General features: G+C 62.1%; 50 protein-coding genes and 2 pseudogenes (1 of these 52 cut by a window edge). 25 read left to right on the plus strand and 27 right to left on the minus strand.

What is annotated here, in order from left to right; all coding sequences use genetic code 11:
- Together BLT16_RS09790 and BLT16_RS09795 are read left to right on the plus strand one after the other, a co-directional pair.
- On the plus strand, window positions 1-148 hold a 148-nt coding region (locus BLT16_RS09790), incomplete at its 5' end, for a transposase (protein ID WP_176817204.1).
- Window positions 149-356: 208 nt separating this feature from the next.
- Window positions 357-1,034 carry a GIY-YIG nuclease family protein gene (locus BLT16_RS09795; RefSeq protein WP_176817205.1) on the plus strand — a complete coding sequence of 226 codons (678 nt, stop codon included), beginning with the start codon at window positions 357-359 and terminating at the stop codon, window positions 1,032-1,034.
- Between the two features lie 97 nt (window positions 1,035-1,131).
- Here the strand turns inward: BLT16_RS09795 and BLT16_RS09800 are convergent.
- A pseudogene (locus BLT16_RS09800) lies at window positions 1,132-1,962 on the minus strand (integrase core domain-containing protein); the annotation flags it as partial.
- 297 nt (window positions 1,963-2,259) lie between these two features.
- On the opposite strand from BLT16_RS09800, the gene BLT16_RS20605 reads away from it, so the two are divergent.
- The 7 genes from BLT16_RS20605 (at window position 2,260) to BLT16_RS09835 (ending at window position 7,448) form a co-directional block, all read left to right on the plus strand.
- Complete coding sequence (locus BLT16_RS20605; protein WP_143025060.1) at window positions 2,260-2,706, plus strand: hypothetical protein; 447 nt, start codon at window positions 2,260-2,262, stop codon at window positions 2,704-2,706.
- 155 nt (window positions 2,707-2,861) lie between these two features.
- Entirely contained in the window at window positions 2,862-3,626 is a 765-nt protein-coding gene (locus tag BLT16_RS09810) for a hypothetical protein (protein ID WP_089658357.1), read from the plus strand.
- A gap of 75 nt (window positions 3,627-3,701) precedes the next feature.
- The gene (locus BLT16_RS09815) at window positions 3,702-4,220 is read left to right on the plus strand and encodes a GNAT family N-acetyltransferase (RefSeq protein ID WP_245701591.1); all 519 of its coding nucleotides are present in this window, start codon (window positions 3,702-3,704) and stop codon (window positions 4,218-4,220) included.
- Between the two features lie 146 nt (window positions 4,221-4,366).
- On the plus strand, window positions 4,367-5,467 hold the full coding sequence (locus BLT16_RS09820) for an SLC13 family permease (protein ID WP_089658358.1): 1,101 nt from the start codon (window positions 4,367-4,369) through the stop codon (window positions 5,465-5,467).
- Between the two features lie 60 nt (window positions 5,468-5,527).
- Window positions 5,528-6,028 (plus strand): hypothetical protein, encoded by a 501-nt coding sequence (locus BLT16_RS09825; protein ID WP_089658359.1) that lies wholly within the window; start codon window positions 5,528-5,530, stop codon window positions 6,026-6,028.
- 20 nt (window positions 6,029-6,048) lie between these two features.
- Window positions 6,049-6,495, plus strand: coding sequence for a GNAT family N-acetyltransferase (locus BLT16_RS09830; protein ID WP_089658360.1), 447 nt, complete (start codon window positions 6,049-6,051; stop codon window positions 6,493-6,495).
- A 59-nt stretch (window positions 6,496-6,554) separates the two neighbouring features.
- Window positions 6,555-7,448, plus strand: coding sequence for a dihydrodipicolinate synthase family protein (locus BLT16_RS09835; RefSeq protein WP_089658361.1), 894 nt, complete (start codon window positions 6,555-6,557; stop codon window positions 7,446-7,448).
- Between the two features lie 9 nt (window positions 7,449-7,457).
- Here BLT16_RS09835 and BLT16_RS09840 read toward each other — a convergent pair whose 3' ends face one another.
- From BLT16_RS09840 to BLT16_RS09870, 7 genes are all read right to left on the minus strand, one after another.
- On the minus strand, window positions 7,458-8,279 hold the full coding sequence (locus BLT16_RS09840) for an alpha/beta fold hydrolase (RefSeq protein ID WP_176817206.1): 822 nt from the start codon (window positions 8,277-8,279) through the stop codon (window positions 7,458-7,460).
- Window positions 8,280-8,417: 138 nt separating this feature from the next.
- Window positions 8,418-8,876 carry a MarR family winged helix-turn-helix transcriptional regulator gene (locus tag BLT16_RS09845; RefSeq protein WP_218124432.1) on the minus strand — a complete coding sequence of 153 codons (459 nt, stop codon included), beginning with the start codon at window positions 8,874-8,876 and terminating at the stop codon, window positions 8,418-8,420.
- 73 nt (window positions 8,877-8,949) lie between these two features.
- Window positions 8,950-9,150 carry a DUF2905 domain-containing protein gene (locus tag BLT16_RS09850; RefSeq protein WP_076748635.1) on the minus strand — a complete coding sequence of 67 codons (201 nt, stop codon included), beginning with the start codon at window positions 9,148-9,150 and terminating at the stop codon, window positions 8,950-8,952.
- 153 nt (window positions 9,151-9,303) lie between these two features.
- The gene (locus BLT16_RS09855; RefSeq protein WP_089658364.1) at window positions 9,304-10,956 is read right to left on the minus strand and encodes a fatty acid--CoA ligase; all 1,653 of its coding nucleotides are present in this window, start codon (window positions 10,954-10,956) and stop codon (window positions 9,304-9,306) included.
- Between the two features lie 129 nt (window positions 10,957-11,085).
- Window positions 11,086-12,582, minus strand: a complete 1,497-nt coding sequence (locus tag BLT16_RS09860) for a BCCT family transporter (protein ID WP_089658575.1) — start codon at window positions 12,580-12,582, stop codon at window positions 11,086-11,088.
- Window positions 12,583-12,624: 42 nt separating this feature from the next.
- Complete coding sequence (locus BLT16_RS09865; protein WP_089658365.1) at window positions 12,625-13,818, minus strand: M24 family metallopeptidase; 1,194 nt, start codon at window positions 13,816-13,818, stop codon at window positions 12,625-12,627.
- Window positions 13,815-15,014, minus strand: coding sequence for a M20 metallopeptidase family protein (locus BLT16_RS09870; RefSeq protein WP_089658366.1), 1,200 nt, complete (start codon window positions 15,012-15,014; stop codon window positions 13,815-13,817). The genes BLT16_RS09865 and BLT16_RS09870 overlap by 4 nt, the downstream gene beginning before the upstream one ends.
- A gap of 209 nt (window positions 15,015-15,223) precedes the next feature.
- On the opposite strand from BLT16_RS09870, the gene BLT16_RS09875 reads away from it, so the two are divergent.
- Complete coding sequence (locus BLT16_RS09875) at window positions 15,224-16,099, plus strand: LysR family transcriptional regulator (RefSeq protein WP_089658367.1); 876 nt, start codon at window positions 15,224-15,226, stop codon at window positions 16,097-16,099.
- Between the two features lie 109 nt (window positions 16,100-16,208).
- On the opposite strand, the gene BLT16_RS09880 is transcribed toward BLT16_RS09875, so the two are convergent.
- The 7 genes and pseudogenes from BLT16_RS09880 to ydiJ all read right to left on the minus strand — a co-directional run bounded on the left by BLT16_RS09880 (window position 16,209) and on the right by ydiJ (window position 22,908).
- A complete protein-coding gene (locus tag BLT16_RS09880; RefSeq protein WP_089658368.1) occupies window positions 16,209-16,841 on the minus strand; it encodes a c-type cytochrome in 633 nt (210 codons plus the stop codon).
- Window positions 16,842-16,846: 5 nt separating this feature from the next.
- Entirely contained in the window at window positions 16,847-18,109 is a 1,263-nt protein-coding gene (locus tag BLT16_RS09885) for a PQQ-dependent sugar dehydrogenase (protein WP_089658369.1), read from the minus strand.
- Window positions 18,110-18,197: 88 nt separating this feature from the next.
- Window positions 18,198-18,398, minus strand: a complete 201-nt coding sequence (locus BLT16_RS09890) for a DUF2905 domain-containing protein (RefSeq protein ID WP_076748635.1) — start codon at window positions 18,396-18,398, stop codon at window positions 18,198-18,200.
- An 89-nt stretch (window positions 18,399-18,487) separates the two neighbouring features.
- Window positions 18,488-18,610, minus strand: a pseudogene (locus BLT16_RS09895) (Txe/YoeB family addiction module toxin); the annotation flags it as partial.
- A gap of 5 nt (window positions 18,611-18,615) precedes the next feature.
- Window positions 18,616-18,771 carry a type II toxin-antitoxin system Phd/YefM family antitoxin gene (locus BLT16_RS09900; RefSeq protein ID WP_479691041.1) on the minus strand — a complete coding sequence of 52 codons (156 nt, stop codon included), beginning with the start codon at window positions 18,769-18,771 and terminating at the stop codon, window positions 18,616-18,618.
- A gap of 258 nt (window positions 18,772-19,029) precedes the next feature.
- Window positions 19,030-19,602: a phosphoribosyl-AMP cyclohydrolase gene (locus tag BLT16_RS09905; protein WP_089658370.1), complete on the minus strand. Its 573-nt coding sequence runs from the start codon at window positions 19,600-19,602 to the stop codon at window positions 19,030-19,032.
- 150 nt (window positions 19,603-19,752) lie between these two features.
- Entirely contained in the window at window positions 19,753-22,908 is a 3,156-nt protein-coding gene (ydiJ, locus tag BLT16_RS09910; protein ID WP_089658371.1) for a D-2-hydroxyglutarate dehydrogenase YdiJ, read from the minus strand.
- 200 nt (window positions 22,909-23,108) lie between these two features.
- On the opposite strand from ydiJ, the gene serS reads away from it, so the two are divergent.
- Window positions 23,109-24,386: a serine--tRNA ligase gene (gene serS / locus BLT16_RS09915; protein ID WP_089658372.1), complete on the plus strand. Its 1,278-nt coding sequence runs from the start codon at window positions 23,109-23,111 to the stop codon at window positions 24,384-24,386.
- A 96-nt stretch (window positions 24,387-24,482) separates the two neighbouring features.
- On the opposite strand, the gene BLT16_RS09920 is transcribed toward serS, so the two are convergent.
- Window positions 24,483-25,271 (minus strand): SIMPL domain-containing protein, encoded by a 789-nt coding sequence (locus tag BLT16_RS09920; RefSeq protein WP_245701593.1) that lies wholly within the window; start codon window positions 25,269-25,271, stop codon window positions 24,483-24,485.
- A gap of 177 nt (window positions 25,272-25,448) precedes the next feature.
- Here BLT16_RS09920 and BLT16_RS09925 point away from each other — a divergent pair, with 177 nt between their 5' ends.
- Window positions 25,449-26,588, plus strand: a complete 1,140-nt coding sequence (locus tag BLT16_RS09925) for an AI-2E family transporter (RefSeq protein ID WP_089658374.1) — start codon at window positions 25,449-25,451, stop codon at window positions 26,586-26,588.
- 11 nt (window positions 26,589-26,599) lie between these two features.
- Here BLT16_RS09925 and trxA read toward each other — a convergent pair whose 3' ends face one another.
- Window positions 26,600-26,923 carry a thioredoxin gene (gene trxA / locus BLT16_RS09930; RefSeq protein WP_076748625.1) on the minus strand — a complete coding sequence of 108 codons (324 nt, stop codon included), beginning with the start codon at window positions 26,921-26,923 and terminating at the stop codon, window positions 26,600-26,602.
- 278 nt (window positions 26,924-27,201) lie between these two features.
- Here trxA and cysB point away from each other — a divergent pair, with 278 nt between their 5' ends.
- Complete coding sequence (gene cysB / locus BLT16_RS09935) at window positions 27,202-28,173, plus strand: HTH-type transcriptional regulator CysB (RefSeq protein ID WP_089658375.1); 972 nt, start codon at window positions 27,202-27,204, stop codon at window positions 28,171-28,173.
- A 225-nt stretch (window positions 28,174-28,398) separates the two neighbouring features.
- Here cysB and BLT16_RS09940 read toward each other — a convergent pair whose 3' ends face one another.
- Together BLT16_RS09940 and pabB are read right to left on the minus strand one after the other, a co-directional pair.
- The gene (locus BLT16_RS09940) at window positions 28,399-29,013 is read right to left on the minus strand and encodes a phosphoadenosine phosphosulfate reductase domain-containing protein (protein ID WP_089658376.1); all 615 of its coding nucleotides are present in this window, start codon (window positions 29,011-29,013) and stop codon (window positions 28,399-28,401) included.
- A 145-nt stretch (window positions 29,014-29,158) separates the two neighbouring features.
- The gene (gene pabB, locus BLT16_RS09945) at window positions 29,159-30,520 is read right to left on the minus strand and encodes an aminodeoxychorismate synthase component I (RefSeq protein ID WP_089658377.1); all 1,362 of its coding nucleotides are present in this window, start codon (window positions 30,518-30,520) and stop codon (window positions 29,159-29,161) included.
- A gap of 257 nt (window positions 30,521-30,777) precedes the next feature.
- On the opposite strand from pabB, the gene BLT16_RS09950 reads away from it, so the two are divergent.
- From BLT16_RS09950 to prpF, 5 genes are all read left to right on the plus strand, one after another.
- Entirely contained in the window at window positions 30,778-31,491 is a 714-nt protein-coding gene (locus BLT16_RS09950) for a GntR family transcriptional regulator (RefSeq protein ID WP_089658378.1), read from the plus strand.
- A 37-nt stretch (window positions 31,492-31,528) separates the two neighbouring features.
- Window positions 31,529-32,416: a methylisocitrate lyase gene (gene prpB / locus BLT16_RS09955; protein ID WP_089658379.1), complete on the plus strand. Its 888-nt coding sequence runs from the start codon at window positions 31,529-31,531 to the stop codon at window positions 32,414-32,416.
- A 90-nt stretch (window positions 32,417-32,506) separates the two neighbouring features.
- On the plus strand, window positions 32,507-33,634 hold the full coding sequence (gene prpC, locus BLT16_RS09960) for a bifunctional 2-methylcitrate synthase/citrate synthase (RefSeq protein WP_089658380.1): 1,128 nt from the start codon (window positions 32,507-32,509) through the stop codon (window positions 33,632-33,634).
- A 24-nt stretch (window positions 33,635-33,658) separates the two neighbouring features.
- The gene (acnD, locus tag BLT16_RS09965; RefSeq protein WP_089658381.1) at window positions 33,659-36,292 is read left to right on the plus strand and encodes a Fe/S-dependent 2-methylisocitrate dehydratase AcnD; all 2,634 of its coding nucleotides are present in this window, start codon (window positions 33,659-33,661) and stop codon (window positions 36,290-36,292) included.
- On the plus strand, window positions 36,289-37,470 hold the full coding sequence (gene prpF / locus BLT16_RS09970) for a 2-methylaconitate cis-trans isomerase PrpF (protein WP_089658382.1): 1,182 nt from the start codon (window positions 36,289-36,291) through the stop codon (window positions 37,468-37,470). Before acnD ends, prpF begins: the two co-directional genes overlap by 4 nt.
- Here the strand turns inward: prpF and BLT16_RS09975 are convergent.
- Window positions 37,467-37,874, minus strand: a complete 408-nt coding sequence (locus tag BLT16_RS09975; protein ID WP_089658383.1) for a YciI family protein — start codon at window positions 37,872-37,874, stop codon at window positions 37,467-37,469. The genes prpF and BLT16_RS09975 overlap by 4 nt on opposite strands.
- Window positions 37,875-37,951: 77 nt before the next feature.
- Window positions 37,952-38,401, minus strand: a complete 450-nt coding sequence (gene soxR / locus BLT16_RS09980; RefSeq protein ID WP_089658384.1) for a redox-sensitive transcriptional activator SoxR — start codon at window positions 38,399-38,401, stop codon at window positions 37,952-37,954.
- A gap of 71 nt (window positions 38,402-38,472) precedes the next feature.
- Here soxR and BLT16_RS09985 point away from each other — a divergent pair, with 71 nt between their 5' ends.
- Window positions 38,473-40,359, plus strand: a complete 1,887-nt coding sequence (locus BLT16_RS09985) for an ABC transporter ATP-binding protein (RefSeq protein ID WP_089658385.1) — start codon at window positions 38,473-38,475, stop codon at window positions 40,357-40,359.
- 216 nt (window positions 40,360-40,575) lie between these two features.
- On the plus strand, window positions 40,576-42,564 hold the full coding sequence (locus BLT16_RS09990) for a methyl-accepting chemotaxis protein (protein ID WP_176817207.1): 1,989 nt from the start codon (window positions 40,576-40,578) through the stop codon (window positions 42,562-42,564).
- A 30-nt stretch (window positions 42,565-42,594) separates the two neighbouring features.
- On the opposite strand, the gene BLT16_RS09995 is transcribed toward BLT16_RS09990, so the two are convergent.
- Both BLT16_RS09995 and BLT16_RS10000 read right to left on the minus strand, forming a co-directional pair.
- Window positions 42,595-42,981: a RidA family protein gene (locus BLT16_RS09995; RefSeq protein WP_089658387.1), complete on the minus strand. Its 387-nt coding sequence runs from the start codon at window positions 42,979-42,981 to the stop codon at window positions 42,595-42,597.
- A 64-nt stretch (window positions 42,982-43,045) separates the two neighbouring features.
- Window positions 43,046-44,020, minus strand: a complete 975-nt coding sequence (locus tag BLT16_RS10000) for a LysR family transcriptional regulator (RefSeq protein ID WP_089658388.1) — start codon at window positions 44,018-44,020, stop codon at window positions 43,046-43,048.
- A gap of 317 nt (window positions 44,021-44,337) precedes the next feature.
- Between BLT16_RS10000 and BLT16_RS10005 the strand changes: the two genes are divergently transcribed.
- From BLT16_RS10005 to BLT16_RS10015, 3 genes are all read left to right on the plus strand, one after another.
- Window positions 44,338-45,534 carry an efflux RND transporter periplasmic adaptor subunit gene (locus BLT16_RS10005; protein ID WP_422717929.1) on the plus strand — a complete coding sequence of 399 codons (1,197 nt, stop codon included), beginning with the start codon at window positions 44,338-44,340 and terminating at the stop codon, window positions 45,532-45,534.
- 85 nt (window positions 45,535-45,619) lie between these two features.
- A complete protein-coding gene (locus BLT16_RS10010) occupies window positions 45,620-48,793 on the plus strand; it encodes an efflux RND transporter permease subunit (protein ID WP_089658390.1) in 3,174 nt (1,057 codons plus the stop codon).
- 22 nt (window positions 48,794-48,815) lie between these two features.
- Entirely contained in the window at window positions 48,816-50,219 is a 1,404-nt protein-coding gene (locus BLT16_RS10015; RefSeq protein WP_218124433.1) for an efflux transporter outer membrane subunit, read from the plus strand.
- A 14-nt stretch (window positions 50,220-50,233) separates the two neighbouring features.
- Here BLT16_RS10015 and BLT16_RS10020 read toward each other — a convergent pair whose 3' ends face one another.
- Window positions 50,234-52,087, minus strand: a complete 1,854-nt coding sequence (locus BLT16_RS10020) for a polysaccharide deacetylase family protein (RefSeq protein ID WP_176817208.1) — start codon at window positions 52,085-52,087, stop codon at window positions 50,234-50,236.
- A 233-nt stretch (window positions 52,088-52,320) separates the two neighbouring features.
- Between BLT16_RS10020 and BLT16_RS10025 the strand changes: the two genes are divergently transcribed.
- Window positions 52,321-53,361, plus strand: a complete 1,041-nt coding sequence (locus tag BLT16_RS10025; RefSeq protein WP_089658392.1) for a zinc-dependent alcohol dehydrogenase family protein — start codon at window positions 52,321-52,323, stop codon at window positions 53,359-53,361.
- A gap of 31 nt (window positions 53,362-53,392) precedes the next feature.
- On the opposite strand, the gene BLT16_RS10030 is transcribed toward BLT16_RS10025, so the two are convergent.
- Entirely contained in the window at window positions 53,393-54,697 is a 1,305-nt protein-coding gene (locus tag BLT16_RS10030) for an MFS transporter (protein ID WP_089658393.1), read from the minus strand.
- A gap of 83 nt (window positions 54,698-54,780) precedes the next feature.
- Window positions 54,781-55,530, minus strand: coding sequence for an NAD(P)H-dependent oxidoreductase (locus tag BLT16_RS10035; protein ID WP_089658394.1), 750 nt, complete (start codon window positions 55,528-55,530; stop codon window positions 54,781-54,783).
- A gap of 97 nt (window positions 55,531-55,627) precedes the next feature.
- Here BLT16_RS10035 and BLT16_RS10040 point away from each other — a divergent pair, with 97 nt between their 5' ends.
- Entirely contained in the window at window positions 55,628-56,503 is an 876-nt protein-coding gene (locus BLT16_RS10040; RefSeq protein WP_089658395.1) for a LysR family transcriptional regulator, read from the plus strand.
- Here BLT16_RS10040 and BLT16_RS10045 read toward each other — a convergent pair.
- Window positions 56,500-56,644, minus strand: the end of a protein-coding gene (locus BLT16_RS10045) for a cell wall hydrolase (protein WP_245701594.1). The gene runs 485 nt beyond the window's last position; only the last 145 of its 630 coding nucleotides appear in the window; its start codon lies beyond the right edge, outside the window — the gene reads right to left on this strand; the stop codon is at window positions 56,500-56,502. The genes BLT16_RS10040 and BLT16_RS10045 overlap by 4 nt on opposite strands.

Here is a 56,644-nt window from a genome sequence, read left to right on the forward strand (position 1 = left end):
GGAGCCGGTATTCGGCAACATCGGCACCACGAAACGTTTGAACCGATTCGGGCTTCGTGGCAAGAAGAAGGTACAGGGTCAGTGGCAGTTATACTGCTTAATACACAACATTGAGAAGCTCGCCAATTATGGTCGGTTAGGCACGTGATAAAGGGGCTACAAGGCCTAAATGTGGCCGCCAAATGCTTGTGATGAGTGACTTTGACATCATCCAGGTACCGAGATGGTCAGCTAGGCCCCTTGACCCAAAAAATTTGTCTATTTGGTGGGCGGTACACAAAATCAGAAAACAGGCGGTGGGGAGGACTCAGAATCGAGTTTTTCTACAGCCTCGTTAAGCTGATAAGGAACAAATGTTGAGCATCGGATTTGTATATATACTATTGAATCCTGCCTTCCCTAATTTGATTAAAATAGGTGAGACAGGACGGGATAGTGTTACTCGAGCCTTAGAGTTATCTAGGCAGACTGGGGTTCCTGCAGATTACATAGTTCTCTATGATGAGCTTGTGTCGGATTGCAAGAAGGTTGAGTCAATTCTCCATAAACAGTTTGCAGCTTATCGGTCAAAGAGAAATAAAGAGTTTTTTAGCCTGCCACCCAAAGAGGTAATCAAATCTCTCCAGTTTGTATCCAGTAAATTTCAAGTGCCGTTATCTACCCCTAGCTTGACTAGCAACTTATTGCCTCATTTTAAACGGTATTTTAGTGACTATCTTGATAGCAGCATAAAGTCCATCAAGCTGGTACTTTTGCCTTCGGTATGTTTTTTAGAAGTTGGCAAGCAAAATGTTCCTGACCAACAGATTACTATTGAACGGGAAGATATTCCGTTATTTGGACTCAGAGAGCCTGAAGCACCGACAATCGAAGATCTTAGAGAAAATGAAGCGTTGCTAAAGTCCTGCGATGAGTACACTTGGATAATGATCAGTGATTTATTTCCACGGGATAAAGCATATGAAATTGCAGCGGAGTGGGAAAAGCCGGGTGGAAAGCTAGAAAGAATAAGAGCGGATGCTGATGCTGAGTGATAAGCTTAACAAAAAACTGCAGCCGACCTCATTATTCGGCGGCTGAGTGTACAGTGATGGTATTCGCCTGACACATGCCCCCGTGGGCTCCCTATAGTTAAGCAGTATTTTCTGCCGTCTTCCTGGGCTCCTTCGTCGTCGTTTTGGGGAGTCCTTTCTTGAAGACGGCATAGGGCGTCGCCCCCTTCATGTTGCGGCCTTGATGGGGCCGTTTCGTGTTGTAGGTGACCAGATAGTCGTCCAGGTCCTGCTGCATCTCTTCCAAGGCCTCGTACCACTTGGTGCGTCCCTGGATGCGGAAATGCTCGTCCAGCAAGGTGCGGTGCAGCCGTTCGACGAAGCCGTTGCTCTGTGGCCGCCGAACCTTGGTGGTGCGGTGCTCGATCTCTTCGAGCTGAAGGAACAGCTCATACGGATGCTGATCCTTCCGGCCGCAGAACTCGCGGCCGTTGTCGCTGAGTACTGTGCTGACTGTGGCGTTGTGAGCCTCGAAGAAGGGCAGCACGTCATTATTGAGCACATGCACGGCCGTGATGGGCAGTTTGCTGGTGTAGAGGCGGCCCCAGGCGTAGCGGCTGAAGCAGTCGATGACGGACTGCAGATAGACCTTGCCAACCCCCTTGAGGGTACCGACGAAGAAGGTATCGACAGCGACCAGTTCGCCGGTGTGGTGGACTTCGATATGCCGTTCGCGAAACTCAGGGCTGAACCGCTCCAGGTGGCGAACTTGATCTTCGGTCAGCTCGATCTTCTGCTCGCGCGTGGCCCTCTCGAGCCGCAGAAGGCGCTCATGACGGGTCAGCAAATCATGGCGTCCTCATACGCCTCTGACGCCCGTAGAACTGACCTGAATGCCACGTAGGGCCAGCTCTTGTGCGACGCGAACCGGACCGTGGGTGGGGAAGGCCAAGCTGTGCTCGAGAATGGAAGCAATGGGGCCGCAAGGGCTATCGTGAGCTGAGGAAACGGGGCGTGTCAGTAAGGCTGGCGAGGAACACCGCGAAATCATCACACGGCCCCTGGCGACTGAGCCGTTCGCCAGCGTTGGCGAAGGCGCTACCGGCCTGAGTCTTTCGAAGCTATGGGCTGCCGGAGTTGGCAGCTCAGTGAATGATAGAATCAAGTCACTGAACCGCCGTGGTACGTGATCCGTATGTCCGGTGGTGTGGGAGAAGAGGCATCGTGAGATGCCTCCCTATCCCGATTATGCGTATAGGAAGGGTTTGTGAAAGACGATAGACTTCGGTGTCCAGTAGAAAAAGGCTATGTTGAAGCGTTAGGTCTAGCCGCATACACATTTGCTAGACTAGAGTGGCAAGTTGTCTGGTGCATGGAAAAAATAAAACCAGAATCTATTCAAAAAGTTGTTGGTGAAGAAATGACCGCTGGAACTATCGCCAAAAAATTTATTGATGCAACTAGAAATATGCCTAAAAGCAAAGAACGAGAAACATTAAAGGAGCTTGCTCAGAAATTCATGGAGCTCGTTCAGGTCCGAAATAAAATCATGCATGGTAAACCTTGTACCAGCCCTGCAGGAGAGCAAAGATTAAGTAGTAATGAAATTGTTGAAATTTCTACTTTGGAGTCTGCGGCTGATGATTTTGTCGAGTGTAGTGGGAAATTAAATGACCTTTTCTATGGCTTTCTTAAAACTTTTAAATCAGCGTAAATACGCATAAAAAGTCGTTGCAGCACCGCGCACTTCGTGCGCTGGACGGGTTTTAAGTCGCGTTTTTACGGCTCGCTACGCTCACTGTACCGAAAAATCACAACTTAAAACCCGCCGCTGAACTCGGCGTTAGTTGCCAGACAAGGTCATGAATAGTGGCAGAAAAAATATACTTCGATCACATCAACGAAAAGACTGATAGCTACTTTCTTGAGTATTCTCCGCCTGTTGGTTCACTCCCCTTTGCCTCCCTCACCGTGACATATGTTTCTGACGTTGCAGCTGAGAAGGTGGCCGCAGACTTGGAGGATCTAGCCGGGAAGTGGATCGCTCGATATCCAGTACCTGTCATGGCTAGTGCATTTGATAGGCGCGGCGATCTTATTGATCTTGAAAAAGTTCGTTCTTGTAGTCATCTCACCGCTATCATGGATGAAGAAAAGCTGCGCTATCGCTGGGAGCTTCTTGAAGATGAAGAATTTCCAGAGGAGCTGCAGGACCCAAGGTATTTGCTAGAAATATACTCAGACCTGAACTACAGAACTCAGAAAGAAGTCAGTACTCAAGCACGAGAAAACCTAAAGCCAATACGAGCAGCGAAAAGATTACTGATTGTTTGGTCAGTCGTCGTGCCTGCCGCGATTGCGCTACTTGAGTTCTTTAGCCCTATGTGGCTATCGGTAATTGCTCTGGTTTATAGTTTTTGGAAAGCCTACCAGCAGTGGTTAAAGTTGACGGGGCGAAAAGAAAAATCAGATAGGGAGATCGAAAGGGAAAAAGACTCTCGTTTGAAAGAGCATCACCACTATCACTGTCAGTTGAATCCCGATGGTTTTTTGAGGCTCAAAGTCGAGAATTTCCAAAAAATTGAAGAAGATCAAATACAGAAGAAATATGACTCAATCTCCAACAGCAACTAACCAGGACAGGTTGTCGGACATGGACTTTCCCCAGTGCAGAGCTGAGCGTTATAATTTTTCGTTCGAGGCTATAGAATGATCGCAAGCAATGTAACAACTTTCTTCCTGGAGATGAAATCTGTACATGAGCTCAACTCGAAACTGCTTCCCGACACTCTATCCGTTGTGGAATGCGAGGAGCCACAGTATCAGTTGAATAGGTTTTTATATCAGCTTGTTGGTGCCGATTGGGAGTGGGGAGATCGCGATAGTTGGATTGATGGTCAATGGCAAGAGCTAGTAGAAAGCGACTGTCATCGTACTTGGGTGGCCTATTACCGTGGGAGTATCGCTGGGTATTATGAGCTGTACCGGCCAGATGGAGTCAATACCGAAATCCTGTACTTCGGCTTGGCACCCGGTGCTATTGGCAAGGGCTTTGGTGGGCCGCTGTTAAGCCATGCCATCAAGTCTGCATGGGATTGGTCTGGTACCCAGAGAGTGTGGGTTCACACTTGTACGTTGGACCATCCGAATGCATTGGCTAACTATTTGGCGCGTGGTTTCGAGATTTATCGAGAAGAAGTAACGCCTACCGGCCAAGAAAGCGATTAAGGCTAGGTATTCTATGGCGGCCATATGCAGGAGGGGCGGGTGTTCTCTCTTCGGTCATCTTACGTTCATGGCGTGGTAGCGTGGCTTGGGGAGCGTTGATGGTATCCTTCGCAGATTCGCTTCACGGCTAGAAGGCCCCCATTTCAATGTTCCGTCATGCCCTGTCTCGGGTGGTGCAAGATGTTCTCTTCATGGTGCTTCTGGCGGCGCTGGTGCCGCTGTGGTGGCTTTCCCCCGATGCGGGCTGGGCGCTGTATGAGCGGGTCGACTGGAAGACCGTAGGCGCCCTGGCGGGGTTGATGGTGCTGAGCCGGGGCCTGGAGGTGAGCGGTTACCTCAGCCTGGCGGGCAGTTGGCTGTTGAAGCGGGTGCGGGGTGAGCGCTTGCTGGCGGTCTATCTGATCCTGTTCTCTGCGGGCCTGTCTGCCGTTATCACCAATGATGTGGCGCTGTTCATCGTCGTGCCGCTTACCGTCAGCCTGCGCCGGGTCGCGGATCTTCCCTTGGGGCGCTTGATCATCTTCGAGGCGCTGGCGGTCAATGCCGGCTCTTCGCTTAGCCCCATCGGCAATCCACAGAATCTCTTTATGTGGCAGGCGTCTGGCGCGGGCTTCCTTGAGTTCACGGCGATGATGGCGCCCTTGGCTCTGGCGCTTACCGCACTGCTGATCGCCGCGGTACCGCTGGCCTTTCCCCGCCAGCGCATCTCGGTGTCCGGTGTGGCCACCGCGGTGCCCCGGGACCGCCGGCTGTTCTGGGTCTCGCTGCTGCTGTATGTGCCTTTCCTGGTCATGGCCGACTGGGGCTATGCGGCCGTGGGGGCGGCCATGCTGATTGTGCTCTACCTGTTTTACCGGCGGCACCTGCTGTTGGGCGTGGACTGGCTGCTACTGCTGGTGTTCGCGCTGATGTTCATCAACATGAGTCTCCTGTCGGGGCTGCCTGCAGTGCAGGGCATCACCCATTACCTGCTGCAGCTGCCGGGGGAGGTGTTTACCGCCGCGGTGCTTACCTCGCAGGTCATGTCCAACGTGCCCGCCGCTATCTTCCTGGCCTCGTTTACCGATGACTGGCAGGCCCTGGCGTGGGGAGTGACGGTGGGTGGGTTCGGTCTGGCGATCGGTTCGCTGGCCAATCTGATTGCCCTGCGCCTCGCCTATCAGCCCGGCCTGTGGCGCGAGTTCCATGTCTGGTCAGTACCGGTGCTGTTCGGTGGATGGCTGGTTGCGCTACTGTTGATACGCTAGCGGACAAGGGCCTGTTCGTCCCAAGGCACACCAAATATAACCATCAAGGATGAGTTACTGATGAAACAACGCCTCGCTGGTCTATTACTGCTGCTTATGCTGCCCAGTGCCGCCTTTGCTGGGTCACTGTGGGGGCCGTTCTCCGCTGGCATGACGACGGAGGAGGTGACGAAGGTCCTTGATGATGCCTACCCCATAGAGGAGGGAGACCGCTTGGCGACCAATGCGGTGGAAGCCCTACGCCGGGATGGTGTCGAATTGGCAGGTGAATCCTTTACCCAGCGTTTTTTCTTCCTCAACGATCAGCTGAGCCAAGTCACCCTGAGGTTGGACGATACCCGTGATTTCGATGCCATGCTGACGACGCTAGAGGCGCTGACCGAGAAAATGCGCGATCAGTATGGTGAAGAAGCCGACTCGGAGCTAAGGGACTCGGGGCCCATACGGCAAGCCACAGCCAGCTGGATCGACGGTAACCAGCGGGTGAGTATCTTGCTGATGTCGATGGGGGAGGACGATTCGCTGCTCAATGTGAACTACCAGCCCTATACGGGAGACTGACAGCGCCTGTGAGAGCTCCCATGACGTTACGCCTAGCCAGCGTCGATGACGTTGAGACCCTGTTCGATATCCGCTGCTCGGTCACCGAGAATCATCAGTCCCGCGATGAGCTGGCGGGGTTGGGGATCACCGTCGAGAGCGTTGGGGAGATGGTCGCCAGCGGCGACTATGTGACCACCATCGCCGAGATCGGCGGCCAGCCCGTGGGGTTCTCGATGGCGCAGATCTCCGAGGGGTATGTCTTCGCCTGTTTTGTGCGGCCTGGGTGCCATGGCCAGGGCGTTGGCGGTGCGCTGATGGCCGCGGCGGAGGAGGGCTTGCAGCGAGCCGGGGTCAAGGAGGCGTGGCTATCTACCGGGGAGGAGGAGCACTTTCGTGCGCCTGGCTTCTATCGGCACCTGGGCTGGGTCGATAGCGGCCACTTGGAGGATGGGCAGATCCGATTTACCAAGCGGCTGTCATGGTAGGCTTACCTTACCCCTTGGCCCCTTGAGCGTTTTCCTACCACTACCTGGGAGCACCGACCATGTTCACTGGCTTGAGCGCCTTTCCCCTGACCCCTCTGAATGCCAGCGGTATCGACGAGGCGGCTTTCGTTCGGCTGGTCGAGCGCCTGGTGGCGGCTGGGGTCGATTCGATTGGGGCGCTGGGCTCCACCGGCAATTACGCCTATCTGTCGGTGGCGGAGCGTGCGCGTGTCGCCCAGCTGGCGGTGCAGTACGCCGGCGATACCCCGGTGATGGTGGGTATCGGTGCCGTGCGCACACGCGATGTCCTCACGCTGGCGGAAGATGCCCAGCAGGCCGGGGCCAGCGCGGTGATGCTGGCGCCGGTGTCGTATCAGCGGCTGTCGCCCGAGGAGGTGTACGGGCTGTTCGAGGACGTGACCCGGGCGCTATCGGTGCCGCTGTGCGTCTACGACAATCCCGGCACCACGAATTTCACCTTCAGCGATGAGCTGCATGGGGAGATCGCGCATCTGCCCAACGTGGCGTCGATCAAGATCCCTGGCGTGCCGAATGACCCCGCCGAGGCCAAGGCCCGCGTGGCGCGGCTGCGGGCGCTGATTCCCGTCCATGTGACGATTGGCGTCAGTGGCGATGCCTTTGCCGCGCTGGGGCTGAATGCCGGCTGCGAGGTGTGGTACTCGGCGATTGGCGGGACCTTCCCCAAAACCATGCTGGCGATCACCCGCGCCGCCCAGGCCGGCGATGCCGAGGAGGCGACCCGGCTGGTCGAGCGGTTGCGGCCTTTGTGGCAGCTGTTTAGCGAAACCGGCGGCAGCCTGCGCGTGACCGCGGCCGCGGCCGAGCTGCAGGGGCTGGTCGAGTCGCCGTGCCTGCCGCGGCCGCTCAAGGCGGTGGATGGCGAGGCGCGGCAGCGCCTGGCGGCACTGATCGATGAGCTGGCGCTGGCGTAGTCCCAGCCGTTACGCCTGGCCCAGAAAATCCACGGCCTCACGGATCACCGTGGTGTCCCCGAGCAGGCGGGTGTGGCCACCGTCCTCCCGCCATAGGGACGCTGTGTTGCCGGCCGTGGCGTTGGCCCTGGCGTCAGCAAACGGCACCACGGAATCGTTCCTGGCGTGGATCAACAGGGCGTTCAGCTTCAGTTCCTGAAGGCTGAGGTCCACCCGGTAATGCGCCAGCGGCTCATCCAGTGCCGCGGAGATACGCGCTTCCATCCTCGCTAGCGCCCGCCGCGACAGCCCCTGACGACGCCCCTGGGCCAGCGCATAGGCGCGGGCTCCACTCGGCGCGCCGATCAAGACCGCCTTGCTCGTCTGCAGGCCGAAATCTCGCGCGGCGAGCACCGTCATCGCTCCGCCGACCGAATGGGCGACCACGCCATGTAGCGGGCCGACCGACTCGGCAACCGTGGCGATGGCTCGCGCCATGAGCGGAAGCGGGGCCTGCTCGCCGGTGGCGGCGCCGTGTGCCGGCAGGTCGAAGGCCACCACCGAGTAGCCGGCATCCAGCAGCGGTTGCACGAAGCCGCCCAGCGCATCGTGATCCTGCTCCCAGCCGTGCACCAGCAGCACAGGCGAGCCGCTTCCCAAGCGCCACACCGGCACCCGTACCTCATCGATGTCGACCATGGCCGGCGTCCTTGCCGCGAAGGCGTGGGCCCAGCGGTGGTGGCGCCTGGAGCGGCGGGGGCGCATGAAGGTGCGAGCGCCCAGCGCCCCGAAGTAGCCCGGAAACAGGCAAGAGAGGCCGCGCACGGTCAGTAAGCGAAGACGGCGTTGCATGGACATGGATCACCTCACGCTGTTGTGCCGCGAAGCCCTCGGGCAGCAGGCAAGTGGCATGGGCCACCAGCGTGTTTGCTGTGTACGCATATTCATCGCCTCTACATGTGTAACTACACTATTTTGGGTAAAAAAATATCACCCGCTGCGCACCAGCTTATCCAGCGTGTTCTGGGTCAATTGCCACTCGTCTCCGAGGCGCTGATGCATCGTCTTCTGGGCCTGTTCCCAATAGGGGAAGGCCTCAGCCAACCGCTGGCGGCCCGCCTGGGTCAGTCGGGTGGCCTTGGCGCGACGCCCCCCTTCGGGGCCACGCTCGATCAGGCCCTCCTTCTCCAGAAGCTGGAGGTTGCGCACCAGGGTGGTACGCTCCATGGCCAACCACTCCGCCAGGAGAGAAATGGAGTCGGGCGCCCCCTTGCCGATCGCCACTAGCAGGGTGAACTGGGTAATGCGCAGTCCACAGGGCCGCAGCGCGTCGTCGAAGACGCGGGTGACCGTGCGTGCCACCATCCTGGCGCGCCGGCAGATACACTCACCGGCCACCAGATCCAGTGCTGCGTTTGAAATCTCGTCGTCCATAATGTGTATATACACTATGTAGGGCGAACCTGCCTACTCGATGCCGGCAGCGCAATTGAGAGGGGCTGCTGGGTGTGTGGCCGCTCACTTATCGCCCCGACAGCCACATGATCAGCGAGAGCACCACGCTGACCAGGATCATGGTGGTAATGGGGAAGAAGAACGAGAAACCCTCGCGGCGCACGGCGATGTCGCCGGGCAGCTGGCCGAAGGGCAGCTTGGAGAGCCACGGCCAGAGGATGCCGATGGCGACGATGATCAGGCCGATAAGGATCAGGGTGCGCGACATGCGGCCTCCTGTGCGTTGCTGTGGCGCTGATGCTTTGACTGCATGCGGCCGGCGGGGAGTTCCCGCCGGCCGCTGCGGTTGTGGCGCCCCACCGGCTAGTTGGTGGGGCATAGCCCTGGCCGCTCCTGGTGTGCATATGCCTTGGGCGCTGGTTCATAATTCATGCCGAATACGCTTCTTATCTAGTTTTCCTACGCTGGTTTTGGGAATCTCGTCGACGAAGCGTACGAGTGACGGAATCGCCCATTGGGTGATGCGGCCCTCGTCTACGAAGCGCTGCAGGAACGCCCGTATCTCTTCGGGCATGGGAGGATCATTTACATCACTGGCTCTAGCAAACACTGCGGGGCGCTCGCCCCACTTCTCATCGGGAATGCCGATTACGGCCACTTCAGCAACGCCAGGATGTTGGCCAACCAGGTTCTCGAGCTCAAGTGAAGAGACCCACTCTCCGCCGGTCTTGATCACGTCTTTGAGGCGGTCTCGGATCTGCAGGAAACCGTGCTCGTCGAGTACTGCCATATCGCCGGTGTGAAGCCAGCCGTTGCGCCATAGTTCCTTGCTGCGAGCCTCTTCTTTGTAATAGTCCTGGGTAAGCCACGGGCCACGCACCCGTACTTCCCCGACGCTCTCACCATCGTGAGGTAGCGCAATGCCACTTTCATCGACCACCTCCAATTTTACCAGCGGGACGGCCATGCCTGCCTTGGTACGCCAGGGCAGCTGGCTTTCGAAATCGACCCCGTTTATCTCCTGGGGCAAAATGCTGGCGGTAAGCAATGGGCAGGTCTCTGACATGCCGTAAGCGCTGCGTGTATCGATACCCAGTTCCCAAGCCTTTGTTGCCAGCGATTGAGGTAGGGGACTACCGCCCACTAGTACCTTCCAACCGGCGAGATCGACACTTCCCGAGGTGATGGCCTCAGTGCCCACAACCATATTAAGTAGAGTGGGGACACAGTGAGAGAAATCTACCTTCTCGTCGACGAGCAAGTTGACCAGGACATCCGGTTCATAGCGACCGGGATAAACCTGAGTGGCACCCAACAGTGTGGCGGTATATGGCACTCCCCATGCATGAACATGGAACATTGGCGTAATTGGCATATACACCTTGTCTCGATTGAGCAATTCGAACCCTGGTGACTGGAATGTACTCGCCTCGCAAAGGGTATGGAGTACCAGTTGGCGATGAGAGAAGTACACGCCTTTGGGATTGCCGGTCGTGCCGGTGGTGTAGAACAGCGTAGCCACAGCGTTTTCGTCGAAGATAGGAAAGTCGTAGTGGGCAGGGTGCTCGGCCAGCAGCTCCTCATACTCACCAACAAGAGGGAGTACGGGCTCTCGCTTGCTGGGAGTGTCCTGACATAGTAGGTATCCACGAATGCGCGGTAGCCGCTTGGCCAAGGGTTCGAGCAGTGGCAAGAAATCCTCATGAATCAGCACGAAGTCGTCCTCAGCGTGCGCCATGGTGTAGTGGATCTGCTCTGGCGACAGACGTACGTTCACCGTGTGCAGAACGGCGCCTATCATGGGGACGGCGAAGAATGCTTCGAGATAGCGGTGGCTGTCCCAGTCAAGCATTGCGACCACATTGCCGGCCTTGACACCCTGAGCGGAGAGTAGGTGAGCGAGCTGGTGCACGCGTTCCCGAAACCGACGATAGTCATGGCGGTAGAGATTGCGGTAGACGATCTGGTTGGTACCTGCCATTCGCACGCCGGAGTCGAGCAGTTCACCGATTAACAGCGGTGAATAGGATGCAGAGGGTGCTGCCTGTGGAATTATCATTGTCTCTGTATTCATTGTATTCCTCGCGGTTATGCTTTCACTAGGAAGGTTTTACGTTTTCAATGACCAGCGTATTAGACGGTGGTCGATGACGGTGTTAGGCATAAATTTATGCCTTTATATTTCTCTGAACTTTCTGTTGTCTTAGCTCGCATTAGAGTCTTTGTGTAGTTTTCGCATAAATGAAAAGGCCATGAAAAAAATGATGATAGTCAAAGGGAGTGCGGCAATAATGGAGGCCGACTGCAAGCCTGTTAGCCCACCACGAGTTAATAAGACCCAGCAGCTCACTGAGATCAGTACTCCCCATACGGTGCGTTTATAGACCGAGGGGGATTGAGATCCATTATCAGACATTTGAGAGACTATGTAGGTCGCTGAATCCAGAGATGTCACAAGGAAAAAGAATATAAGTAGCATGGTTATGCTAGAAAGTATCAGGGAGTTTGGCATAGTCTCGAACATTTGGAAAATGGCGGATGTGATGTTGGACTGAACCAATTCGGAAAGCTCACCATTATTGTTTGAATCGATATATAGAGCAGAGCTACCCAGCACACCAATCCAAAGACATGCGATGAGTGGGGGGACTAATAGTACGCCAAAGACGAACTCTCGGATCGTTCTGCCCTTTGATATTCTTGCAATGAAGGTGCCTACGAACGGTGACCAAGCTATGATCCATGCCCAATAAAATATCGTCCATGAACTTGCCCAGGCGTTACTCGTACTAGGTGACGTACGAAGGCTCATGCCAATAAAGTTCTGCACATAGTCTCCGATTCCTAGAATAATAGAATTAAGGATGAATGTTGTCGGTCCAGTTATGAGAATATAAGTCATAACTGCCAAGCAAGTTGCCATGCACGTTAGGGATAAGTATTTTATGCCCTTGTCAAGCCCAGTGTAAGTGGAGAGCATATAGGCTATAAAAATAGCTGCTAATATAATAAGGTGCCGCGAAGAATTATCGGATGTATCAATGATATCAGTAATACCACTATTGATCTGTAATACCCCGAGGCCTAATGATGTGGCGACGCCTATAACTGTAACTACTATGGCTATAATATCTAGCATGGTAAAGCGATTGATTTTTATTGTCGATCTAGTCTCTAGGTCTGTAAATACTGAGGAGATAAGGCCTTTTCGCCCTCGGTTGTACTGAAAATAAGCTATAATTAACCCTACAAGCGCTGATGCAGACCATTGATGTACTCCCCAGTTGAAAAAGCTGTATTGGATTGCTAGGCGAGCGGCTTGTGTGGTTTTGCCTTCGGCATCATCAAATGGCGGATTGACATAATGAAAGATCGGCTCCGCCATTCCATAAAATACTAAGCCAACGCCGAATCCTGCGGCTAGTAGCATACTCAACCATGTGCAAGTGCCGTAGGCTGGGCCTGAGTCCTCGCTGCCGAGCTTGATTTTACCGTATCTAGATAATGCCAGATAAAAGAGGAAGCATACAAAAATAAATACTGAGATTAAATATAACCACCCAAAATGGTTGCTTACTATCATTAGTGTATCGCCGCTCAGTCCGCTAAGTTTTGCAGGAAGTGCGGCACCTAGTGCTGTTATTAAGATAACAATGGTGCAAGACGATATAAATGTGATGTTTGTTTTTGGGTATTCCATCATATGCTTCCTATAATTGTTTGTGTCATGTTCGACTAGCTTTCATCTAATATATAATTCTTGACTCATGTCGCATAATGTCTCAGCACCTCGATCAGTAACTCGAAATGTCTCACTCACCTCGGCACCCCAGTGATTTTTCCAGATGCCGGCGATGAGATGAAAAGTCATATTTGGTACGAGGGGCGTAGTGTCTTCGGGGCGAATGGAAGCAGTACGCTCCAGCCAAGAGGGTGGGAAGGCGCATCCGACCGAATAGCCGAGGCGTGACGTCTTTCCCAAATTGTGTTTTATGTTGACTTTCTCCCACACAGCATGAACCTCCGAGAGCGTCATGCCCGGCGATATGGACCTAAGCGTTGCCTGAACACCTTCGCTTGCATGCTTTGTTGCATCCGCAAGGTCTTCTGGCGGAGTTCTTCCAATATATACAGTGCGAGCTAACGGACTGTGATAGCGGTATCTAGCCCCTGATAGCTCAAGCGTAAGATTCTGGTTAGGCATTAATGGATCATCACTCCAGGTCAAATGCGGAGTGGCGCTTCGCCTGCCTGTGGGCATGACAGGAGGGTTTGCTGGATAATCACCACCATACTCTGAAGTGCCTTTTATTTGAGCATGATAGACATTGGCAATGACATCACTCTCTCGGACGCCAGCCGTCATCGCGTCGAGTCCTGCGCGCATAGCAGATTCTGTAATCCTGGCTGCCTGCTTCATGTAATCTATTTCGCGATCTGTCTTTACTATCCGCACAAAATTTATCAACCTACGCACTTCCGCAATTGGTTTTTTTAGTCTCTTTATTAAGAAAGAGGTGTCAAAGTGGGTTGTCATACCTGCATCAACATCGATTCCAACCTTTAATCTGGAAAGGTTGTGCTCGTTGAGAATATTCATGACCAGCTCAAAAGGGTGGGAGTGCTCGTTGTCTACCATATAGTCTTGCCACCCAATAATGCTTTTCTCAGACAGGTGTGTCCTAACTTTAGCTGCAAGTAGGTCTTGGCTTCTTATAACAAGTATTGGTTCGGCGCGATAAATAGATATAATCATCGTTTGAGGCGTGTAGTAAGATACTGCATCGTAGCCTGTGGTGTAGAAAATATTAGCGGGGTCTGAGTCCAGTAGTACTTCGATACCTACCGAGTGCATCTCCTTCTTTATGGCATCTAGGCGCGTTGCGTGTTCTTGCTTGGTGAAAGGTAGTGATATGGGAGAAGTCACATCGTTCATGATTCTGGTGCCTCGCTTAGTTCTTTTAAAATTTCTTCAGCTGTTGAGATGGTGAGCCTAAAGCCAGACAGCATATCTTCATCTGCTATCCCAAACTTTGGGCTATGAAGCGGATGAATATTTCCCAGGTCAGGGTTGTAACATCCATAAAAGAAATATAGGCTTCGGCATTTTTGCGAGTAAAATCCGAAATCATCACTGCCCATCAGCGGCTTCAGCAGGTGTAGCTTATCCTTTCCAAGCTGCTCCTCTGCTGTCTTTATGAAAGTTGATACGAGGTGTTCGTCATTTTGGATAGAAGGTTCCCCTTCATGTAAAATAAAGTGTGATTCGGCGCCATGAATTTTCGCTACTCCCTCGGCTAGCTGGACAACTTTTCTTTGTATCTCTGCCCTTGTCTCTGGCGACCGAGTACGAATCGTGCCACGTAGTTCAGTATGGTCACATATTATGTTTTCAGCGATGCCTCCGGAAATCATTCCAATGCTTATGACCGCGCTTTCATCAGAGGCGGTCTGACGTGATATGATCCCTTGTAACAGTTGGATGAATGCGGATGCTATGAATATCGTGTCAGTTCCCTGATAGGGAAACGCGCCATGGGCGCTCTTTCCCTGAAATGTAAGGCTAAAGCTATCTGCTGCAGCGGTAACATAATCATGAACAACCCCAACTGTTCCGGATGGTATAAATGGAAAAGCATGAACGCCAATCATTGCGTCCATGTCATCCACCCATCCTTCACTCACAACATCGCGTCCGCCTAGTGGTTCAGACTCTTCGGAAGGTTGAAAAATTATTCGTATGTTTCCATTCAAATTTTTCTTGTTGTTAAAATAAACAGCGGCGCCTGCAGCAATGGCAGAGTGAGTGTCATGGCCGCAAGCATGCATTACGCCTTCTACACGGGATGCATAAGGAAGGTCGCTGCGCTCTTCATCTATAGGTAACGCATCCATGTCACCACGGATCCCTATGGTGATTAATCGGTTTGTATTCTTGGCTTTGGCAAGCACATCAACGATTAAGGCGCCGGAGGGTGTTTCCGTTATATTATCGATGCCTGCATTGTAAAGAAAATCTCTTATTCTACGTCTAGTAGCATGCTCTTCCCCGGAAAGCTCGGGATGGGCATGGAGAGCATGACGTAACTCCACGATCTCGTCTTTTAGTTCATGCAAGCTATTGATAGACATTGCTGCCCTCTTTGCAAAAGATATCTGTAAAGATTTTCTGTTGTTTGTGGGTATTGAAGTCCACGTGGAGGAACGTTGCAATGGAAGATAATGACAACCCTGTTTGCAATTTTGAAAACGACAGCGTAAGTTGTGGAGGAGAAGTGGATAAGCTATGAGGCTTGTGTCCTCTTGCTCTCCTGGCGTGTTTGTTTTGGGATGAAAAACAAATGAATGTTGACGCACTCGATTGGAATGACTTTCGGACTGTTTTAGCAATTGCTGAAACGGGAAGCCTGGCGGGGGCACAAAAGAAACTTTCTGTAAGTCACGCAACTGTTTTCCGGAGGCTTAATGACATTGAGAAACAGATGGGTGTCAGGCTCTTCGATAGACATAATGGTATTTATACTCCCACCGCAGCAGGTGTAGAAGTTGCTGCTACAGCCGGTCGTATCGAAAATGATGTCATCGACGTTGCTAGGCGGGTTGCAGGTGAAGATTATAGCCTCACGGGGTATATCAAGATGGCGACTACCGACTCTTTATTTAGCGGAGTCCTCGCGCCAGCAACTGCTAGCTTCATGCAGGAGTATCCTGGCATCCAAGTCGAAGTGGTCGTTTCGAATTTCTTACTTGACATCTCGAGGCATGAAGCTGATGTGGCCATCTTTCCTAAGATGAACCCTCCCGAGTCATTAATTGGACGAAAGGTAGGGACCATCCGGCAAGCAGTTTATGTTAGGAGTGATCTTTACTCTCCCGATGCATCTCTAAGTGATATGCCATGGGTGGCTACCGATAAAGCATCACGTTATCAGTTATTGGATAAATGGATGGAAGGAAACGGTTTGAGTGATAAATGTGATTTCTTCGTGAATTCAATCAATGGGATGTTGGCAGCAATTCGTGGCGGTGTTGGGGTGGGGGTGCTTCCATGCTACCTGGCTGATATGGATTCAAGTTTGGTAAAGTGGGGAGATGTAATTGATGAGATGGATTCTGACTTATGGATTCTTACTCACCGCGATTATAGGAACGTCAGTAGAGTGAGGGCTTTCTTAGAATACTTCTCTAATTGCTTGAAGCCGATTTTTCGGTATTAGGCATAGGCTCAGGAGTAGTGAGTAATGTGTTTCTATATAAAAGACAGCGGACGGCCTTGTGCCGTCCGCTGTCTTTTAGGTTTGCACAATAACCTGATGTCGGTTCCACTCACTCTTCGGCGTGCAGGTAGGTGAAGAAGTGGGCCATGGCGTCGATGTCATCGTCGTCGATACCGCGCATCACGTCGATCATGGTGGTATCGGGGCCGCCGCGGGTGCGGTCGCGATAGGCGATCATGGCGGCGATGAGATAGTCCTCACGCTGCCCGGCCAGGCGCGGCATCTGCTCGCGGCCGCGGTAGTCGGACTGGTGGCAGCTGGCGCAGCGCTGCTGCGCGGCGAGTTGCTGGCCGCGGGCCTTGAGCTCGGGGTCGGGGCCGCCCTCCGGGGCGGCCACCGGTTGCTCGTGATAGTAGGCCGCGAGGGCCTGTATCTCGGCGTCCGGCAGGCCGCGGGCCTGGGGCGTCATTACCTCGTTCTGTCGCAGCCGCTCGCGGAAGTAGATCATCTGGTTGACGATGGTCAGCTCGGGCTGGCCGGCAAGTGATGGGGTGCCGGCCTGCTGGGAGTTGCCGTCGTTGCCGTGGCAGGCGCCGCATACCTGTACCTGCTCTTCGAAGGGCAGGCCCACCGCCGGTGCGTCCTCGGCGGTAGCGGGCAGTGCGATGCTCAAGCCCAGGGCGGCAGCGCCGCCCCAGTTCACAAGAGCGCGCCGCCAGGGCGCGCGGGTGGTTAGCCGCATCGGCCTCACTCCTCCACGTAGTCAGGCGTTTCGTAGCTGATGCGGTAGATGGCGCCGTTGTACTCGTCGGCCACCAGCAGCGCGCCGTCAGGCATCTGCAGCACGTCTACCGGGCGGCCGGCGAAGTCGTTCTCGCGCGGGTCGAGCAGGCCGACTATGAACGGTGAGATGGCGGCGCGTTCGCCGTCGTCGGAGATATGCGCGACCTGAATGTCGTAGCCGACGCTCAGGGTGCGGTTCCAGGAGCCGCGGCGGGCGATGAACATGGCGTTCTGATACTCCTCGGGGAACATCTCGCCGGTGTAGAAGCGCATACCAAGCGGTGCACTGTGGGCGCCGAGCATTGCGGCGGGCATTACGATGTCGTTGCAGCTGCCTTGGTCGCCGCGCTCGGGGTCGGCGATGCCGTGGCCGTGACAGAACGGGAAGCCATAGTGGTCACCGCTCTCCACCAGGCGGTTGAGGGTGTCTTGTGGGCCGTGTTCGCCGAGCCAGTCCTGAGCGTTGTTGGTGAACCACAGCTCGTCGGTCTCGGGATGGAAGTCGAAGCCGACGCTGTTGCGCACACCGCGGGCCTCCACGCGCATGTCGGAGCCGTCGGGCTCGAAGCTGTGGATGGTGGCGTGGGTATCTTCGTCGACGTCGCAGCCGTTACAGGGCGCGCCCACCGGCACGTAGAGGCGGCCGTCGGGGCCGAAGGCGAGGAATTTCCAGCCGTGGTGTTCGTCGTCGGGTAGGCCGAAGGCGTCGGTCAGCTCCTCGGGTTCGGGTACGTCGCCGTTGGCGAGGTGCGATTCGATATCGTCGTAGCGGAAGATGCGGTTGATCGCGGCCACATAGAGGCTACCGTCCTTGAAGGCCACGCCGTTGGGCTGGGTGAGGCCTTCGGCGATGATCACATGCTCGCGGTCTTCGCCGTCGTCGTTGTCGAGCACCGCGTAGACGCGGCCGATGCCGCGGGTGCCGATGAACAGGGTGCCGTCGTCGCCGCGCGCCATCATCCGCGCTCCGGGCATGCCGTGGGCCCAGATCTCGGCGCTGAAGCCGTCGGGCAGGCGGATATGGTCGATGGGGATGTCTTCCACGGCGGTCACTGTCAGCGGCGTGGCATGAGGTGCGAGCGGCGAGTCGGCCATGTCGGAGGAGCGGCCCTGGGCCCAGGCGGGCTCATGGTCGTCGGCGATGGCCGAGGTGGCAAGGCCTAGGGCCAGGCCAGCGCCGAGGGTGAGCGCAATGGCGGAGGCTAGTGGGTGCTTGAGCATTGGCATGATTGGCGTGTCCTTTTTACTTCTGGTTATTGTCGAGTGGCCAACCTGCAGTGTAGCCAGATGCTGTCAGAAGCATCATAGGCAATGACTATCGTCCAGATAGCCACATGATCAGCGAGAGCACCACGCTGACCAGGATCATGGTGGTGATGGGGAAGAAGAACGAGAAGCCCTCGCGGCGCACGGCAATATCGCCGGGCAGCTGGCCGAAGGGCAGCTTTGAGAGCCACGGCCAGAGGATGCCGATGGCGACGATGATCAGGCCGATAAGGATCAGGGTGCGCGACATGCGGCCTCCTGTGCGTTGCTGTGGCGCTGACGTTTTGACCGCAAGCGGCCGGCAGGGAGTTCCCGCCGGCCGCTGCGGTTGGTGATGCACTATTCGTAGTGGCTCCAGAGCCTGAGAACTTTTACCACTCGCTCGTCTTCGAGCACTTGGTAGACCAGACGATGCTGAATATTGATGCGGCGAGAGTAGGCCCCAGCAAGATCGCCGATGAGCTATGTCACCAGTTCAACTCCTCGTCACAGTCGTCCACAGGGGTATCCATCCCCTCTCGAATAGACTCCCGCATACCGGGCACGGAAAGGAGGTAGCGTGTTTCCTGAATCGCCGACCAATCCTCTTCGGATACCAAGACCGCTCTGTTCCGCTTGCCCATGATGACGCACCTCCTGCGTGTTTAACTTTCCACCAAGTGTACGCCATAAGGTAAGCACGTTAAGACGAACGTTTCCGTGAATTGGCTAGCCTGGCGACAGACGTACGTTCACCCTGTGCAGGACGGTGCCTATCATGGGCATGGCGAAGAGTGCTTCCAGATAGCGGTGGCTGTCCCAGTCAAGTAGTGGCGTTGCTATTGAGCACAACGAGGAGACCGTACCGGCGGTGGCCGGTACGGTTGGGGGAGAGCTAGCGCTTACTCGTCTTCACTGATGGGCAGTGATGAGTGGTGCAGCACGATCCGCAGTTCGCCTTCGTCGTCCAGGTGGTAGCCCCAGGACTTGTCCACGGTGGTGGTGTTGCCGTCGGCGTCGAGAATCGAGACGTTGCCCATGGTCATGGCGACATCGCCGCTGATCAGGATGGCGGCATTGTCGATGCTGACTTCCTGCCAGCCATTCAGGGCGAAACCGCTGTCGTCGCTGTATTCGTCGCTATGGCCAACGAAGTACGCCAGCGCGCCTTCCGGGGTGGTGCGGAAGGTCTGCGGAGCGGCGGCCATGGTGGGCTTGAAGAGCACCTCGCCCATGTCGTAGCCGTAGGCGCTGTCGATCACCTCCCGGGCCAGTTCGCGGGCGGCGTCGATGCCTTCTGCCTCGTAGGCGTTGGAGATCGCGACCAGCGCGTCGCCCCAGGCCCGCTGTGCCTCCAGCACCTGCTCTTCGCTGATGTCTCCGCCCAGGTGCGTGACCGGCGCAGCACTTGCCAGGCCGGCGGTGCCCAGGCTGAGGCCGAGGGCGGTCGCGGTAACCAGTGACTTGATATTCATCGTTCAACTCCTTTTGGTAGACGGGTCAGGGTAGTGGAAAAGCCTGACCTGCGTTACGCCAACCGCACCTGCTGGCGCGGCTGACGAGCGGCATGTGGCCCCGAGACAGCGTGTCGGCCATCGAACGCCGGTAATCTGCCGTCGCGTTTGTCAGTGCTGCTGGCGCAGCAGGCCGAGCAGTGCCTGCAGCGGGTGCGCCAGGGCCTGGTCGGAGAGCCGCTTGGCCTGGCTGCGGCAGGAGTAGCCGGTGGCCAGCAGCTTGCCGGCGTTGGCCGGGTCCTCGACCTGAGCTTGCCACGAGAGCGCATAGATCGCCTTGGAGGTCTCGAGGTTGCGCGCTTCGTGGCCGTAGGTGCCGGACATGCCGCAGCAGCCGGTATTGACCAGCGAAAGCTCCAGGCCGAAGGCGGCAAACACCTGCTGCCACGCCTTGGGGCTGCCCGGGGCGTTGGTGGCCTCGGTGCAGTGGCTGAGCAGCCGGTAGCCGGGGTCGTCGAGCGTCACGCCACTGGGCGCCAGGCGGCGGGCGTTCGTGACCAGCCACTCCTGCAGCATCAGCACCTCGGGCACGGCCTCGGCGCCCAGCGCTTTGACATACTCCTGGCGGTAGGTGAGCGTCATCGCCGGGTCGATGCCGACCAGCGGCACACCGTGCTCGGCCAGGCTGCGCAGGCGCTTGGCCTGCTTGGCGGCGGTGCGCTCGAAGGCGCCGAGGAAGCCCTGCACGTTGAGCGGCTTGCCGTTGGGCGAGTAGGGCGCCACGAACACCTTGACGTCGAGCCGGCTGAGCAGCTCGACGATGTCCATCACCAGCTTGGCTTCGAAATAGCTGGTAAAGGCGTCCTGCACGATCACCACGCTTCTGGCCTTCTGCGCCTCGGTGAGCAGCCCCAGCGAGGTGGGGGTGGCCTCCGCCACGCCCCAGGCGGCCAGCTGCTTCTTGAGGCTGGCGCGGGACAGCCGCGGGCTGTCGACCATGCCGATGGGCCCGGCCAGCAGCCGGTCGACCAGGCGGGTCTCCAGCAGGCCGTTGTAGAGCGGTGCCACCCGGGCCAGGGTCGGCACCATGAACTCCAGCCCGCCGATCAGGTAGTCGCGCAGCGGGCGCAGGTAGCGCCCGTGGTAAACCTCGAGGAACTGCGAGCGTACCTGGGGGATATTGACCTTGACCGGGCACTGGCCGGCGCAGGACTTGCACGCCAGGCAGCCGGCCATGGCGTCGTAGACCTCGTGGGAGGCGTCCGCCTCGCGTTTGCGGCGCAGGCTGTTGAGGCTGCGCTTGGGCAGGTCCTTGATGAAGCCCCAGGCGCCCTCGGCCTTTTTCTTGCGCGCCTCCTCGACCAGGTCGATGCCGGCGGCGTCCTGCTGGCGCAGCCATTCGCGGATCAGGCTGGCGCGGCCCTTGGGCGAGTGCACCCGCTCGCGGGTCGCCTTCCACGACGGGCACATGGCGTCGTCGGGGTCGTAGTTGTAGCAGGCGCCGTTGCCGTTGCAGTACACCGCGGCGTCGTAGGCCTGCCACACCCGCTCGTCGATGGTGCGGTCGAGTTCGCCGCGGGTAGTGACGCCGTCGACGGTAAGCAGGCCGGGGTCGAGCAGGCGCACCGCTTCTTCCTGCGCGCCACTGGTGTTAGACGCCTTGCCCGCGGATTCGGGCGGGATAGAGGGAGTCGCGATCTTGCCCGGGTTCAGCTGGTTGTGCGGGTCGAAGGCCGCCTTGACCCGCTGCAGGCTGGGGTAGAGCTCGCCGAAGAACTTGGGCGCGTACTCCGAGCGCACGCCCTTGCCGTGCTCGCCCCACAGCAGGCCGTGGTACTTGTGGGCCAGCTCGGCCACCTCGTCGGAGAGCTCGCGGATCAGCGTCGCCTGCTCGGGGTCCTTCATGTCGATGGCCGGGCGCACGTGCAGCACCCCGGCGTCGACGTGGCCGAACATGCCGTAGTCGAGGCCGCGCCCGCTGAGCGCGGCGCGCAGCTCAGCGATGAAGTCGGCGAGGTGCTCCGGGGGCACCGCGGCGTCCTCGATGAAGGGGATCGGGCGCTTCTCGCCCTTGGCGTTGCCGAGCAGGCCCACGGCGCGCTTGCGCATGGCGTAGACGCGCTTGATCGCCTCGCGGCCAACGGCCTGGGTGTGGCCGAGCCGCTCGACGCTGGTGTCCTCCTGCAGGTGTTGGCAGAACGCCTCGACCCGCGCCGCCAGGCGCTCGGGGTCGTCGTCGTTGAACTCTACCAGGTTGATGCCGCGCACCGGGGTGTCGCCGGCAGGGAAGAACTCCGCCACGCTGTCCCACACGAAGTCGTCCATGGCCAGCAGCAGCACGCTGTCGTCGACGGTCTCGATGGAGGTGGGGCGCGCCTGGCCATCGTCGCCGTCGCCCATCAGCGCCTTGGCATCGCGCAGCGCGTGCATGTAGTCGGCGTAGCGTACGTTGACCAGGGTGGCGTGCTGGGGGATCGGCAGCACGTTGAGCACCGCCTCGTTGAGCAGGCCCAGCGAGCCCTCCGAGCCGCACAGCAGGCTGTTGATGTCGAGCCGTCCTTCCGCGTCCCTGAGATGCGCCAGGTCGTAGCCGGTCAGGCAGCGGTTGAGCGGCGGGAATTTGGCGTCGATCAGCTCGCGCTGGGTGTCGATGATCTCGCGGGCGGTGCGGTAGGCGCGGCCGGTGGCGTCGTCGCGGGCGCACAGCGCTTCCAGCTCGGCGTCGTCCACCGGGCGGCTGGTCAGGCGCTCGCCGCCGAGCAGCAGGGTGTCGAGCTCGAGCACGTGGTCGCGGGTCTTGCCGTAGGTGCAGCTGCCCTGGCCGCTGGCGTCGGTGGAGATCATGCCGCCGATGGTGGCGCGGTTGGAGGTCGAGAGCTCCGGGGCGAAGAACAGCCCGTGGGGCTTGAGGGCGGCGTTGAGCTGGTCCTTGACCACCCCGGCCTGGACCCGCACCCGGCGGTTCTCGACGTCGATGTCGAGAATCCGGTTCATGTGCTTGGAGACATCCACCACCAGGCCGTCGGTGAGCGACTGGCCGTTGGTGCCGGTGCCGCCGCCGCGCGGGGTGAGCACTACCCGGCGATGCTCGACCTGGCCGGCGAGGTGGGCGATGCGCTGCAGGTCATCGGCGCCCTTGGGGGTGAGCACCGCCTGGGGCAGGCGCTGGTAGATCGAGTTGTCGGTGGCCAGCACCGTGCGGTTGGCGAAGTCCGGGGCGATTTCGCCCTCGAAGCCGGCCGCCTTGAGCGCCTCGATAAAACGCAGGTAGTGATGGTCGAGGGCGGGCAGGGCAGCGGGAGCGTCAGTATCCAGTCGTGCGATCATTGGGGGTATCAAGCCATCGGTCGCGGGCGTCGGCTTGTGCAAGCCGCGCGGGCTGTTGGAGTCGTGACCCTACTTTACCCGAGGCGGACGCCGGTCGCACCCTGGACCCCGGCGTCGGCGTGGTGAAAGGGCGGGCTTTTCCCTACAATAAGCGGCTGATTTGCGTTTCCCCACCACCGAATTGCGACGGACAGGATTCCATGCTCGATCCGAAACTGCTGCGTGGTGACCTCGAACAGGTTGCCCAACGACTGGCCAAGCGTGGCTTTACTCTCGACACCGCGCGACTCGAGGCGCTGGAATCCCGGCGCCGCGAGATCCAGACCGAGACCGAAACCCTGCAAAACGAGCGCAACACGCGCTCCAAGGCGATCGGCAAGGCCAAGGGGGCCGGCGAAGACATCCAGCCACTGCTCGACGAGGTGAGCGATCTGGGCGACCGCCTGGACGCCGCCAAGGCGCGCCTGGCCGAGGTGCAGGCCGAGTGGGATGCGGTCGTGGTGGGGCTGCCCAACCTGCCCCACGAGAGCGTGCCCCAGGGCGAGAGCGAAGAGGAGAACGTCGAGCTGCATCGCTGGGGCACGCCGCAGACCTTCGACTTCACGGTGCTGGACCACGTCGACCTGGGCGCCAAGTGCGGCAACCTCGATTTCGACCTGGCGGCCAAGCTGACCGGCTCGCGCTTTGCGGTGATGCGTGGCGAGATCGCCCGCCTGCACCGCGCGCTGACTCAGTTCATGCTCGATACCCAGACCCTCGAGCACGGCTACGAAGAGTGCTACGTGCCCTATATGGTCAACGAGGCGTCGCTGACCGGCACCGGCCAGCTGCCCAAGTTCGGCGAGGACCTGTTCAAGCTCGACGATGAGCGCGGCTTCCACCTGATTCCCACCGCCGAGGTGCCGCTGACCAACTTCGCCCGCGACGAGATCCTCGACGCCAAGGCGCTGCCGCTGAAGCTTACCGCCCACACGCCGTGCTTCCGCAGCGAGGCGGGCTCCCACGGCCGCGATACCCGCGGCATGATCCGTCAGCACCAGTTCGACAAGGTGGAGATGGTGCAGCTGGTCGATCCGGCCACCAGCTACGACGCCCTGGAGGAGATGCGCGGCCACGCCGAGGCGATCCTGCAGAAGCTCGAGCTGCCCTACCGGGTGGTGACGCTGTGTACCGGCGACATGGGCTTTGGCGCGGCCAAGACCTACGACCTGGAAGTGTGGCTACCCAGCCAGGAGACCTACCGCGAGATCTCCTCGGTCTCCAACTGCGAGGACTTCCAGGCGCGGCGCATGCAGGCGCGTTTCCGCCACCCGGAGCAGAAGAAACCACAGCTGCTGCACACCTTGAACGGCTCCGGGCTGGCGGTGGGTCGCTGCCTGCTGGCGGTGATGGAGAACCACCAGCAGGCCGATGGCTCGATCACCATCCCCGCCGCGCTGCGGCCGTATATGGGCGGCGTCGAAACCATCAACATTTGATCGGACTTCGTCCTAAGACGCGCTAACCCCACCGATGGTGGGGTTAGCGTTTCTTCCTTCTTCCTTCTTCCTTCTTCCTTCTTCGCTCTTCCTTCTTCAGTCCTGAATTTCCCAGCTCACGCTGACCTCGGCATCGATACTGATGGTGCCGGGGCGGTACTCGGCGCTGGCGCCCTGGCTCTCCATCGCGTCGGCGCGCATCGCCATGCTGCGCGGCATGAATACCGGTGACTGCACCTCGCTGACGCTGGTCACACGGCCCAGTCCTACCTCGAGGGTGTCGGCCATCAGCTGCGCCTTGTGGCGGGCCTTCTCCAGCGCCTGAGTGAGGGCCTGGTCGGTGGCGGCGTCGCGGTCGTGAAGGTCGTACTGCACGCCGTCCAGGGCGTTCACACCGGCTTCGGTGAGCGCGTCGAGAATCACCGGCAGCTGTTCGAGATCGTCGATGGTCAGGGTGATTGGCCGCTCGAGTTGGGTACGCACCAGGGTCTCGCGCTCGCCGTCCTGCTGGCGCGGCGCACTGACGTGGTCGGGGCGCACGTTGAGCGAGCCTGCACTGATCGCATCGCGCTCCAGGCCGGCCGCTTCCAGGGTACGGATCAGCTCGCCTGTGCGCTCCTCGAGGCGTTCACGGGCCTCGCGCAGGGCATCCGGGTCGGTCTGCTGGTCGTCGCCGGCGGCCACCGCCGGGGTGCGTTCCCACAGCCGCGCGCTGAGGCTGGCCTTGTCGGGGGTCACCTCGACACTGGATTGTGCCTGCACGCTGAGCCGCGACTCCTGGGGGCGAGGCATATCGGCCATTGCCAGCGGAGCGCTGAGGCTGGCGGCGAGCAGCAGCGCCAGTGGCAGGGCGAACGGGCGACGCATGGAACGGGTAAGTGTCATCGATTGGCCTCCTTGCAGGCAGTGGACGTGTTTTTTGAGCTTGCCGCACGACCGCGGTTCCCAGGCGGTGTGCGTCTGCACCGTGTTTCCCTAATCTTGGCGGCAGCGGTGAGGCGGATTTGTCTCGGCCATCAACTGCAGCCATCATGAAGGGCAATCATCTTGCCAGGAAGGCCCATGGACCCCGAACATCAGCATAGCGATTCACGCACCATTCCGCTCAATCTGACCCTGGCGCTGGCGGCGCTGGTGGTGATCATCGGTGGGATGAAGGTGGGGGCGGACCTGCTGGTGCCGCTGCTGCTGTCGCTATTCATTGCGGTGGTGTGCACTGCGCCGGTGCAGTGGCTCAATCGCCACGGCTTGAGCCTGCGTCAGGCGGTGTGTGTCACTCTGCTGGTGATCGGTACCGTGCTGATCCTGTTGATGCTGCTGCTGGCCAATTCCTTCAGTACTTTCATTGCCGCGCTGCCGGACATCGAAGAGCAGGCCTACACCTACTACTATGGGCTGCTCAACTGGCTGGCTAGCCGCGGCATGTCGGTGCAGCCCGAGCAGTTTGCCGAGTGGTTCGACGACGTCAACGTCACCCAGTTGGTGCCGACCCTGCTTGGCCAGCTGGGGAATCTGCTGTTCCAGAGCGTGATCGTCGGGCTGCTGGTGGTATTCATGCTGTTCGAGACGCTCAACTTTCGCGACAAGGTGACCCAAGCGCTGCTCGACCCGGCGCCCAGCCTGCGCCGGCTCAGCGAGTTCAGCCTGACCCTCAAGCGCTACCTGGCAGTGAAGACCGTGATCAGCCTGATTACCGGGGTGCTGGTGTGGATCGCCTGCGTGCTGGTCGGGGTCGGCTTTCCGCTGCTGTGGGGCACCCTGGCCTTCGGCCTCAACTTCATTCCCAATATCGGCTCGGCCTTGGCGGCGATTCCACCGGTGCTGCTGTTGCTAGTGTCGCCGGACGCCGGCTGGGGCTCGGCGCTGGTGCTGGCGCTGTGCTACCTGGCGATCAATTTCGTGATGGGTAACCTGGTCGAGCCGCGGGTGATGGGGCGCGCGCTGGGGCTGTCGACCTTCGTGGCCTTCCTGTCACTGGTGGTGTGGGGGTGGATACTGGGTACGGTGGGCCTGCTGCTCTCGGTGCTGCTGACCATGACCCTCAAGATCGCCCTCGATAGCCACCCGGATACGCGCTGGATCGCACGGCTGCTGGGGCCGGGGGCGGAGAAGAATGCGACGGAAGACGAGATCCTGCCAGGAAGGGTACGCCTGAAACGACGGCGCCCCGATGATGAGGATCGGGGCGCCGATGCCGATTGATCGCGCTGCGATCAGGCGTTCTGCTCGATAAACTGCGCGAGCTGCGTCTTGGACTGAGCGCCGACCAGTGAGGCGACCTTGGCGCCCGACTTGAACAGCATCACGGTGGGCACGCCACGTACGCCGTGCTCGGCGGCGATTTCCGGGGCATCGTCGACATTGACGCTGACGACCTTGATGTTCTCCGCGCGCTCATCGGCGACTTCATCGACCACGGGCGCCATCATCTTGCAGGGGCCGCACCAGGGTGCCCAGAACTTGAGCAGGACCGGCTTGTCGGCCTTGAGCACTTCCTGCTCGAAGTTGGCAGTGGTGACATCGACGTTATTAGCCATGTAAATCTCCAGTTGCTTTGCGCTTAGTCGAGCGTGCTTTCGCAAGGTTAGCTGACCGATGTTAGCGGCAGCCCGCGTTGCTGGCAAATATCGCTTGGCCAATGTAGATGATAGCCAGGTGCTATCGTGATGCACCAGAGCGACGTCGCCTGGGGCCGGGTATGGCCGTTACGAGGCCGGTTCTTATATGCTATAAAGTAATTTATTCATGCGGGCTTATTGCCTTGTAGCATTAGTCACCGGCCTTGGCGGCCGCTCATCAGCAAGAGGTTTCGGGGATGAAACTGCAGCAGCTGCGCTATATCTGGGAAGTCACGCGCCACAACCTCAACGTGTCCGCCACCGCACAGAGCCTATACACCTCGCAGCCAGGCATCTCCAAGCAGATCCGCCTGCTCGAGGACGAGCTGGGGGTGGAGATCTTCGCCCGCAGCGGCAAGCACCTGACCCGGGTGACACCGGCCGGCGAGGCGATCATCGAACTGGCCGGCCAGGTGCTGCGCACCGCCGAGAACATCAAGCAGGTCGCCCAGGAGCACAGCGACGAGCGCCGCGGCAGCCTGTCGATCGCCACCACCCATACCCAGGCACGCTATGCCCTGCCGCCGGTAATCCACGATTTCACCCAGAAGTACCCCGATGTGGCGCTGCACATGCAGCAGGGCACGCCCAAGCAGATCGCCCAGATGGTCAGTGAAGGGCATGCCGACTTCGCCATCTGCACCGAGGCGCTGGAGCTGTTCAACGACCTGGTGCTGTTGCCCTGCTACCGCTGGAATCGCTGCGTGCTGGTGCCCCAGGGCCACCCGCTGGCCGACGTCGAGACCCTGACCCTGGAGGCGCTAGCCGAGTATCCGCTGGTGACCTATGTGTTCGGGTTCACCGGCCGCTCGCAGCTGGACGATGCCTTCAAGGCCCGCGGCCTGACGCCCAATGTGGTACTCACCGCCGCCGATGCCGACGTGATCAAGACCTATGTGCGGCTCAAGATGGGGGTGGGCATCGTCGCCCATATGGCGGTGGACCCCGAGGCCGACAGCGACCTGGTGGCGTTGGACGCCAGCCACCTCTTCGCCAGCTCCACCACCAAGATCGCCATCCGCCGCGGCACCTTCATGCGCGGCTACATGTACGACTTCGTGCAGGGCTTCGCCGCCCACCTCGACCGCGACAGCGTGGATGCCGCGCTGGCGGCCGGCCCGCGCCACGAGCAGGAGCTATTCGAGAAAGTCGAGCTGCCGACGCGCTAAACGCGCATCCGGCGACAGCAAAAGGCCCGGCCGGTAGTGTTCTACCGGCCGGGCCTTTCGTTTAACTGGACCATGGTGTCAGGGGAAGCACTGAACAAATTGCCGAGCGAGATGAAGCGCAAGGCGCACGGAGCACAGGAACCGGAGCCTATGGGGTATAGTTGAGGATTCCGAGCACCGCGCAACGCAGCGATTCGCTCGTACAGGCATTTGCGCAGTGTTTTCCTAGTGTTGGAGGTGCAGTCCGCACTCCCTTTTCTCTTCCACCTTGGTGGGGTCGAAGTAGTCGAAGTTGTTGGGCAGGTCGTGCTTCTGCAGGTACTGGTACATCTCCTTGGCGGTCCAGTGCAGTACCGGCGCAACCTTGATCAGGCCGTCGGCGTTGCGCGAGACCGGCTGCATGAGGGCGCGCTCGGCAGTGTCTTCGGCGCGTAGCGCGGTGAACCACACCTCGGGCGCCATTTCGCGCAGCGCACGCTGGAAGGGCTCGAGCTTGACCTCTTCGGTAAAGGCGGCGTGGCGCGGGTCGTCGATGCCGGGGAAGTCGCCTTCCAGGGCCTCACGGTGGGCGCGGGAGCGCTGCGGGTGGTAGGTGATCAGGTTGAGGTCCAGGCGCTTGACGACCTCGTCGACGAAGCGATAGGTGGCCTCGGTATTGTAGCCGCTGTCCATCCATACCACCGGGATGTCGGGTTGCACCTGGGTCACCATATGCAGGATGACCGCCTCGAAGGGGCGGAAGTTGGTGGTGCAGATGGCGCGCTTGCCGAGGCTCAGCGCCCAGCGGGTGAGGGCCTCGGGGTCGTTGCCGTGCTGCTGGTTGATGCTGTCGATATCCATTACCTGGCTCCTGAAGGCGGAGGACCGCCGCTCTGGTGAATGGCGCCAGATTACCAAAGCCGCCTAGCCCCGCCCCAATATCGTTTGGTTAGGTCGTTATATATCGAAAAGGCAGCTTGGACGGTGCCGCTTAGCGCCATTGGTACTAAGGAGCGGCGCTATCGGGATCCAGGGCGTGCAGCAGGTGGCGAATCTTGTCGAGGGTCTCGTGGTATTCGGCCTGCTCGTCGGAGTCGGCGACCAGGCCGCCGCCGCCCCACAGGTGCAGCCGGCCGGCATCGGCCACCGCGGTGCGGATGGCGATGGAGGTGTCCATGTGGCCGCGCTGGTCGATGTAGCCGAGGCTGCCGCAGTAGACGCTGCGCCGGCTCGGTTCGAGCTCATCGATGATCTGCATGGCGCGCACCTTGGGGGCGCCGGTGATCGAGCCACCGGGGAAGGAGGCCGCCAGCAGGTCGAGGGTCGAGCGCCGGTTGGCCAGCTCGCCGCGCACGCTGCTGACCAGGTGATGGACGTTGGCGTAGCTCTCCAGCCCGCACAGCTGTGGCACCTGCACGCTGCCCGGCCGGCACACCCGGCCCAGGTCGTTGCGCAGCAGGTCGACGATCATCACGTTCTCGGCGCGGTCCTTCTCGCTGGCCAGTAAGGCGTCGGCCAGGCGGCGGTCCTCCTCGGGGGTGGCGCCGCGGGGGCGGGTACCCTTGATCGGCCGCGCCTCGACCTGGCCGTGGTGGGCCTGCAGGAAGCGCTCCGGCGACAGCGACAACACCGCCTTGTCGTCCCAGGCCAGATAGCCGGCAAAGGGCGTAGGCGTCGCCCGGCGCAAGCGCAGGTAGGCCTGCCACAGGTCGCCGTGGTAGGGCGCACTGAAGCGCTGGGCAAGGTTGATCTGGTAGCAGTCACCGGCCTGTATATAGTCCTGCACGCGGCGAAAGCGCTCGCCGTAGCCGTCACGGTCGAGCTCGGCGGTGAAGGGGGCGGATATCTTGAACGGCGCGCCCTCGGGCGCCGGGGCGGCCAGCCACTGTTCCACCTCGGCGCGGCGCTCAGCGCTGGCCACCAGCCAGCTCTGCTGACGCTGGTGGTCCTGGATCAGCGCCCAGTCGTAGAGGCCGACGCGGCTCCAGGGCATGGCGGTCGTGCTGCGCGCGCCGCCGTTGAGCGGCTCCAGGCAGCGGCCGAAGTCGTAGCTCCAGTAGCCGATCAACCCGCCGAGAAACGGCAGGTCGCTGTCGGGCAGGTCGCGCTGCAGCTTGGCCAGCAGTGCCTTCTGCGCCTCGATGGGCGTGCCCGGCAGTAGCTGGCCCCGGGCGTCACGCGCCTGGCCGAGGCTATCGACCTCGAGGGTCTCGAGGGGCTGCGCGCTGAGAATGTCGTAGCGCCCACCGGGACCGTGGGGGCGTCCACTGTCCAGCAGCACCGCGCCCGGCTGTTGGCGCAGTACGGCAGAATAGCCCAGCGGGTCGGTCTGGTAGGGCAGGGCGGTGATCTCGAGTCGTGATGTCATGCGCGGCACTTTCCTCAACGAGCGCCTCATTCTAGGCGTCGTCCCGGCGTTTGTCTCATCTACCGCAAGCCTGATGAAGACGGCCTATCAACGGCTTATGCTGATATGGCATGATTGTTGACAATGTGCCGGCAGATGGGCAGCGTGATATCCGGGCTCTACGCCCAAAGGCGTAGGCGACGCAGCGCGGTCGATGCTTGATTCCTCGGCGGTGGCTGGGTAGAGTGCCATTAGAATCCAATTGTCGACAATTAATCATGAATCAAGCCACGTCAGATCTGAATACGCCCGAAGTCAGAACCCTCGCCGAGCGGGTCTTCAACCAGCTGCAGGAGGCCATTGTGCGTGGCGACCTGGCACCGGGCACCAAGATCACCGAGCCGGGACTGTCCAAGAGCTACGGCATCTCCCGCGGGCCGCTGCGCGAGGCGATGCGCCGTCTCGAGGTGCACCGCCTGATCGAGCGCGTGCCCCACGTCGGCGCCCGGGTAGTCAAGCTGTCCATGAAGGAGCTGCTCGAGCTGTTCGACGTGCGCGAGGCGCTGGAGAGCATGGCCGCACGGCTGGCCGCCGAGCACATGACCGCCGAGGAGATTGCCGGCCTGCGCGAGGTGCTGGCGCTGCATGAGCGACAAGCCGACCTCAAGCGCGGCGAGGCCTATTTCCAGCGCGAGGGCGACCTGGATTTTCACTACCGTATCGTCCAGGGCAGCCACAATCGCATGCTGATGACGATCCTGTGCGACGACCTCTACTACCTGGTACGCCTCTACCGCACCCAGTTCAGTGCCAGCGGTGCTCGCCCGCAGCGCGCCTTCGTCGAGCATCACCGTATCGTCGATGCCATCGAGAGCGGCGATGCCGAACTGGCCGAGCTGCTGATGCGTCGTCACGTCAGCGCCTCGCGGGCCAATGTCGCCGAGCGCTACGCCGAGGTGCTCGAGCAGGAAGCCGGCCAGCCGGCGTCGTAACCGTCCGTCATTACCCCTACCGTCCGAGGAGAGTTCCATGAGCCATGCCACTCCCGGCGCCCGCTTCCGCGCCGCGCTCAATGCCAATCAGCCGCTGCCCATCGTCGGCACCATCAACGCCTACACCGCGCTGATGGCCGAGCGGGTCGGGCACCAGGCGATCTACCTCTCCGGCGGCGGCGTGGCCAACGCCTCCTTCGGCCTGCCCGACCTCGGCATGACCACCATGAACGACGTGGTCGAGGACGCCCACCGCATTACCGGTGCCACTGACTTGCCGCTGCTGGTGGATATCGATACCGGCTGGGGGGGCGCCTTCAATATCGCGCGGACGGTCAAGGAGATGCAGCGTGCCGGCGTGGCCGCCGTGCACCTCGAGGACCAGGTGGCCCAGAAGCGCTGCGGGCATCGCCCCAACAAGGCGATTGTCAGCCAGGCGGAGATGGTCGACCGCATCAAGGCCGCGGCCGACGCGCGCATCGACCCGGAGTTTTTCCTGATCGCGCGCACCGACGCCTTCCAGATGGAGGGGCTGGACGCCGCCATCGCGCGTGCCAATGCCTGCATCGAGGCCGGCGCCGATGCGATCTTCGCCGAGGCGGTGCACAGCCTCGACGACTACCAGGCCTTCTGCGAGCGGGTCGATGCGCCGATCCTGGCCAATATCACCGAATTTGGCGCCACGCCGCTGTTCAGCCAGCAGGAACTCGCCGAGGTCGGCTGCCAGATGGTGCTGTATCCACTGTCGGCGTTCCGTGCCATGAACGCCGCGGCGCTCAAGGTCTATCAGAGCATCCACGCCAACGGCCACCAGCGCGACGTGGTCGAGCAGATGCAGACCCGCGACGAGCTCTACGACTTCCTCAACTATCACGACTTCGAGCGCAAGTTGGATGCGCTGTTCGTACAGGAAAACAACGTCTAGCTTGCGCCGTATAGCGCGTCAGAGCAGCGCATTCCCATAACAACACCCAGTATTCACCGGCCCGTGCGGCCTGGGAGAAGGAGACACGTCATGGCAGATAAACCGATGGCAGGCGCCGGCCTGCGTGGCCAGAGCGCCGGGAGCACGGCGCTATGCACCGTGGGCCAGAGTGGTTCGGGGCTGACCTACCGCGGCTACGACATCGCCGAGCTGGCCGACAAGGCGCGCTTCGAAGAGGTCGCCTACCTGCTGCTCAAGGGCAAGCTGCCCACCCAGGCCGAGCTCGACGCCTACATCACCAAGCTCAAGGGCCTGCGTGGCCTGCCGGCGCCGCTGCGTGCGGTGCTCGAACAGATCCCCGCCGACGCCCACCCAATGGACGTGATGCGCACCGGTGCCTCGATGCTCGGCAATCTCGAGACCGAAGAGCGCTTCGACCAGCAGCAGGACGTTTCCGACCGCCTGCTGGCGGCGTTGCCGTCGATCATCTGCTACTGGTACCGCTACTCCCACGATGGCGTACGCATCGACACCGAGACCGACGACGACTCGGTGGGCGGCCACTTCCTGCACCTGCTGCGCGACGAAGCTCCCAGCGAGCTGCACGCGCGGGTGATGAGCGTGTCGCTGATCCTCTACGCCGAGCACGAGTTCAACGCCTCGACCTTCACCGCGCGGGTGTGCGCCTCGACGCTCTCCGACATGCACTCCTGCGTGACCGGCGCCATCGGCTCGCTGCGCGGGCCGCTGCACGGCGGCGCCAACGAGGCGGCGATGGCGATGATCGAGCACTGGACCTCTGCCGATCAGGCCGAGCGCGAGATCCTCGGCATGCTCGAGCGCAAAGAGAAGATCATGGGCTTCGGCCACGCCATCTACCGCGAGTCCGACCCGCGCAACGCGATCATCAAGGCGTGGTCCAAGCGGTTGGCGGATGACGTCGGTGACAGCGTGCTCTATCCGGTCTCCGAGCGGGTCGAGGCGGTGATGTGGCGCGAGAAAAAGCTGTTCTGCAACGCTGACTTCTTCCACGCCAGCGCCTATCACTTCATGGATATCCCGACCAAGCTGTTCACGCCGATCTTCGTCTGCTCGCGGGTCACCGGCTGGTGTGCGCATGTCTTCGAGCAGCGCGAGAACAATCGCATCATCCGCCCCAGCGCCGACTATGTGGGCCCCGAGGCGCGCGCTTGGCTGCCCATCGAGCAGCGCCACTGAGCCCACTAACCACGGGGTGAACGCATGAATACCGACTATCGCAAACCGCTCCCCGGCACCGAGCTCGACTACTTCGATGCGCGTGCCGCGGTCGAGGAGATCGCCCCCGGCGCCTATGCCGGGTTGCCCTACACCTCACGGGTGCTGGCCGAGCAACTGGTACGACGCTGCGATCCGGCGCTGCTTAGCGATGCGCTGCGCCAGTTGATCGAGCGCAAGCGCGACCTCGACTTCCCCTGGTACCCGGCGCGGGTGGTGTGCCACGACATTCTCGGTCAGACCGCGCTGGTGGATCTGGCCGGCCTGCGCGATGCCATTGCCGAGCAGGGTGGCGACCCGGCCAAGGTCAACCCGGTGGTGCCGACCCAACTGATCGTCGACCACTCGCTGGCGGTGGAGCACGCCGGCTTCGAGCAGGACGCCTTCGACAAGAACCGCCAGGTGGAGGATCGCCGCAACGACGACCGCTTCCACTTCATCAACTGGACCAAGACCGCCTTCGAGAACGTCGACGTGATCCCGCCCGGTAACGGCATCATGCACCAGATCAACCTGGAAAAGATGTCGCCGGTGGTACAGGTCCAGCCCGATGCCAGCGGCAGGCGGGTCGCTTTTCCGGATACCTGCGTGGGCACCGACAGCCATACGCCGATGACCGACGCCCTGGGGGTGATCTCGGTGGGCGTCGGCGGCCTGGAGGCGGAGAGCGTGATGCTTGGCCGCGCCTCGATGATGCGCCTGCCGGACATCGTCGGCGTGGAGCTGACCGGCACGCTGCAGCCCGGCGTGACCGGCACCGACATGGTGCTGGCGATCACCGAGTTCCTGCGCCGCGAGCGGGTGGTAGGGGCCTACCTGGAGTTCTTCGGCGAGGGCGCCGAGGCACTGAGCATTGGCGACCGCGCCACCATCTCCAACATGACCCCGGAGTATGGCGCCACCGCGGCGATGTTCTACATCGACGAGCAGACCATCGACTATCTCACCCTCACCGGGCGTGACGACGAGCAGGTGGCACTGGTGGAGACCTACGCCAGGGACACCGGGCTGTGGGCCGACAGCCTCAGCGAGGTCGAGTACGAGCGCGTGCTGCGCTTCGACCTCTCCAGCGTGACGCGCACCCTGGCCGGGCCCTCCAACCCCCACGCCCACCTGCCTACCACGGAGCTGGTCAAGCGCGGCATCGCGGTGGGACTGGACGCGGCGCGGGCCGAGGAACAGGCCGGCAAGCTGCCGGATGGCGCGGTGATCATTGCCGCCATCACCAGCTGCACCAACACCTCCAACCCGCGCAACATGGTCGCCGCCGGGCTGATCGCGCGTAACGCCAACCGCCTCGGCCTGCTCCGCAAGCCGTGGGTGAAGTCGTCGCTGGCGCCGGGCTCGAAGACGGTCAAGATGTACCTCGAAGAAGCCGACCTGATGGGCGAGCTGGAGAACCTGGGCTTCGGCGTGGTGGGCTATGCCTGTACCACCTGCAACGGCATGTCCGGGGCGCTGGACCCGGCCATCCAGCAGGAGATCGTCGAGCGCGACCTCTACTCGGTGGCGGTGCTGTCGGGCAACCGCAACTTCGATGGCCGCATTCACCCCTATGCCAAGCAGGCCTTCCTGGCCTCGCCGCCGTTGGTGGTGGCCTACGCCATCGCTGGCACCATCCGCTTCGACATCGAGAAGGACGCCCTGGGCGTCGACGCCGACGGCAATCCGGTAACGCTCAAGGATATCTGGCCCGACGATGCGGAGATCGATGCCATCGTCAAGCGGGCGGTCAAGCCGGAGCAGTTCCGCCAGACCTATATCCCGATGTTCGACCTGGACAAGAGCGCGGCGGCCAGGACCGAGCCGCTCTACGCCTGGCGCCCGCAGAGCACCTACATCCGCCGGCCGCCCTACTGGGAGGGCAACATGGCCCAGGAGCGCGGGCTCAAGGGGATGCGCCCATTGGCGATCCTGCCCGACAACATCACCACCGACCATCTGTCGCCGTCGAACGCCATTCAGCTCGACAGCGCGGCGGGGGAGTACCTCGACAAGATGGGCGTGCCGGAGGAGGACTTCAACTCCTACGCCACCCACCGCGGCGACCACCTCACCGCCCAGCGCGCGACCCTGGCCAACCCCAAGCTGTTCAACGAGATGGTGCGCGATGACGCGGGCCAGGTGCGTCAGGGCTCCCTGGCGCGCCTCGAGCCCGAGGGCAAGGTGACCCGCATGTGGGAGGCCATCGAGACCTACATGGCGCGCAAGCAGCCGCTGATCATCATCGCCGGCGCCGACTACGGCCAGGGCTCGTCGCGGGATTGGGCGGCCAAGGGCGTGGCGCTGGCCGGGGTCGAGGCGATCGTCGCCGAGGGCTTCGAGCGCATCCACCGCACCAACCTGGTCGGCATGGGGGTGATGCCGCTGCAGTTCGAGCCGGGCACCACCCGTCATACCCTCGAGCTCGACGGCACCGAGGTGTACGACGTGGAGGGCGCGCCGGCGCCGCGGGCGACGCTGACCCTGGTGATCCAGCGCACCACTGGCGAGCCCCAGCGGGTGCCGGTGATCTGCCGCCTGGATACCGAGGAGGAGCTGACCATCTACTCCGCCGGCGGGGTACTGCAGCGCTTCGCCCAGGACTTCCTCGAATCCAGCGCGGGGGCCAGCGCATGAGCCCGTCGCCGCAGATCCGCATTCCCGCCGTGTATATGCGCGGCGGCACCAGCAAGGGGGTGTTCTTCCGCCTCGCCGACCTGCCGCCCGCCGCCCAGGTGCCCGGGCCGGCCCGCGATGCGCTGCTGCTGCGGGTGCTGGGCAGCCCCGACCCCTACCAGAAGCAGGTCGATGGCATGGGCGGGGCGACCTCGAGCACCAGCAAGGCGGTGATCCTGTCGCCCAGCGAGCGTCCCGACCACGATGTCGACTACCTGTTCGGCCAGGTCGCCATCGATACGCCGTTCGTCGACTGGAGCGGTAACTGCGGCAACCTCTCCGCCGCGGTGGGCCCGTTCGCGGTGGCCAACGGCCTGGTCGACCCGGCGCGGATTCCCCGCGACGGGGTGGTCGAGGTGCGTATCTGGCAGGCCAATATCGAGAAGACCATCGTCTCGCAGGTGCCAATGACCAACGGCCAGGTGCAGGAGACCGGCGACTTCGCACTCGACGGGGTGACCTTCCCGGCGGCGGAAGTGCCGGTGGCCTTCATGAATCCCGCCGACGGGGAAGGCGCGCTGTTCCCCACCGGTAACCTGGTCGATGAGCTGGAGGTGCCCATCGAGGTGGTGTCGAGCGGCCGCCTCAAGGCGACCCTGATCAACGCCGGGATTCCGACCATCTTCGTCGATGCCGCCGATCTCGGCTATAGCGGCAGCGAGCTTCAGGAGGCGATCAACGGCGACCCGGCGGCACTGTTGCGCTTCGAGACGCTGCGCGCCCGCGGCGCCGTGCGCATGGGGCTGATCGGCGACGTCAGCGAGGCGGCTGGTCGCCAGCATACGCCCAAGGTGGCTTTCGTGGCGCCGCCGGCGGGGTATACCGCCTCCAGCGGCAGGCAGGTGGCGGCCGAAGAGATCGACCTGCGGGTGCGTGCGCTCTCCATGGGCAAGCTGCACCACGCCATGATGGGCACCGCGGCGGTGGCCATCGCCGCGGCGGCGGCGATCCCCGGCACCCTGGTCAACCTCGCCGCCGGCGGCAGCGAGCGCGATTCGGTGTGCTTCGGCCACCCCTCGGGCACGCTGCGGGTCGGCGCCAAGGCGACGCGGGAGGGCGACGACTGGCGGATCGAGCAGGTCACCATGAGCCGCAGCGCCCGGGTATTGATGGAGGGCTGGGTGCGGGTACCAGGTTAAACCGTGCCTAGCGCGCGGAAGCGCTGTATTCCCTCACCCGGGGCGAAGTCCTCCAGCTCGAATAGCTGGCGAACTTCGATCTCGGCGTTGCCCCCCGGGCCGCCGGGGTTGGGGAAGCGCTGGGTCCACGCCAGCGCTTCTTCCCGTGACCCCACCTGAATCAGGGTATAGCCGGCGATCAGCTCCTTGGCCTCGCCGAAGGGGCCGTCGGTGAGCAGCGGCTCGCCGTCGCGGTACTCGATGCGACAACCCTTGGCGCTGGGCTGCAGGCCCGAGGCGTCGAGCAGGGCACCGGCGCTGGCCAGCTGCTCGTGGAACTCGGCCATGGCGGCGACCATGCTATCTTCCGGCATGACGCCGGCTTCGCTCTCCTGGCTGGCCTTGACGATAATCATGAAGCGCATGTGCTGTTCCTCGTGGTTGGTGGGTACCTCCCTGTGTCGATCGTAACCCTGCCCATTCGACAGCCTGCTGGGTTGGATCAGCTTGGTTCCAGCAGCTGCGCCCCGGCGCCCTGTTCGGCGAGGGTGTCGCTAGGGTTGCGCAGTGGGCAGTCGTCCATCGACAGGCAGCCACAGCCGATGCAGTGGTCGAGCTGGTCGCGCAGCTGGGTCAGGCAGCGAATGCGTTCATCGAGGGTTTTCCGCCAGTTGGCCGAGAGGCGCTGCCAGTCGGCAGCGCTAGGCGCGCGGTGGTCGGGTAGGGTGGCGAAGGCCTCGCGCACCTCGGCCAGCGAGATGCCGGTGCGCTGGGCGACCTTGATGATCGCCACCCGGCGCAGCACGTCGCGGGTGAAACGGCGCTGGTTGCCGGCATTGCGGCGGCTGGCGATCAACCCTTTGGCTTCGTAGAAGTGTATGGCGGATACTGCCACCCCGCTGCGGGCGGCGACTTCGCCGACGCTTAGCTCGCGCTGAATACGTGCCGACATGTGTTTTTCCTTGACCTCTAGCTTACTTGAGGTTTTACCCTGCAAGGCGCCTTTAGACAACCGGTGATGTCATGTTCCGTTTCTTCGAAACCCTGGTGAATCCCTATCCGCCTGGTACCCCCGAGACGCCACCCCGCGGGTTGGGCGCCTTTATCCTGCACTTCTCGCGGCCGGTGCTGCCGCTGCTGATCGTGATGTCGCTGCTCACCGCGCTGGTTTCGGCGGTCGAGGTGCTGTTCTTCAGTTATATGGGTGAGCTGGTCGACTGGCTGGCGGCCGCCGAGCGCGAGGGGTTCTTCGCCGAATACGGTTGGCGCCTGGCGGGGATGGCGGCGCTGGTGGTGATTGGCCTGCCGCTGCTGACACTGCTGCAGTCGTTGATTACCCATCAGAGCATCTTCGGTAACTACCCGATGATCGGCCGCTGGCTGGCGCACCGCCATATGCTCGGCCAGAGCATGGCCTTCTACCAGGATGAGTTCGCCGGGCGGGTCTCGCAGAAGGTGATGCAGACGGCGCTGGCGATTCGCGAGACGGTGATGAAGCTGATGGACCTGCTGGTCTATGTGATCGTCTATTTCGCCGGTGCCATGCTGCTGATGGGCAGCGCCGAGCCGTGGCTGATGCTGCCGCTGGTGGCCTGGCTGGTCGGCTATATCGCGATCATGAAGGTCTTCGTACCGCGCCTGCGCCAGGTCTCCATGGAGCAGGCCGACGCCCGTGCGCGGATGACCGGTCGCATCGTCGACAGCTACAGCAATATCCAGACCATCAAACTGTTCGCCGATACCCAGCGCGAGCAGCACTACGCCCGCGACGCCATGGAGGGCTTCATGGCGACGGTGCACCGCCAGATGCGCCTGGCGACCAAGCTGACGGTGAGCCTGACGCTGCTCAACTCGCTGCTGCTGGCGGGGGTGGCGGCGATCGCCATTGGTGCCTGGTACCTGGAGGCGGTGTCACTGGGGGTGATCGCGGTGGCGATTGCGCTGGTGATGCGTATCCGCTTCATGTCCAACTGGATTCTGTGGGAGGTGGCGGGGCTGTTCGAGAATATCGGCACGGTGCAGGACGGCATCAACACCATCGCCCGCGAGCCCGAGGTCAAGGATCCGCCGGATGCCAAGGCGCTCGAGGTGTCGCGGGGCGAGATTCGCTTCGACGCCCTGCGCTTCGGCTATGCGCGGCCAGACGGTGAAGCCCAGCGAGTGTTCGACGGCATGAGCCTGACCATTGCGCCGGGTGAGAAGGTCGGGGTGATCGGCCGCTCCGGGGCCGGCAAGTCGACCCTGGCCAACCTGCTGCTGCGCTTCTACGACCTGGAAGGCGGACGCATCCTGATCGACGATCAGGACATTGCCGGCGTCAGCCAGGCATCGCTGCGTCAGCAGATCGGCATGGTGACTCAGGACACCTCGCTGCTGCATCGCTCGCTGCGCGACAACATCCGCTACGGCAGCCCGCATGCCAGCGAGGCGCAGGTGCTGGAGGCGGTGCGGCGCGCCCATGCCGACAGCTTTATCGACGATCTGGTCGACGTGCAGGGGCGGCGTGGGCTGGATGCCCACGTCGGCGAACGCGGGGTCAAGCTCTCCGGCGGGCAGCGCCAGCGCATCGCCATCGCTCGGGTGCTGCTCAAGAACGCGCCAATCCTGGTGCTCGACGAGGCGACCTCGGCGCTGGACTCCGAGGTCGAAGCGGCCATCCAGGAGCAGCTTTATGCCCTGATGGAGGGCAAGACGGTGATCGCCATCGCCCATCGGCTCTCCACCATCGCCATGCTCGACCGGCTGGTGGTGATCGACGAGGGGCGTATCGTCGAGACCGGCACCCACCAGGAGCTGCTCGACATGAACGGGCTCTATGCTGCTCTGTGGCGACGCCAGTCGGGCGGATTTCTGGGGGTGGATATCAACGGCGAGCCTGTCGTGACTCCGGCCGACGCGCCATCCGCGTGATCTCGACCCGGCAACGGCCAACTCGCTATCGGCATGTGCTCGTCGACAGGGGCGCGGCGAGCGGGCGCGCCTGACCCAGCAAACGACGTCTGCCGTTCCAGCGGCGACGTCGCGTTCAAGTCTCTCGGTGACTGGCCGTTACTCTCCTCGTCTGCGGCTGCTCCCCAGCCGCGGCTAATCCCTCTCCCGATACCCATAGCAACGAGGAGACGCCCCGTGTCGATTACCCACAAGATGGTGCTGACGTTCGGCCTGATCCTGGCGACGGCAGTCGCGGGGATCTCGGGCCTGGCGATCCTGCAGAGCCGGCAGGCGGCGGTCGACGCCTTCGCTGAGTCCAGCGGCCAGTACCTACGCCAAGTGGATTACTCACTTACCACCTTCCTGGAGCAGGTGGCCCAGGACGCGGCCTTCCTGGCTGCGGAGCCGCTGGTGGGCGAGGCTCACGGTAGCCTGACCCGCTATCTCGACAGTCGCGACACCCGGCCCATGACGCCCTCGCGCAATGCCGGCACGGAAGCCGACCTCTACGCGCTCTACTCGCGCTTCGCCGAGGCCAACCCCGGCTTGGCCTACGTCTATCTGGGCACCGCCGATGGCGGCTATGTGCAGTGGCCCGAAGGCAATATCGGTGCCGGCTACGATCCGCGGGAACGCCCCTTCTACCAGGCTGCCCTGAGCCGTCCCGGGGATGTCGTGCGCACCGAGGCCTACTATTTCGCCGCCGACGACGCCACTATCATCAGCTCCGTGCAAACCGTGGAGGACGATGACGGTCAGGTCATCGGAGTGCAGGGCGTCGACGTTTCGCTGGCCGGCTTGATGGACATGATCAACGAGATCGAATTCGGCGAGCAGGGCTATCTGGTGTTGCTGGAGGAGAACGGCACCGTCCTGGCCCATCCGGGAGATCCCTCCGCCGGCTTCCAGGACGTTGAGTCGCTCGATGATCCGTCGCTGGCCCAGCTCCAGGCACTCGCCCACAGCGGCGAAGCACTCAGCCAGTCGATCCAGCACGACGGCGAGACCTACCATGCCACCGTCTACCGTTCACCGGCGCTCGGCTGGTCCCTGATCGGCTTGATTCCCAGGCACGAGATGCTGGCCGGTGCCAACCGCCTGTCCTGGCAGCTGAGCCTGCTCGGCCTGCTGTTTCTGCTGCTGGCGATCCTCGCCGCCGGGGCAGTGGCGCGCTATCTGACGGCGCCGATACGCCAGGTCTCGAGGCAGATGCAGGAGATCGCCTCGGGCGAAGCGGACCTGACCCAGCGCCTGGCGGTGAAATCCCGCGACGAGATAGGCGAACTGGCGACCCAGTTCAATCGCTTCACCGATAATATCCACGACGTGCTGCTCGACGTACGTCACGGCAGTCGCACCGTGCGCGAGGCGGCAACGGCGATCAGCAGCGGCAGTGAGGATCTGGCGCGCCGCAGCGAGGGCGCGGCTGCCAACCTGCAGGAGACCTCGGCTTCCATGGAGCAGATCTCGAGCACCGTGGAGCACACCGCCGCCGCCTCGCGCCAGGCCGACGAGCTGGCACAGGGGGCCGCCACCGCGGCACGCGAGTCTGGCTCGGCGGTGATCAGGGTGGTCGACCTCATGCAAGAGATCCAAACGACGTCCGAGCAGATCGCCGAGATCGTCACCTTGATCGATGACATCGCCTTCCAGACCAATTTGCTGGCCCTCAATGCCTCCGTCGAGGCGGCCAGGGCCGGCCAGCATGGCAAGGGCTTCGCGGTGGTGGCCGAAGAGGTCCGTCTGCTGGCGCGGCGCAGTGGCGAGGCCTCGCGGGGAATCCGCGGCTTGATCGCTGACTCCCGCGACAAGGTCAGCCGCGGCAGCAGTGAGGTGCGCGCCGCCGGTGAAGCGGTGCAGGGGTTGGTTACCAACGTCGAGCGGGTGGCCGGGATGCTCGGCGAGATCAGCGTGGCAGCCGGCGAGCAGAGCGACGGGGTTGGCCAGGTCAACCAGGCGGTCAGCGAGCTGGATCGGATGACCCAGCAGAACACCCAACTGGTCGAAGCGTCCCGCGCTGCCGCCCATCGACTGACCGAGCAGGCCGAGCGACTCGCTCAGCGGGTCGGCGGCTTCGTGCTGCGTGAGCCGGCACTAGCGCCGGGCCACGACGACACCTGGAGCTCCCGACTGCCTGCCCCGGCAGACGCTAGCCACCGCTCTGATAGCCCTGTCACCGTCTGAGCGAGCGGTCGATGGACGACGGGTCGGTGCTCATTCCGGCCGGCGCGCCATCAGCGTGATCTCGACCCGGCAGCCACCACACAGCTTGGGTGACTGGGTGCAGGTACGTGCCGGGAAGTGGGGTCCTTCGAAATACTCGGCATAGACGGCGTCCATCTCGCTGATCTCATCCAGGTCGGCGAGGTGGACATCGACCCTTACCACGTCGTCCATGCTCACGTTGACGAGCTCCAGCATGCGCTCGAGTTCGCGCATCACGCGGTGGGTCTCCTCCTTGATGTCGCCAATCTCGGCCTCGGCACCGTGGATATCGGCGGCGGTCAGGCCGGAGACAAAGGCGTAGCGGTCGTCGAGCACGATGTGGCTACCGGGGAACTGCGGACTGGGAAGGGTCGGGTCGTTGCGGTGTTCTAGCATGGGATCTCCATATCGAATCAATGACCTATACGACTCGCTTGGGGCCGCGAGGGTTCCTGTCGTATCAGGCAGTCGCTGTGGCGTCCTCTGCCTCCTCGGCGAAAGGCTGACGCTGGGGTTGCCACGGCTCGGCAGTTGGCAAGTTTTCGATCCGCATACGCTCGACGACGAAATCGACGAAGGTACGCACCTTGGGAGAGATCAGGCGTCCCCCAGGGAAGACCGCATTCAGCTCAACCTCGGGTCCCTCCCAGCCATCCAGCACTCGGTGTAGCCGCTGCTCGTCTGGGCCCAGGCAGGCGACGATTTCGCTGGTTAGCATCAACCCTTGCCCCTCGACCAGCAGCCCGCGCAGCACGAAGGGATCGTTGGCGATGGCAATCGGGTCGATCTCTACTTCCACTTGACGCGTTGCATTGCGCAGCTGCCACAGGTAGCGCTGGCCGCGTTGGTCGGTGCACTTGGCCAGGGCGGGATGGTGAGCCAGGTCCGCCGGTTCGCTTGGCTCGCCGTGCAGGGCGATATAGCGGTCGCTGGCATAGACGAAGGAGCGGTAGCGCGCTAAGGGACGGGCTATCAAGGTCGAATCCGGCAGAGGCCCGACGCGAAGTGCAACATCGATCTGATTCGTCACCAGGTCGAGACGATCGTTGGATAGCACCATCTCGATACGCACTTGGGGGTGGCGCTCGCGAAACTCGCGTATCAGGTCGGAGGTGAACTCAGTGCACATGGTGAACGGCGCAGTGACGCGCAGCCAGCCGCGCGGGCTATCTTCCAGGCGCTGGACGGCGTTCTCGGCTTGGTTGAGATCCTGGGCGATACGGTTGCAGTAGTCGAAGTAGACGGCACCGGCCTCGGTAAGGCTCAGGTTGCGCGTGGTGCGGTGAAGCAATCGTGCGCCCAGGCGCTCCTCGAGCGCCTGCACCTTGCGGCTTACCGTCGTCTTGGAAAGATGCAGCTGCCTTGCCGCGGCGATGAAACTGCCTTGTTCCACGACCTTGGCGAAGATCAGGGCGTCATTGAGGTCTTGTAGCATGGTCGTAATCCTGTGCCGTGCACTCAGTGTTGGAAAAACACTGTGGCTGGGAGAGCACCGTGCCAGGAGACGTGCTGGTGTAGGCAAGCAGAGTTGCGCGGAGACTGTCCCGTCAACGGGACAGTATTTCCCTGTCGGCCCGACTAATCAAGTGCCCGGTAACACTATAAGGTGGCGTTCTACGAAGTTTGCCGTCGATTAAGCACGCCATCAAACGACATTAATAAATTATAAAAACACGCCGGCCAAGTCGAATAAAACGACGTGGTGAACTTCGTTTTATTAATGGGAGAGGGAATGTCATGAACGTCCAGAAGATGTTCGAAAAACTCGGTGGCCGGCAAGCGATCATGGTGACCGCCTTGATGGCCGGTCTTGTCGTTCTGTCGGGTTGCGAGAGCCAGGCCGATACCCAGGACGGGGCCGATCAAGGGCCTCCGCCCCCCGAGGTCAGTGTGGCCCAGGTGCTGGTCGAGGACGTCGAGTTGTGGGACGCCTTCACCGGGCGTATCGAGGCGGTGGAGACGGTCGATCTGCGCCCGCGGGTGTCGGGTTATATCGATAGCATTCACTACACCGAGGGCCAGGACGTCGAGAAGGGCGACGTCTTGTTCACCATCGATCCGCGGCCCTATCGCGCCGAACTGGCGCGCGCCGAGGCTGCACTACAGCGCGCCCGCGCTGGAGCCGAGCTGGCTCGCAGCGAGGCCGCCCGTGCCGAAGCGCTGGCGCAGAGTCGCTCGATTTCCCGCGAGGAGCTGGATCAGCGGCGCGCGGCGGCGGCCACGGCCGAGGCCGATATCCTCGCCGCCCAGGCCAGCGCCGACACCGCGCGGCTCAATATGGCGTTCACCGAGGTCCGCGCGCCGATCGCGGGGCGCACCGGGCGGGCGCTGGTAACGCCGGGGAACCTGGTCTCCGAGGCCACGCCGCTGACCCGCATCGTCGCGCTGGATCGGGTGCACGTGCATTTCCACAGCGACGAGCAGGCGTATCTGCGCTATGAGGCCATGTCGCGCAATGGCGAGCGTGAGAACTTGCGCGGGGCCAGTTTCCCCGTTCGCGTTGGCCTGGCCAACGATGTCGGCTACCCCTACCTCGGTGAGGTCGACTTCGTCGATAACCGCCTCGATGCCGAGGCCGGCACCATCCTCGCCCGCGCCGTGCTCGACAATAGCGAGGGGCGATTCGCCCCCGGGATGTATGCCCGCGTGCAGCTGCTGGCGGGAAGCGCCGACGACAGCCTGCTGATCGACGACAAGGCGGTGCTCACCGACCAGGATCGCAAGTACGTCTATGTGGTCGACGCCGAGGGCCGTGCCATGCGGCGCGATGTCCAGCTAGGTCGCATGATCGACGGGCTGCGGGTGGTGACTGAGGGTCTTGAGCCGACAGACCAGGTGGTGGTCAGCGGTGCCCAGCGGATCTTCTTCCCGGGCATGCAGGTAGCGGCGCAGAGCGTCGACATGCGCGGCGCGGATGTCACTGCCGGTGAGTACGCCGCCATGCGCTGAGCACGCCTGACGCTCGCTACCACCATCACCCTGAACGACGTTCTCGGGACAGACCTTGTGGTCCGCCCCGCAAGGGAGTCTTGTCATGAATTTCGCTAAATTCTTCGTCGACCGGCCGATCTTTGCCGCGGTGCTGTCGATCCTGATCTTTATCGCTGGCGCCATCGCCATCCCGCTGCTGCCGATCAGCGAATACCCCGATGTGGTGCCGCCTACCGTGCAGGTGCGGGCGGTCTACCCCGGTGCCAACCCCAGCGAGATCGCCGATACGGTGGCCACGCCGCTAGAGGAGGCGATTACCGGGGTCGAGAACCTCATGTACATGAAGTCGGTGGCCGGCTCCGACGGGGTGCTGGCGATGACCCTGACCTTCCGCCCCGGCAGCGATCCGGACGACGCCCAGGTACAGGTACAGAACCGGGTCAGCCAGGCCGAGGCGCGCTTGCCCGAGGCGGTGCGCCGCCAGGGGGTGACGACTGAAAAGCAGTCCCCCAACCTGACCATGGTGCCTCAGCTGATCTCGCCCGACGGCCGCTACGACAGCACCTACCTGCGCAACTACGCGGCGCTGCACGTGCGTGACGAGCTGGCGCGGTTAGAGGGGGTGGGGCAGGCGATGCTGTTCGGCGCTGGCGACTATGCCATGCGGGTGTGGATCGACCCCGATCGTGCCGCCGCCCGTGGGCTGACCGCCGGCGATATCCTGGCGGCGATCCGCGAGCAGAACGTGCAGGTCTCGGCGGGCCAGCTCGGCGCGCCGCCGACGCCGCAGTCGTCGGACTTCCTGATCTCGATCAACGCCCAGGGGCGCCTGACCAGCGAGGAGGAGTTCGGCAATATCGTGGTCAGGGCCGGCAGCGACGGCCAGATCACCTATCTCTCCGACGTGGCGCGCATCGAACTCGGCGCCGCCGAATATTCGCTACGCTCGCTGCTCGACAATCAGCAGGCGGTGGCCATCGGGATCTTTCAGGCACCGGGCTCCAACGCTATTGCACTGTCCAATGCGGTGCGCGACAGGCTGGAGGCGCTGTCCCAGCATTTCCCCGAAGGCGTTGAGTACACCATCGTCTATGACCCCACGGTATTCGTGCGCGACTCGATCCAGTCGGTGATCAAGACGCTGCTCGAGGCGGTGCTGCTGGTGGTGCTGGTGGTCACGATGTTCCTGCAGACCTGGCGGGCGTCGATCATTCCGCTGCTGGCGGTGCCGGTGTCGATCGTGGGTACCTTTGCGGTGCTCTACCTGCTGGGGTTCTCGATCAATACCCTGACCCTGTTCGGCCTGGTGCTGGCCATCGGCATCGTGGTCGACGACGCCATCGTGGTGGTGGAGAACGTCGAGCGCAACATCGAGGAGGGGCTGGCCCCGCTGGCGGCGGCTCACCAGGCGATGCGCGAGGTGAGCGGGCCGATCGTCGCCATCTCGGTGGTGCTGTGCGCGGTATTCGTGCCGATGGCCTTCCTCGAGGGCGTCACCGGCCAGTTCTATCGCCAGTTCGCGGTAACCATCGCCATCTCCACGGTGATCTCGGCGATCAACTCGCTGACGCTGTCGCCGGCACTCGCCGCGCTGCTGCTCAAGCCCCACGACGCGCCCAAGGATCGCCTGTCGCGGGGGATCGACTTGCTGTTCGGTTGGCTGTTCCGCCCCTTCAACCGCTTCTTCAACGCCAGCTCGCAACGCTATCAGGGTGGCGTGGCGCGCAGCCTGCGCCGACGAGGCGCGGTATTTGCGGTCTATGCGCTGCTGCTGGCGGGTACCGGCGTGATGTTCCAGGCGGTGCCGGGCGGTTTCATTCCCACCCAGGACAAGATGTACCTGATTGCCGGCGCCCGGCTGCCAGAGGGCGCTTCGCTGGACCGGACCGAAGCGGTGATCCGGCGCATGACCGAGATTGCCCTGGAGACGGAGGGGGTCGAGGCCGCAGTAGCATTCCCGGGGCTCAATCCGCTGCAGTTCACCAACACGCCCAACTCGGGCACGGTGTTCTTCGGCCTCGAGCCGTTCGGCGACCGCCAGCGCAGCGCCGAGGAGATCACCGCCGAGCTCAATGGCAAGTTCGCGGCGCTGCAGGAGGCCTTCACCTTTGCCTTCATGCCGCCGGCGATCCTCGGCCTCGGCTCCGGCTCGGGGTTCTCGCTGTTCATTCAGGATCGCGCCAACCTCGGCTACGGCGAGCTGCAGCAGGCGGTGGACGGCTTCAGCGGGGCGCTGATGCAGACACCGGGCATGGGCTATCCGATCACCTCCTACCAGTCCAACGTGCCGCAGCTCGACCTGCACGTCGACCGGGTCAAGGCCAAGACCCAGGGCGTGGCGCTCACTGACCTGTTCGAGACCCTGCAGGTCTACCTCGGCTCGGCCTATGTCAACGACTTCAACCGCTTCGGGCGTACCTGGCAGGTAATGGCCCAGGCCGACGGCGACTACCGCATGGACGCCGATAACATCGGCCGCCTGCGCACCCGCAACGAGTACGGCGAGATGGTGCCGATCGGCAGCATGATCCGCGTCGACCAGACCTACGGCCCCGACCCGGTGATCCGCTACAACGGCTATCCCGCCGCCGACCTGCTGGGCGAGGCCGACCCGCGGGTGCTGTCGTCGAGCCAGGCGATCCAGGTGGTCGAGCAGCTTGCCTCGGCGGTGCTGCCGGCGGGGATGTCCTTCGAGTGGACCGACCTGAGCTATCAGCAGGTCAACCAGGGTGGGGCGGCGCTGGTGGTGTTCCCGTTGGCCATCCTGCTGGTGTTCCTGGCACTGGCGGCCCTCTACGAGAGCTGGACCCTGCCGCTGGCGGTGATTCTGATCGTGCCGATGTGCATGCTCTCGGCGCTGATCGGCGTACGCCTGACCGGCGGCGACAACAATATCTTCGTCCAGGTGGGGCTGGTGGTGCTGATCGGCCTGGCGTGCAAGAACGCCATCCTGATCGTCGAGTTCGCCCGCGAGCTGGAGATGCAGGGGCGCGGCATCGTCGAGGCGGCGCTGGAGGCGTGCCGCTTGCGCCTGCGCCCGATCATCATGACCTCGATCACCTTCACCGCGGCGGTGGTGCCGCTGATGCTGGCCGGCGGCGCCGGTGCCGAGGTGCGCCAGGCACTGGGCACGGCGGTGTTCGCCGGCATGCTCGGCGTGACGCTGTTCGGCCTGTTCCTGACCCCGGTGTTCTATGTTGCGCTGCGCAAGCTGGTCACGCGTGGCCAACCCGACCCACGCGACGCGCAGCCTGTGGAGGGCGCCTACCATGCCTGATCTGGCCAACCCCATGAGAGCCATGCGACACCTGATGCTGTTGCCACTGACCCTGGCGCTGGCCGCCTGCGCGGTGGGGCCGGACTATCGCGCACCGGCGCTGCCCGAGCCCGCCGCCCTGGTGCGTACCGAGGCTGGGCTGGTGACGCCCGAGGCGGTCGAGCGTGACTTCTGGCGCGGCTTCGACGATGCGCTGCTTAGCGAACTGGTCGAGGAGGCCTTCGACGCCAACCACGACCTGCGCATTGCTCTGGCGCGCCACGACCGCAGCCTGGCCCTGCTGCGCCAGTCGCGCCGCGACCTGGCGCCCAGTGTCACCGCCGAGGCCGGCGCCGCCCATCAGCGCGCCAGTGCCGACCAGATGCCCCAGGCGACGCGCTCGCAGCGCGATTTCGAAAGCTATGATGCCGGCGTCGCCGCGCTGTGGGAGCTCGACTTCTTCGGCCGTGTGCGGCGCAGCGTGGAGGCGCAACAGGCGGAGGCGGAGGCCTCTGCCGCCGATGTGCGCGCCATGCAGGTGGTGGTGGTCGGTGAGCTGGTCGACCAGTACGTGCGCCTGCGCGGGCTGCAGGAGCAGCTGCGCGTAGCCCGGGCCAACGCCGAGAACCAGCGCGAGTCGCTGGCGCTGGTCGATGCGCGGCTGGAGGCGGGGCGCGGTACCGACTTCGATAGCGTACGCGCCCGGGCGCAACTGGAGAGCACGCTGTCGCGCATTCCAGCACTGGAGGGTGAGATCGCCGCCATCATCCATCGCCTGGCGGTGCTGACCGGTCGCGAGCCGGGTGCGCTGATTGCGCGGTTGGAGGCGCCGGCAGCGCTGCCGACGCTGCACGAGAAGGTGGCGATCGGCCTGCCCGGCGAGTTGCTGCGCCGTCGCCCGGACATCGCTGCGGCGGAACGGCGCCTGCACGCCGCCACCGCCAGCATCGGCGTGGCCACCGCCGATCTCTACCCGCGCTTTACTCTCAGCGGGTTGCTCGGCACCCAGGCTGCCAGCACCGGTGATCTGTTCGGTCGCGACAGCGAGACCCGGCTGCTGGCGCTTGGGGTCGACTGGTCATTCCTCGACAGCGGCCGGGTGCGGGCGCGCATGGCCGCGGCGGATGCCGACGCCGAGATCAACCTGGCGCGCTACGAGCAGACCGTGCTGCAAGCACTGGAAGAGGCGGAGACGGCGCTTGCCCGTTATGCCCAGGCGCTGCGCGAGCGCGAACACCTGGTTGAGGCCGCCGAGGCCAGTGCCGAAGCGGCGCGGCAGGCCCGGGTACGCTTTGAGGTCGGCGTGATCGACTTCCTGGAGGTCATCGACGCCGAACGCTCGGTGCTGGAGGCGGAGGATAGCCTGGCGCGCAGCCATACGCGTTCGGCAACCGCTCTGGTGGGGCTCTATCGCGCGCTGGCCGGCGGCTGGCCAAGCAGTGCCTGATCGCCTGCTTGGCGTCAGTCAGCTTCGATGGGGATTCGATGCTCACCCTCAACGTCAGGGAGGTACAGCACCGATGATTCGAGCCGCATGTCATCGGGTGCTCCGCTGCCCAACTGCCAGTGGGAAGGGAGTCGAAGGGTCACGCCTTGCACGGGGATGGGCGCATACAGCTGCAGCTGCCGTTGACCCTCGACCTCAATGACATCCACCTCCAGCTGATCGCGGGCCCGCCACCAATCACCGAATTGCGCCAGGGTGCCGAACCAGGCATCCGGCTTGAGTGCCGGAATGATCTGTTCGAGAAAGGCATATTTGTAGTCCAGCACATCCGGGTGCAACAGGATGACGAAGGTGCCCCCGTAGCCCTTGAGTTGATCGGCAAGCGCCAAGGCGGCGTCGACACGCAGGTCCATGCGCGGCGGAATCTCGTCCTCGATGGCGATCGGGAATTCGTAGATGCCGGTCTGCGTCTGATAGCGGCGGTCATAGGTCGCTCGGTAGGGCAGATGGGTCGTCACATTGCCCGCCGTCACCGAGGAGGAGTAGCGGTAGCCACTCGCCTCGAGTGCCTGGGGAAGCGCATCGGGCGTCGCCAGGTAACCGGGGCGAAACGACACCACCTCGGCGTCGCTCAAGGCCTCTAGCAGGAAGCGACTGACGCGCATTTCGCCGAGTACGCTTGCGCCAATGGTATCCGCGACGCCGCGTACCCTTGGCTGGTAGTCCGGAAAGCGCTCCTCTCCGCTACCCAGGGGCACGCTGGCGTACATATCGGTATGGCTCACCGAGTGGCTGGCAATCTCCATACCAGACTCATGAAGGCTGTCGAGGACGTCCGGCGTCGCATCGTTGAAGAAGCCCTGGTCGTAATAGTCACGGAAATACTTGGTCTGGATAAAGTAGGTGCCAGGGACACCCAACTGGTCGAGTAGGTCCCGATACGCCAGCATATTGTCCATCGAGTGGGCGAAGTCGACATCCAGGGAGACGATGACGCTCAGTGCCTGCCCTTCGGGCACGGTGTCGACGGTGACCGCCTGCGGCTCATGGTACTGGTAGAGGTGCCGCAGCCAGCGTAGCCATACATCCACCGAGGGTTCATAGGCGTTGGCGTAGTCGCGGTAGGCTTCACTGTTGCGGTCGTTATAGGCGCGCTGGATAAAGAATCCCAGGTCGAATCCCAGCGCGTAGGCTTGTCCGCCACTGGCATCTTCATGAGTGACGACGGCCGGTGCACCATCCTGAAAATGGGCCAAGGGGGTTTGTGCGCCGTGATATACCTGGGTGCCTATCCAAGAAGCGGGGTCGTCGGGAGCACCCAGTAACACCGTCCGCTCGCGTGGGTCATCGAGCCAACGGGTCGAGGGCGCCTCCGATGAGAAGCTCAGCTGATAGTGGTCGCGCGTTTCGCTGACCGATTCGAAGCCGAAGATATCCTGCAGTCCGCCCCCGAGTACCTGGGGTGCGATAAGGGTGCCGCCCGTCGTTACGTGTTCACGCAGCTGGTCGAGCGCATCCGCGTTGAGCACGCTGCCTGCAATCATCGGGTAGGCCAGTACTACCTGATGCTCGAGGGCGCGGGAGACATCGGTGGTGATCGTGAATGGCACGCCAATGGTCTTGAGACCATGCGCCAGGCCTAGCCATGTCGAGTCTTCGTCGGTCAGTAGAATGGCCAGACGCGAAGGTGTTCCCCGGTCGTACTGGGTCCAGGCAGTCGGAATGTTATCGGCAATCCGACTCGCGTCGGTGGGCCCCTCGAGACCGGACAGGACATGGTAAGTGTTGCGTTGTGCCAGGTAGATGGCGACCGCCAGTACCAGCACGGCGACGATCAGGATCCGAACCAGGTTCTCACTACTCTTCACGGCTGGCCTTGGCACTGAGTTGAGTGCTATTGGAGATGAGTGACGCGGTCGTTCCGCGGGCTGGGAGTCAACCTGGTTAGAGGGTATCGCTCTCATCCCTTCGGGTCCAAGGCAACACGTCGCGAACTGTTGCTCTTCTTACCGCAGTCTGGCGTGAAATCAATTGATCATGGCGGCGTACATCGACGGCATATTATCGTTGCATGATCGAACTTTTCGTCAGGAGACTTGGTATGAAAGCCGTGGTCTACGAAGCTTTTTCCGCCCCGCCGCAGATCAAGCACCTGCCCGATCCGACGCCGGAAGCGCATGGCGTGGTGGTCAAGGTGATGGCCACCGGCGTGTGTCGCAGTGACTGGCACGGCTGGATGGGGCACGACCCCGACATTCAACTGCCCCATGTGCCGGGGCACGAGCTGGCGGGCATCGTCGAGGCGGTGGGCAAGGACGTGACGCAGTGGCGCGTCGGCGATCGCGTCACGGTGCCCTTCGTCGGCGGCTGCGGCAGCTGCCCCGAGTGCTACGCCGGCCATCACCAGGTCTGCGACAACCAGTTCCAGCCCGGCTTCACCCACTGGGGCTCGTTTGCCGAGTACGTCGGCATCCACCAGGCGGACGTCAACCTGGTGGCCTTGCCGGAGACGCTGGGTTTCGCCACGGCGGCTAGCCTGGGCTGCCGTTTCGTGACCTCGTTTCGCGCCGTGGTCGATCAGGGCAAGGCATCCGCAGGGCAGTGGGTGGCGGTACACGGCTGCGGCGGCGTCGGCCTCTCCGCGATCATGATCGCCAATGCCGTGGGCGCCAACGTGGTGGCCGTCGACATCTCAGCCGCGAAGCTCCAGCTGGCCAGTGAGCTGGGCGCGGTCGCTACCGTCAACGCCAGTGAGGTGGCGGATGTTGCCGAGGCGGTCATCGAGGTGACGCGGGGCGGTGCCCATGTGTCGCTGGATGCGCTGGGACACCCTACCACCTGCTTCAACTCGATCAGCAATCTTCGTAAGCGCGGCAAGCACGTTCAGATCGGGCTGATGCTGGCCGATCACAGCACGCCTGCCATTCCGATGAGTAAGGTGATTGCCCACGAACTCGAGATTTTGGGCAGCCACGGTATGCAGGCCTATCGCTACGGCGCCATGCTCGACATGATCCAGACCGGCAAGCTTGCGCCCGAGAAGCTGGTCGGCCAGCGGATCAACCTGGAACGGTCGATCGCGGCGCTGACGAGCATGGACGAGTTCCAGGGCATCGGTGTGACCGTGGTGACCGAGTTCTGAGTTGCCGAGGCGAAGAAAAAGTAGCGCCGCGTCATGTTTGCGATGCGGTGTACACCTCTCTTAACCGCTGGCGCTCGTGTTCTTCATAGAAGCTCGGGTCGTCGAACAGGTCGCGCTGTGTATCATCGAAGATCATTTCCAACGCCTCTGCACTGCTTTGCACCATCGGCTCGAAGTGGGCGGTATGGGTGGTCAGGTCGGTGACATGACGGCGGCGATAGATCGCGTAAACGCCTAGCAGGGTAAACACGCAGGCAATATAGATCGGCAGGCCATGGCCCCCTAGTACTGTCATCAGCGAGCCCGCCGCGATTGGCGCAACGGCACAGCCTGCCCCGTGCATGACCAGCATGTCCGCAGAACCGGCGACGATTTCGTCCGGATGCAGCTGGTCGATCAGCTGCGCCACGGCCAACGGGTAGAGCGAAAACGCCAAGCCACCCCACAGAAAATAGAGCCCCAGAAGCACGTCATGGTTGGGGGCAAAGGGCATTGCCGCGGCGATGATCGCTGCTAGAAATACCACCCAGGTCATCACCCTTGGGCGGTCATGTTTATCCGAAAAGCGCCCGATCGGAATCTGCAGTAGCGCGCCGCCAATTATCGCCACGCTCATGACCAGCCCGACACCGCCAATATCGAAACCCAACTGCGAGGCGTAGACCGGGGTCATCGACCAGAACGCTCCCATCGCAAGTCCCGATAACGTAGCGGAGGCCACTGCCAGTGGCGCGAAACCCAGTAACGCACGCAGGCTACTCTTGGGCCGCTCGGAAATGCTCGGCTGCACACGCCGAGTCATGGTGATGGGTAGCAACGCCCAGCTAATCAGAATGGCAATCAGCGCAAACAGCAGGAAACCCTCCGGCGAGGAGAGTCGAAGTAGCTGTTGAGCAGCCGCCAGGGCCCCCAAATTGACCACCATGTAGACGGCGAAAATACGCCCCCGCTCATGGCTGGCGGCTTGGCTGTTAAGCCAGCTCTCGATTACGGTAATCAAGGTAATGAAGGCGAGCCCGTAGACCACCCGCAACGGCAGCCATACCCACGGATTGACAAAGATAAGGTGCAGTAGCGCTACCGACGCGCAGATAGCGGCACAAAAGCCAAAGGTGCGGATGTGGCCCATGCGCCGTATCAAACGACCACTGACCCAGGTGCCGCAGATAAAGCCGACGAAATAACCGGACATGATGATCCCCAGCAACGCACTGGAGAATCCCTCGCCGGTGCCGCGCAAGGTCAGCAGGGTGTTCAGCAGGCCATTGCCTAGCAGCAACAGCGCCACGCTCCATAGAATCGACCTGACCGGCTTGAGCATCGTCAATGACCGCATGGCACTTCCTCGTCGCGTCAATCCCAAGCCAGATGCATAAAGAGTGCCAGTAGAGCGTATCAGCGCTGCGCGATATCTGTTCTTCAGGGCCTCCAGCGCAGCGGATGTTCCTCCTTCAGCACGCCGTTCTCGTCCCAATCCTGCCAACCGCTGAAGGGGATCGTGGGTGTCTCCTCGAGCGTGGACAGTCGCTGGGCCCAGCTCGCCTTGGCGCTCTCGAGGTGCTCGCGAAACTCTCCCTCGGCCTGGTAGCTGAGTCCGCCGCCCTGGACGCCGTAGACGACCTGCGGTGCCAGTACCTCCAGGCCTAGGTAGTAGAGCGAGCAGTGTATCGGCCACATCAGCGTTGCCATGTCGCCGCCGCGCCCGTGGCGGGTAAAGGCCGCCGCTGGCGAGCCGGTGGTCACCGAGCAGATCGCCCGCTTGCCGGCCAGTCGGCCGCGGTCGTAGCGCATGCTGCCGGAGTAGAGACCGCCGTAGACCATCACCCGGTCGAACCAACCCTTGAGCATCGCCGGCAGCCCGTGCCACCACAGCGGGAACTGCAGGATGATCAGATCGGCACGCTCGATACGGGCAATCTCGCGCTGCACGTCATTGGGCAGAACATCCTCATTGAAGGCGTGGCGCTGTTCGGTCAGTGGCAGGAAGGTATCGGGGGTTACCCGTGTGGCATAGTGCGCCGGGCCCTCGACTGGATCAAAGCCTTCGAGGTAGAGATCCGAGATCTCGAGGCTATGGCTCTGGCGCTGAAGGGTTTTCACGGCGACATCCTTAAGAGCGCCATTGAAGGAGTGGGGTTCGGGATGGCAGAAGACGATCAGCACGTTCATGGACGAAGACCTTTCATGGAGAATGTATGCTCAGGTCTGCGAGGCTATGATGTTCATTCGTGATTGAATATTCATCGTTTATGAAAGTGAACTTTGCATGAATGAACAGGTGCTGCAGTGGGATGATCTTCGCGTGGTCCTGGCAATCGCCTCGGCTGGCTCGTTAGCAGGGGCCGCCCGCGATATGGGGGCCAGTCACGCCACGCTGTTTCGGCGCCTCAATGCCATCGAGGCGCGGCTGGGCGTGGCGCTGTTCGAGCGCTCGCGCACGGGTTATGCGCCGACCCCGGCAGGAGAGGACTTGGCGGCAACTGCGGCTCGTGTGGAAACCGAGGTGCTGGGTGCCGAGCGGCGCGTGGTGGGTCGTGACCTTCGTCTCTCCGGTACCGTTCGCGTGACCACCACCGATACGCTGCTGATGGGGCTGCTGTCGCCGATCTTCGCCGAGTTCCAACGGGCTCACCCCGAGATCACCCTCGAAGTGGCGGTCTCCAACCAGCTGTTCAATCTCTCCCAGCGCGATGCCGATGTGGCGGTGCGGCCCTCAGTGGTGCCACCGGAACACCTGGTTGGCCGTCCGGTGGGGCGTATTGCCCAGGCGGTCTATGCGCGTGCTGGCGGGGCGCCAGACGCCTGGGTCGGGCCGGACCGCCACCTGGGCTATGCGGCGCTCGATGCGTGGATGGCCAAACACGACGTGAACGAGCGTTGCTGTTATCGCGTCGATACCATGCTGGGGATGTACGCGGCGGCGCGCGAAGGGGTAGGGCGGGCCGTGTTGTCCTGCTATCTTGCCGATGGCGACCCGGCACTCACGCGCATCGGCGAGCCGCTCCCCGAGCTTGCCACCGAGCTGTGGCTGCTGACCCACCCCGATCTGCGGCGGGTGGCGCGTATACGGGCGCTGATGACCTTTGTAGCCAAGGCGCTGGTGGAACGAGGCTCACAGCTGGCCGGCAAGCGCGGTGATTAACGCGCGGCCCCGCCGCTGGGTCTATAGAACAGGAAAATATCGGTTTCGGCGGTGAGTGGAAACACCGCTGCCCAGTCGGGCTGCACGCTGCGGTCATGGAAATACAGCGCGCCGCCGGTTTGGTCGGGTAGCGCTTGATTG

It is taken from the genome of Franzmannia pantelleriensis (assembly GCF_900102875.1).
Taxonomy (GTDB): Bacteria; Pseudomonadota; Gammaproteobacteria; order Pseudomonadales; family Halomonadaceae; genus Franzmannia; species Franzmannia pantelleriensis.

Excerpts from the sequence above, each read along its gene's own strand:
- BLT16_RS10025 (WP_089658392.1), top strand. The coding sequence starts at position 52,321 with ATGAAAGCCGTGGTCTACGAAGCTTTTTCCGCCCCGCCGCAGATCAAG.
- prpC (WP_089658380.1), top strand. The coding sequence starts at position 32,507 with ATGGCAGATAAACCGATGGCAGGCGCCGGCCTGCGTGGCCAGAGCGCC.
- BLT16_RS09900 (WP_479691041.1), bottom strand. The coding sequence starts at position 18,771 with ATGGGCAAGCGGAACAGAGCGGTCTTGGTATCCGAAGAGGATTGGTCG.
- BLT16_RS09820 (WP_089658358.1), top strand. The coding sequence starts at position 4,367 with ATGTTCCGTCATGCCCTGTCTCGGGTGGTGCAAGATGTTCTCTTCATG.
- BLT16_RS10015 (WP_218124433.1), top strand. The coding sequence starts at position 48,816 with ATGCGACACCTGATGCTGTTGCCACTGACCCTGGCGCTGGCCGCCTGC.
- acnD (WP_089658381.1), top strand. The coding sequence starts at position 33,659 with ATGAATACCGACTATCGCAAACCGCTCCCCGGCACCGAGCTCGACTAC.
- cysB (WP_089658375.1), top strand. The coding sequence starts at position 27,202 with ATGAAACTGCAGCAGCTGCGCTATATCTGGGAAGTCACGCGCCACAAC.
- BLT16_RS09940 (WP_089658376.1), bottom strand. The coding sequence starts at position 29,013 with ATGGATATCGACAGCATCAACCAGCAGCACGGCAACGACCCCGAGGCC.
- BLT16_RS09835 (WP_089658361.1), top strand. The coding sequence starts at position 6,555 with ATGTTCACTGGCTTGAGCGCCTTTCCCCTGACCCCTCTGAATGCCAGC.
- prpB (WP_089658379.1), top strand. The coding sequence starts at position 31,529 with ATGAGCCATGCCACTCCCGGCGCCCGCTTCCGCGCCGCGCTCAATGCC.
- BLT16_RS09950 (WP_089658378.1), top strand. The coding sequence starts at position 30,778 with ATGAATCAAGCCACGTCAGATCTGAATACGCCCGAAGTCAGAACCCTC.
- BLT16_RS09995 (WP_089658387.1), bottom strand. The coding sequence starts at position 42,981 with ATGCTAGAACACCGCAACGACCCGACCCTTCCCAGTCCGCAGTTCCCC.
- BLT16_RS09875 (WP_089658367.1), top strand. The coding sequence starts at position 15,224 with ATGAATGTTGACGCACTCGATTGGAATGACTTTCGGACTGTTTTAGCA.
- BLT16_RS09975 (WP_089658383.1), bottom strand. The coding sequence starts at position 37,874 with ATGCGCTTCATGATTATCGTCAAGGCCAGCCAGGAGAGCGAAGCCGGC.
- BLT16_RS09905 (WP_089658370.1), bottom strand. The coding sequence starts at position 19,602 with ATGAATATCAAGTCACTGGTTACCGCGACCGCCCTCGGCCTCAGCCTG.
- BLT16_RS10035 (WP_089658394.1), bottom strand. The coding sequence starts at position 55,530 with ATGAACGTGCTGATCGTCTTCTGCCATCCCGAACCCCACTCCTTCAAT.
- soxR (WP_089658384.1), bottom strand. The coding sequence starts at position 38,401 with ATGTCGGCACGTATTCAGCGCGAGCTAAGCGTCGGCGAAGTCGCCGCC.
- BLT16_RS09890 (WP_076748635.1), bottom strand. The coding sequence starts at position 18,398 with ATGTCGCGCACCCTGATCCTTATCGGCCTGATCATCGTCGCCATCGGC.
- BLT16_RS09840 (WP_176817206.1), bottom strand. The coding sequence starts at position 8,279 with ATGCAACGCCGTCTTCGCTTACTGACCGTGCGCGGCCTCTCTTGCCTG.
- BLT16_RS09885 (WP_089658369.1), bottom strand. The coding sequence starts at position 18,109 with ATGCCAATGCTCAAGCACCCACTAGCCTCCGCCATTGCGCTCACCCTC.
- BLT16_RS09825 (WP_089658359.1), top strand. The coding sequence starts at position 5,528 with ATGAAACAACGCCTCGCTGGTCTATTACTGCTGCTTATGCTGCCCAGT.
- BLT16_RS09850 (WP_076748635.1), bottom strand. The coding sequence starts at position 9,150 with ATGTCGCGCACCCTGATCCTTATCGGCCTGATCATCGTCGCCATCGGC.
- serS (WP_089658372.1), top strand. The coding sequence starts at position 23,109 with ATGCTCGATCCGAAACTGCTGCGTGGTGACCTCGAACAGGTTGCCCAA.
- BLT16_RS09870 (WP_089658366.1), bottom strand. The coding sequence starts at position 15,014 with ATGTCTATCAATAGCTTGCATGAACTAAAAGACGAGATCGTGGAGTTA.
- BLT16_RS09920 (WP_245701593.1), bottom strand. The coding sequence starts at position 25,271 with ATGACACTTACCCGTTCCATGCGTCGCCCGTTCGCCCTGCCACTGGCG.
- trxA (WP_076748625.1), bottom strand. The coding sequence starts at position 26,923 with ATGGCTAATAACGTCGATGTCACCACTGCCAACTTCGAGCAGGAAGTG.
- BLT16_RS10005 (WP_422717929.1), top strand. The coding sequence starts at position 44,338 with ATGTTCGAAAAACTCGGTGGCCGGCAAGCGATCATGGTGACCGCCTTG.
- BLT16_RS10010 (WP_089658390.1), top strand. The coding sequence starts at position 45,620 with ATGAATTTCGCTAAATTCTTCGTCGACCGGCCGATCTTTGCCGCGGTG.
- BLT16_RS09880 (WP_089658368.1), bottom strand. The coding sequence starts at position 16,841 with ATGCGGCTAACCACCCGCGCGCCCTGGCGGCGCGCTCTTGTGAACTGG.
- BLT16_RS09855 (WP_089658364.1), bottom strand. The coding sequence starts at position 10,956 with ATGAATACAGAGACAATGATAATTCCACAGGCAGCACCCTCTGCATCC.
- ydiJ (WP_089658371.1), bottom strand. The coding sequence starts at position 22,908 with ATGATCGCACGACTGGATACTGACGCTCCCGCTGCCCTGCCCGCCCTC.
- BLT16_RS10030 (WP_089658393.1), bottom strand. The coding sequence starts at position 54,697 with ATGCGGTCATTGACGATGCTCAAGCCGGTCAGGTCGATTCTATGGAGC.
- prpF (WP_089658382.1), top strand. The coding sequence starts at position 36,289 with ATGAGCCCGTCGCCGCAGATCCGCATTCCCGCCGTGTATATGCGCGGC.
- BLT16_RS09985 (WP_089658385.1), top strand. The coding sequence starts at position 38,473 with ATGTTCCGTTTCTTCGAAACCCTGGTGAATCCCTATCCGCCTGGTACC.
- BLT16_RS09860 (WP_089658575.1), bottom strand. The coding sequence starts at position 12,582 with ATGGAATACCCAAAAACAAACATCACATTTATATCGTCTTGCACCATT.
- BLT16_RS09830 (WP_089658360.1), top strand. The coding sequence starts at position 6,049 with ATGACGTTACGCCTAGCCAGCGTCGATGACGTTGAGACCCTGTTCGAT.
- BLT16_RS09865 (WP_089658365.1), bottom strand. The coding sequence starts at position 13,818 with ATGAACGATGTGACTTCTCCCATATCACTACCTTTCACCAAGCAAGAA.
- BLT16_RS10000 (WP_089658388.1), bottom strand. The coding sequence starts at position 44,020 with ATGCTACAAGACCTCAATGACGCCCTGATCTTCGCCAAGGTCGTGGAA.
- pabB (WP_089658377.1), bottom strand. The coding sequence starts at position 30,520 with ATGACATCACGACTCGAGATCACCGCCCTGCCCTACCAGACCGACCCG.
- BLT16_RS09815 (WP_245701591.1), top strand. The coding sequence starts at position 3,702 with ATGATCGCAAGCAATGTAACAACTTTCTTCCTGGAGATGAAATCTGTA.
- BLT16_RS10040 (WP_089658395.1), top strand. The coding sequence starts at position 55,628 with ATGAATGAACAGGTGCTGCAGTGGGATGATCTTCGCGTGGTCCTGGCA.
- BLT16_RS09925 (WP_089658374.1), top strand. The coding sequence starts at position 25,449 with ATGGACCCCGAACATCAGCATAGCGATTCACGCACCATTCCGCTCAAT.